General features: G+C 72.8%; 49 protein-coding genes, 2 tRNA genes and 1 pseudogene (2 of these 52 only partly in view). 28 read left to right on the top strand and 24 right to left on the bottom strand.

What is annotated here, in order from left to right:
- The 5 genes from clpX to ACFQ9Z_RS04215 all read right to left on the bottom strand — a co-directional run.
- A protein-coding gene (gene clpX / locus ACFQ9Z_RS04235) for an ATP-dependent Clp protease ATP-binding subunit ClpX (RefSeq protein WP_199210539.1) crosses the window boundary here: on the bottom strand, window positions 1-1,028 show its 5' portion. Its footprint begins 259 nt before the window's first position; only the first 1,028 of its 1,287 coding nucleotides appear in the window; it begins with the start codon at window positions 1,026-1,028; its stop codon lies off the left edge, out of view.
- A 169-nt stretch (window positions 1,029-1,197) separates the two neighbouring features.
- On the bottom strand, window positions 1,198-1,863 hold the full coding sequence (locus ACFQ9Z_RS04230; RefSeq protein ID WP_143632331.1) for an ATP-dependent Clp protease proteolytic subunit: 666 nt from the start codon (window positions 1,861-1,863) through the stop codon (window positions 1,198-1,200).
- Window positions 1,864-1,930: 67 nt separating this feature from the next.
- A complete protein-coding gene (locus ACFQ9Z_RS04225; protein WP_383011797.1) occupies window positions 1,931-2,536 on the bottom strand; it encodes an ATP-dependent Clp protease proteolytic subunit in 606 nt (201 codons plus the stop codon).
- A gap of 287 nt (window positions 2,537-2,823) precedes the next feature.
- Entirely contained in the window at window positions 2,824-4,194 is a 1,371-nt protein-coding gene (gene tig, locus ACFQ9Z_RS04220; RefSeq protein WP_383010517.1) for a trigger factor, read from the bottom strand.
- A 179-nt stretch (window positions 4,195-4,373) separates the two neighbouring features.
- Window positions 4,374-4,450, bottom strand: a tRNA-Pro gene (locus tag ACFQ9Z_RS04215).
- 162 nt (window positions 4,451-4,612) lie between these two features.
- Between ACFQ9Z_RS04215 and ACFQ9Z_RS04210 the strand changes: the two genes are divergently transcribed.
- Window positions 4,613-4,683: transfer RNA gene (locus ACFQ9Z_RS04210), tRNA-Gly, on the top strand.
- A 141-nt stretch (window positions 4,684-4,824) separates the two neighbouring features.
- On the opposite strand, the gene ACFQ9Z_RS04205 is transcribed toward ACFQ9Z_RS04210, so the two are convergent.
- A complete protein-coding gene (locus ACFQ9Z_RS04205; RefSeq protein ID WP_143632335.1) occupies window positions 4,825-5,019 on the bottom strand; it encodes a hypothetical protein in 195 nt (64 codons plus the stop codon).
- A 441-nt stretch (window positions 5,020-5,460) separates the two neighbouring features.
- Between ACFQ9Z_RS04205 and ACFQ9Z_RS04200 the strand changes: the two genes are divergently transcribed.
- Window positions 5,461-6,642, top strand: a complete 1,182-nt coding sequence (locus ACFQ9Z_RS04200; RefSeq protein WP_383010514.1) for an acyltransferase family protein — start codon at window positions 5,461-5,463, stop codon at window positions 6,640-6,642.
- Here ACFQ9Z_RS04200 and ACFQ9Z_RS04195 read toward each other — a convergent pair.
- Complete coding sequence (locus ACFQ9Z_RS04195; RefSeq protein WP_383010512.1) at window positions 6,632-7,120, bottom strand: HD domain-containing protein; 489 nt, start codon at window positions 7,118-7,120, stop codon at window positions 6,632-6,634. The two genes, ACFQ9Z_RS04200 and ACFQ9Z_RS04195, sit on opposite strands and share 11 nt — an antisense overlap.
- 41 nt (window positions 7,121-7,161) lie before the next feature.
- A complete protein-coding gene (locus tag ACFQ9Z_RS04190; protein WP_383010510.1) occupies window positions 7,162-8,334 on the bottom strand; it encodes a PP2C family protein-serine/threonine phosphatase in 1,173 nt (390 codons plus the stop codon).
- A gap of 175 nt (window positions 8,335-8,509) precedes the next feature.
- On the opposite strand from ACFQ9Z_RS04190, the gene ACFQ9Z_RS04185 reads away from it, so the two are divergent.
- Window positions 8,510-9,751, top strand: coding sequence for a GNAT family N-acetyltransferase (locus tag ACFQ9Z_RS04185; RefSeq protein WP_383010508.1), 1,242 nt, complete (start codon window positions 8,510-8,512; stop codon window positions 9,749-9,751).
- 50 nt (window positions 9,752-9,801) lie between these two features.
- Here the strand turns inward: ACFQ9Z_RS04185 and ACFQ9Z_RS04180 are convergent, their stop codons facing one another.
- Together ACFQ9Z_RS04180 and ACFQ9Z_RS04175 are read right to left on the bottom strand one after the other, a co-directional pair.
- Window positions 9,802-10,611 carry an Fpg/Nei family DNA glycosylase gene (locus ACFQ9Z_RS04180; RefSeq protein ID WP_383010506.1) on the bottom strand — a complete coding sequence of 270 codons (810 nt, stop codon included), beginning with the start codon at window positions 10,609-10,611 and terminating at the stop codon, window positions 9,802-9,804.
- A 91-nt stretch (window positions 10,612-10,702) separates the two neighbouring features.
- Entirely contained in the window at window positions 10,703-11,188 is a 486-nt protein-coding gene (locus ACFQ9Z_RS04175) for a ribose-5-phosphate isomerase (protein WP_383010504.1), read from the bottom strand.
- Window positions 11,189-11,391: 203 nt separating this feature from the next.
- On the opposite strand from ACFQ9Z_RS04175, the gene ACFQ9Z_RS04170 reads away from it, so the two are divergent.
- Complete coding sequence (locus tag ACFQ9Z_RS04170) at window positions 11,392-12,816, top strand: amino acid permease (RefSeq protein WP_383010502.1); 1,425 nt, start codon at window positions 11,392-11,394, stop codon at window positions 12,814-12,816.
- 109 nt (window positions 12,817-12,925) lie between these two features.
- Here the strand turns inward: ACFQ9Z_RS04170 and ACFQ9Z_RS04165 are convergent, their stop codons facing one another.
- A complete protein-coding gene (locus ACFQ9Z_RS04165; RefSeq protein ID WP_383010500.1) occupies window positions 12,926-13,507 on the bottom strand; it encodes a biotin transporter BioY in 582 nt (193 codons plus the stop codon).
- A 421-nt stretch (window positions 13,508-13,928) separates the two neighbouring features.
- On the opposite strand from ACFQ9Z_RS04165, the gene ACFQ9Z_RS04160 reads away from it, so the two are divergent.
- From ACFQ9Z_RS04160 to ACFQ9Z_RS04125, 8 genes are all read left to right on the top strand, one after another.
- Window positions 13,929-15,128: an ROK family protein gene (locus tag ACFQ9Z_RS04160; RefSeq protein ID WP_383010498.1), complete on the top strand. Its 1,200-nt coding sequence runs from the start codon at window positions 13,929-13,931 to the stop codon at window positions 15,126-15,128.
- A gap of 276 nt (window positions 15,129-15,404) precedes the next feature.
- Window positions 15,405-16,472 carry an ABC transporter substrate-binding protein gene (locus tag ACFQ9Z_RS04155; protein ID WP_383010496.1) on the top strand — a complete coding sequence of 356 codons (1,068 nt, stop codon included), beginning with the start codon at window positions 15,405-15,407 and terminating at the stop codon, window positions 16,470-16,472.
- A gap of 5 nt (window positions 16,473-16,477) precedes the next feature.
- Window positions 16,478-17,317 carry an ABC transporter permease gene (locus tag ACFQ9Z_RS04150; protein ID WP_383010493.1) on the top strand — a complete coding sequence of 280 codons (840 nt, stop codon included), beginning with the start codon at window positions 16,478-16,480 and terminating at the stop codon, window positions 17,315-17,317.
- A complete protein-coding gene (locus ACFQ9Z_RS04145; RefSeq protein WP_383010491.1) occupies window positions 17,293-18,027 on the top strand; it encodes an ABC transporter ATP-binding protein in 735 nt (244 codons plus the stop codon). Before ACFQ9Z_RS04150 ends, ACFQ9Z_RS04145 begins: the two co-directional genes overlap by 25 nt.
- Window positions 18,024-19,361, top strand: a complete 1,338-nt coding sequence (locus ACFQ9Z_RS04140) for an LLM class flavin-dependent oxidoreductase (protein ID WP_383010489.1) — start codon at window positions 18,024-18,026, stop codon at window positions 19,359-19,361. Before ACFQ9Z_RS04145 ends, ACFQ9Z_RS04140 begins: the two co-directional genes overlap by 4 nt.
- 14 nt (window positions 19,362-19,375) lie before the next feature.
- A complete protein-coding gene (locus ACFQ9Z_RS04135) occupies window positions 19,376-20,266 on the top strand; it encodes a TauD/TfdA dioxygenase family protein (protein WP_383010487.1) in 891 nt (296 codons plus the stop codon).
- Window positions 20,267-20,384: 118 nt separating this feature from the next.
- The gene (locus ACFQ9Z_RS04130; RefSeq protein WP_383010485.1) at window positions 20,385-21,767 is read left to right on the top strand and encodes an amino acid permease; all 1,383 of its coding nucleotides are present in this window, start codon (window positions 20,385-20,387) and stop codon (window positions 21,765-21,767) included.
- Window positions 21,768-21,899: 132 nt separating this feature from the next.
- On the top strand, window positions 21,900-22,547 hold the full coding sequence (locus ACFQ9Z_RS04125) for a superoxide dismutase (RefSeq protein ID WP_383010483.1): 648 nt from the start codon (window positions 21,900-21,902) through the stop codon (window positions 22,545-22,547).
- A 109-nt stretch (window positions 22,548-22,656) separates the two neighbouring features.
- Here ACFQ9Z_RS04125 and ACFQ9Z_RS04120 read toward each other — a convergent pair whose 3' ends face one another.
- Window positions 22,657-23,319, bottom strand: a complete 663-nt coding sequence (locus ACFQ9Z_RS04120) for a DsbA family protein (protein ID WP_383010481.1) — start codon at window positions 23,317-23,319, stop codon at window positions 22,657-22,659.
- A gap of 164 nt (window positions 23,320-23,483) precedes the next feature.
- On the opposite strand from ACFQ9Z_RS04120, the gene pepN (ACFQ9Z_RS04115) reads away from it, so the two are divergent.
- Both pepN (ACFQ9Z_RS04115) and ACFQ9Z_RS04110 read left to right on the top strand, forming a co-directional pair.
- A complete protein-coding gene (gene pepN / locus ACFQ9Z_RS04115) occupies window positions 23,484-26,066 on the top strand; it encodes an aminopeptidase N (RefSeq protein WP_383010479.1) in 2,583 nt (860 codons plus the stop codon).
- A gap of 207 nt (window positions 26,067-26,273) precedes the next feature.
- On the top strand, window positions 26,274-27,320 hold the full coding sequence (locus ACFQ9Z_RS04110) for a hypothetical protein (RefSeq protein WP_383010476.1): 1,047 nt from the start codon (window positions 26,274-26,276) through the stop codon (window positions 27,318-27,320).
- Here ACFQ9Z_RS04110 and ACFQ9Z_RS04105 read toward each other — a convergent pair.
- The 5 genes from ACFQ9Z_RS04105 to ACFQ9Z_RS04085 form a co-directional block, all read right to left on the bottom strand.
- The gene (locus ACFQ9Z_RS04105) at window positions 27,317-28,540 is read right to left on the bottom strand and encodes a serine hydrolase domain-containing protein (protein ID WP_383010473.1); all 1,224 of its coding nucleotides are present in this window, start codon (window positions 28,538-28,540) and stop codon (window positions 27,317-27,319) included. The two genes, ACFQ9Z_RS04110 and ACFQ9Z_RS04105, sit on opposite strands and share 4 nt — an antisense overlap.
- 94 nt (window positions 28,541-28,634) lie before the next feature.
- Window positions 28,635-30,383, bottom strand: a complete 1,749-nt coding sequence (locus ACFQ9Z_RS04100; RefSeq protein ID WP_383010471.1) for a TIGR03767 family metallophosphoesterase — start codon at window positions 30,381-30,383, stop codon at window positions 28,635-28,637.
- Window positions 30,384-30,583: 200 nt separating this feature from the next.
- Window positions 30,584-31,072, bottom strand: a complete 489-nt coding sequence (locus tag ACFQ9Z_RS04095; protein WP_383010469.1) for an NUDIX hydrolase — start codon at window positions 31,070-31,072, stop codon at window positions 30,584-30,586.
- Window positions 31,073-31,081: 9 nt separating this feature from the next.
- A complete protein-coding gene (locus tag ACFQ9Z_RS04090; RefSeq protein WP_383010467.1) occupies window positions 31,082-31,969 on the bottom strand; it encodes a pyridoxamine 5'-phosphate oxidase family protein in 888 nt (295 codons plus the stop codon).
- Between the two features lie 11 nt (window positions 31,970-31,980).
- Window positions 31,981-32,430 (bottom strand): VOC family protein, encoded by a 450-nt coding sequence (locus tag ACFQ9Z_RS04085; protein WP_383010465.1) that lies wholly within the window; start codon window positions 32,428-32,430, stop codon window positions 31,981-31,983.
- Window positions 32,431-32,538: 108 nt separating this feature from the next.
- Here ACFQ9Z_RS04085 and ACFQ9Z_RS04080 point away from each other — a divergent pair, with 108 nt between their 5' ends.
- Window positions 32,539-33,081, top strand: a complete 543-nt coding sequence (locus tag ACFQ9Z_RS04080; RefSeq protein ID WP_383010463.1) for a CGNR zinc finger domain-containing protein — start codon at window positions 32,539-32,541, stop codon at window positions 33,079-33,081.
- A gap of 157 nt (window positions 33,082-33,238) precedes the next feature.
- Window positions 33,239-36,547 carry a S8 family serine peptidase gene (locus ACFQ9Z_RS04075; protein WP_383010461.1) on the top strand — a complete coding sequence of 1,103 codons (3,309 nt, stop codon included), beginning with the start codon at window positions 33,239-33,241 and terminating at the stop codon, window positions 36,545-36,547.
- A 327-nt stretch (window positions 36,548-36,874) separates the two neighbouring features.
- On the opposite strand, the gene ACFQ9Z_RS04070 is transcribed toward ACFQ9Z_RS04075, so the two are convergent.
- Window positions 36,875-37,768, bottom strand: a complete 894-nt coding sequence (locus ACFQ9Z_RS04070) for a hypothetical protein (protein WP_383010459.1) — start codon at window positions 37,766-37,768, stop codon at window positions 36,875-36,877.
- Window position 37,769: 1 nt separating this feature from the next.
- A complete protein-coding gene (locus ACFQ9Z_RS04065; RefSeq protein WP_383011794.1) occupies window positions 37,770-38,315 on the bottom strand; it encodes a sigma-70 family RNA polymerase sigma factor in 546 nt (181 codons plus the stop codon).
- 342 nt (window positions 38,316-38,657) lie between these two features.
- Here ACFQ9Z_RS04065 and ACFQ9Z_RS04060 point away from each other — a divergent pair, with 342 nt between their 5' ends.
- The 3 genes and pseudogenes from ACFQ9Z_RS04060 to ACFQ9Z_RS04050 form a co-directional block, all read left to right on the top strand.
- Window positions 38,658-39,677: an aspartate-semialdehyde dehydrogenase gene (locus ACFQ9Z_RS04060; protein WP_383010457.1), complete on the top strand. Its 1,020-nt coding sequence runs from the start codon at window positions 38,658-38,660 to the stop codon at window positions 39,675-39,677.
- A gap of 124 nt (window positions 39,678-39,801) precedes the next feature.
- A complete protein-coding gene (gene pepN, locus ACFQ9Z_RS04055) occupies window positions 39,802-42,372 on the top strand; it encodes an aminopeptidase N (protein ID WP_383010455.1) in 2,571 nt (856 codons plus the stop codon).
- A 127-nt stretch (window positions 42,373-42,499) separates the two neighbouring features.
- Window positions 42,500-42,910 (top strand): annotated as a pseudogene (locus ACFQ9Z_RS04050) (DUF1203 domain-containing protein); the annotation flags it as partial.
- Here the strand turns inward: ACFQ9Z_RS04050 and ACFQ9Z_RS04045 are convergent.
- Window positions 42,817-43,830, bottom strand: coding sequence for an EamA family transporter (locus ACFQ9Z_RS04045; RefSeq protein WP_383010454.1), 1,014 nt, complete (start codon window positions 43,828-43,830; stop codon window positions 42,817-42,819). The pseudogene ACFQ9Z_RS04050 and the gene ACFQ9Z_RS04045 sit on opposite strands and share 94 nt — an antisense overlap.
- 109 nt (window positions 43,831-43,939) lie before the next feature.
- Between ACFQ9Z_RS04045 and ACFQ9Z_RS04040 the strand changes: the two genes are divergently transcribed.
- Entirely contained in the window at window positions 43,940-44,458 is a 519-nt protein-coding gene (locus ACFQ9Z_RS04040) for a MarR family winged helix-turn-helix transcriptional regulator (RefSeq protein ID WP_383010452.1), read from the top strand.
- A 108-nt stretch (window positions 44,459-44,566) separates the two neighbouring features.
- On the opposite strand, the gene ACFQ9Z_RS04035 is transcribed toward ACFQ9Z_RS04040, so the two are convergent.
- The 3 genes from ACFQ9Z_RS04035 to ACFQ9Z_RS04025 are packed head-to-tail and all read right to left on the bottom strand — an operon-like array spanning window position 44,567 to window position 47,225.
- Window positions 44,567-44,842, bottom strand: coding sequence for a hypothetical protein (locus ACFQ9Z_RS04035; RefSeq protein ID WP_360662682.1), 276 nt, complete (start codon window positions 44,840-44,842; stop codon window positions 44,567-44,569).
- 58 nt (window positions 44,843-44,900) lie between these two features.
- Complete coding sequence (gene malQ / locus ACFQ9Z_RS04030) at window positions 44,901-46,979, bottom strand: 4-alpha-glucanotransferase (protein WP_383010449.1); 2,079 nt, start codon at window positions 46,977-46,979, stop codon at window positions 44,901-44,903.
- The gene (locus tag ACFQ9Z_RS04025) at window positions 46,980-47,225 is read right to left on the bottom strand and encodes a hypothetical protein (RefSeq protein WP_383010447.1); all 246 of its coding nucleotides are present in this window, start codon (window positions 47,223-47,225) and stop codon (window positions 46,980-46,982) included.
- Between the two features lie 148 nt (window positions 47,226-47,373).
- On the opposite strand from ACFQ9Z_RS04025, the gene ACFQ9Z_RS04020 reads away from it, so the two are divergent.
- The 5 genes from ACFQ9Z_RS04020 to ACFQ9Z_RS04000 all read left to right on the top strand — a co-directional run bounded on the left by ACFQ9Z_RS04020 (window position 47,374) and on the right by ACFQ9Z_RS04000 (window position 52,035).
- Window positions 47,374-47,991, top strand: a complete 618-nt coding sequence (locus ACFQ9Z_RS04020) for an RNA polymerase sigma factor (RefSeq protein ID WP_383010445.1) — start codon at window positions 47,374-47,376, stop codon at window positions 47,989-47,991.
- Complete coding sequence (locus ACFQ9Z_RS04015) at window positions 47,988-48,875, top strand: zf-HC2 domain-containing protein (RefSeq protein ID WP_383010443.1); 888 nt, start codon at window positions 47,988-47,990, stop codon at window positions 48,873-48,875. The genes ACFQ9Z_RS04020 and ACFQ9Z_RS04015 overlap by 4 nt, the downstream gene beginning before the upstream one ends.
- 432 nt (window positions 48,876-49,307) lie before the next feature.
- Complete coding sequence (locus ACFQ9Z_RS04010; RefSeq protein WP_383010441.1) at window positions 49,308-50,084, top strand: ABC transporter ATP-binding protein; 777 nt, start codon at window positions 49,308-49,310, stop codon at window positions 50,082-50,084.
- 11 nt (window positions 50,085-50,095) lie between these two features.
- Window positions 50,096-51,436 carry a hypothetical protein gene (locus tag ACFQ9Z_RS04005; RefSeq protein ID WP_383010439.1) on the top strand — a complete coding sequence of 447 codons (1,341 nt, stop codon included), beginning with the start codon at window positions 50,096-50,098 and terminating at the stop codon, window positions 51,434-51,436.
- Window positions 51,433-52,035 (top strand): hypothetical protein, encoded by a 603-nt coding sequence (locus ACFQ9Z_RS04000; RefSeq protein ID WP_383010437.1) that lies wholly within the window; start codon window positions 51,433-51,435, stop codon window positions 52,033-52,035. The genes ACFQ9Z_RS04005 and ACFQ9Z_RS04000 overlap by 4 nt, the downstream gene beginning before the upstream one ends.
- Window positions 52,036-52,077: 42 nt before the next feature.
- Here ACFQ9Z_RS04000 and ACFQ9Z_RS03995 read toward each other — a convergent pair whose 3' ends face one another.
- Window positions 52,078-52,614 (bottom strand): HNH endonuclease, encoded by a 537-nt coding sequence (locus ACFQ9Z_RS03995; protein WP_055522363.1) that lies wholly within the window; start codon window positions 52,612-52,614, stop codon window positions 52,078-52,080.
- 315 nt (window positions 52,615-52,929) lie between these two features.
- Between ACFQ9Z_RS03995 and ACFQ9Z_RS03990 the strand changes: the two genes are divergently transcribed.
- The 3 genes from ACFQ9Z_RS03990 to ACFQ9Z_RS03980 all read left to right on the top strand — a co-directional run.
- A complete protein-coding gene (locus ACFQ9Z_RS03990; protein WP_383010434.1) occupies window positions 52,930-54,033 on the top strand; it encodes a mechanosensitive ion channel family protein in 1,104 nt (367 codons plus the stop codon).
- Window positions 54,034-54,280: 247 nt separating this feature from the next.
- Entirely contained in the window at window positions 54,281-55,492 is a 1,212-nt protein-coding gene (locus tag ACFQ9Z_RS03985) for an ROK family protein (RefSeq protein WP_383010432.1), read from the top strand.
- Window positions 55,493-55,553: 61 nt separating this feature from the next.
- Window positions 55,554-56,153, top strand: partial view of an ABC transporter substrate-binding protein gene (locus ACFQ9Z_RS03980; RefSeq protein WP_383010430.1) — the start only. It continues 744 nt past the right edge of the window; 600 of the gene's 1,344 nt are visible here — the first part of the coding sequence; the start codon lies at window positions 55,554-55,556; its stop codon lies off the right edge, out of view.

Here is a 56,153-nt window from a genome sequence, read left to right as displayed (position 1 = left end):
TCGAAGAGGCGCTGGTACTGCTTCACCAGGGCGTTGCGGGGCTCGACCAGGATCTGGAGCAGGGCCTCGCGGTCCAGGTTGTGCACCGAGGTGATCACCGGCAGGCGGCCGATGAACTCGGGGATCATGCCGAACTTGACCAGGTCCTCGGGCATGACGTCCTCGAACTGGTCCTTGGCCTCCAGCTCGCGCTTGGAGTGGATCGTCGCGCCGAAGCCGATGCCCTTGGCGCCCGCCCGGGACTCGATGATCTTCTCCAGGCCGGCGAAGGCGCCGCCCACGATGAACAGCACGTTCGTCGTGTCGATCTGGATGAACTCCTGGTGCGGGTGCTTGCGGCCGCCCTGCGGCGGGACCGAGGCCGTGGTGCCCTCGAGGATCTTCAGCAGGGCCTGCTGGACGCCCTCGCCGGACACGTCACGGGTGATCGACGGGTTCTCGCTCTTGCGGGCCACCTTGTCGATCTCGTCGATGTAGATGATCCCGGTCTCGGCCTTCTTGACGTCGTAGTCGGCCGCCTGGATCAGCTTGAGGAGGATGTTCTCCACGTCCTCGCCGACGTAGCCCGCCTCGGTCAGCGCCGTCGCGTCGGCGATCGCGAAGGGCACGTTCAGCATGCGGGCCAGCGTCTGCGCGAGGAGCGTCTTGCCCGAGCCCGTGGGGCCGAGCAGCAGGATGTTGGACTTCGCCAGCTCGATGGCGTCGTCACGGCCCTGGGCGCCGCCGTTCTCGCCCGCCTGGACCCGCTTGTAGTGGTTGTACACCGCGACCGAGAGGGCCTTCTTGGCGGCCTCCTGGCCGACCACGTAGCCCTCGAGGAACTCGTAGATCTCGCGGGGCTTGGGGAGTTCCTCCCAGCGCACCTCGCTGGTCTCCGCGAGCTCCTCCTCGATGATCTCGTTGCAGAGATCGATGCACTCGTCGCAGATGTACACACCGGGACCTGCGATGAGCTTCTTGACCTGCTTCTGGCTCTTGCCGCAGAACGAGCACTTGAGCAGATCGCCGCCGTCACCGATGCGTGCCACGGTGTGCTTCCCCTTCGCCTGGGAGACGACTGGACACTCGGGTCCAGCGGCTCCTGGTGCTGCCTTATGTCCGACGGTACCTTGCCGGGCCCCGTGTTCGGGTCCCCCTTGGCAGGGTTCACTTTGACGCGAACCCTGCCAAGGGGGCCTGAGAGTACGCCGCCTCGGGTCAGCGGACCGCGGCGTTGTTCATCTTGCGGGTGGAGATGATCTGGTCGACGATGCCGTACTCGAGCGCTTCCTCGGCCGTGAGGATCTTGTCGCGCTCGATGTCCTCGCGGACCTGCTCGAGGTCCCGGTTCGAGTGCTTGGCCAGCATGTTCTCGAGCTGCTCACGCATCCGGGTGAACTCGTTGGCGATGATCTCCAGGTCGGAGAGCTGGCCGCGGCCGGTGGAGCCGGCCGGCTGGTGGATCAGCACGCGCGAGTTCGGCAGCGCCATGCGCTTGCCCGGGGTGCCGGCGGCGAGCAGGATGGCCGCGGCGGAGGCCGCCTGGCCCATGCACACCGTCTGGATGTCCGGCTTCACGAACTGCATGGTGTCGTAGATGGCCGTGAGGGCCGTCATGTCGCCACCGGGGCTGTTGATGTAGATCGAGATGTCCCGGTCGGGGTCCATCGACTCCAGGCACAGCAGCTGCGCCATGACGTCGTTGGCGGAGGCGTCGTCGATCTGGACGCCCAGGAAGATCACGCGCTCCTCGAAGAGCTTCGCGTACGGGTCGTACTCGCGGATGCCCTGGGAGGTGCGCTCGACGAAGCGCGGGATGACGTAGCGGCTGTCGGGCCGGGGCCCTTCGTACATACCGCTGGCGGCGCCGGGGAAGTTGCTCATGAGGGTGTTCACCGTCCTGGTGGCGTTCGGGGGGCTGGTGTCTCGGCGGTTGGCGTGGCCGGGCCGGTCAGGCACCGGTGCCGCCGCCTCCCGGAACACCCGAGGCGTTCCTGATGATCTCGTCGATGAGGCCGTACTCCTTGGCCTCCTCCGGGGTGAACCAGCGGTCGCGGTCCGCGTCGCGCAGGATCGTCTCGACCGACTGGCCGGAGTGGAACGCGGTCAGCTCGGTCATGGTCTTCTTGGTGCGCAGCAGGTACTGGGCCTGGATCTTGATGTCCGAGACCGTACCGCCGAGGCCCGCGGAGCCCTGGTGCATCATGATGTCCGTGTGCGGCAGCGCGAACCGCTTGCCGGAGGTGCCGCCGGTGAGCAGGAACTGGCCCATCGAGGCCGCCATGCCCATGCCGATCGTGACCACGTCGTTCGGGATGAACTGCATGGTGTCGTAGATCGCCATGCCGGCCGTCACCGAGCCGCCGGGGCTGTTGATGTAGAGGTAGATGTCCTTGTCGGGGTCCGCGGCGAGGAGCAGCAGCTGTGCGGTGATCTTGTTGGCGATGTCGTCGTCGACCTGCTGACCGAGGAAGATGATCCGCTCGTTGAGCAGCCGGTTGTAGACCTGGTCGCCGAGGCCACCACCGATGGAAGGCTCGCCGGCGGCGGAGGGCATCAGATTCGTCACGTATCCACCTGCTCGTCTTACGACGGCGCCGGGCCGTCTCACGTCGTCCTGCCGGAGGCTTGGCTGGGGGTCTCAGGAGACTCCCCTGCCCCCGTACTCAAGGACCCTAACGCTCAGGTCCCCTCGGGGAATCCCGGAGATGACAGTGTTCGCCGGGGGCGTAGCGGCCGCGCGGCGGGGGCGGGTGCCGATCCGGGGGCGAAACGGCGCGGGCCCCCGGGAAGCACACTCCCCGGGGGCCCGCCCTACGCGCTCGGAAGGCGCCGTGGGGCCGCTCAGCCCTCGGCGTTCTCCTCGGAGGTCTCCGACGCCTCGGCGGCCTCGGTCTCCTCCTCCTCGTCGTCCAGGTCGACGACCTCGCCGTTGGTGTCCTTCACCGTGGCGGCCTCGACCACGACGGCCAGGGCCTTGCCGCGGGCGACCTCGCCGACCAGGAGCGGAACCTGGCCGCCCTCGACGACGGCCTGGGCGAACTGGTCGGGGGACATGCCGGAGGAGGCCGCACGCCGCATGAGGTGCTCGGTGAGCTCCTCCTGGTTGACGTTGAGGTTCTCCTTCTTCACCAGCTCGTCGAGGACGAACTGGGTCTTGATGCCCTTGACCGCGGCGTCGCGGGTCTCGGTCTCGAACTCCTCGGCGGTCTTGCCCTGGATCTCCAGGTACTTGTCGAGGGTGAGGCCCATCTGGCCGAGCTGGTGGTGCTCCAGGTTGTGCTTGCGGGTGTTGATCTCGTCCTCGAGCAGCTTCTCGGGGACCGGGACCTCGACCAGCTCGAGGAGCTTCTCCAGGACGCGCTCCTGGGCCTGGGTGGCCTGGTCGTACTGCTTCATGTCGCCCAGGCGCTTGCGGCTGTCCGCCTTCAGCTCGTCCAGGGTGTCGAACTCGGAGGCGAGCTGCGCGAACTCGTCGTCCAGCTCGGGCAGTTCGCGGGCGGCGACCTGGGTGACCTTGACGGTGACCTCGGCCTCCTTGCCCGCGGCCGAGCCGCCCTTCAGCTCGGAGGTGAAGGTGGCCTCGCCACCGGCCTCCAGGCCCTTCACGGCGTCGTCGATGCCGTCCAGCAGCTCGCCGGAGCCGATGGTGTAGGAGACGCCGTTGGCGATGCCGTCCTCGAGGACCTCGCCGTCGACCTTGGCCTCCAGGTCGATCGTCACCACGTCGCCGTCCTCGGCGGCGCGCTCCACCGGGGAGGTGGAGGCGAAGCGCTCACGGAGCTGCTCGACCGACTTCTCGACGTCCTCGTCGGTGACCTCGACGGCGTCGACCTCGACCTCGATGCCGGAGTAGTCCGGGATCTCCAGGGCCGGGCGGACGTCGACCTCGGCGGTGAAGTTCAGCGTCTCGCCGTCCTTCAGGTCGGTGATGTCGACCTCGGGCTGGCCCAGCGGGCTGAGCTCGGCCTCGTTGACCGCCTCGGTGTAGAACTTCGGAAGCGCGTCGTTGACGGCCTCCTCCAGCACCGCACCGCGGCCGAACCGCTGGTCGATGACGCGGGCCGGGATCTTGCCCTTGCGGAAGCCCTTCACCGTGACCTGCTGGTTGATCTTCTTGTACGCCGCGTCGAGGCTGTCCTTGAGCTCCTCGAAGGGCACCTCGACAGTGAGCCGAACCCGGGTCGGGTTCAGGGTCTCCACGGCGCTCTTCACGGTTCGGTCTCCTTGTGGCTGACTTCTTGGTTTCTGCCGGAGCCAGACTGGTCCGGCGGATTTCGCCGCCCGGAGGAGTTCGTAGGCCGAGTGGGCCGGGACACACGGGCGCGCAGCTTGCATAGTAACCGCAGCCGGTCAGCGCCCCAAAAGGCGATCATCAGGATGCCGTGAGCCGGTGGTCGGGGTGGCGGGATTTGAACCCACGGCCTTCCGCTCCCAAAGCGGACGCGCTACCAAGCTGCGCCACACCCCGTCTGGTGCGACACGTAGGGTACATGTCCCGGCCGGTTCCGCAGGCCGGTTTCACCGCCGCGGCGCAGACGACGTCGCCGCAGCCCAACACGTTGGCCTCCGCGGCGCGCGACCCGCTACGATGCTCTGCAGTGCCGCGGTCGCAGACCGGCGGCGCACTGTCGCGGGCGTAGCTCAATGGTAGAGCCCTAGTCTTCCAAACTAGCTACGCGGGTTCGATTCCCGTCGCCCGCTCCGCACGGTTCAGGGCCGGGCGAGGTCATCCCTCCGCCCGGCCCTGATCGTTTTCCGGGGGCCCTGGTCGCCCGGGCGCGCCACAGGCGCGCACCGGCCGCGGCCGGTGCGCGGTCGCCGCCGGGTGCGCGGCGCGGGGCGTCAGAAGCTGATCTGGTTGATCGTCTCCGCTATCGAGTTCATGAAGCGGTTGATCGACGGCGCCATGCCGGTCGAGGCGAGGAAGAACCCGAAGAGGACGGCGACGATGGCCGGGCCGGCCTTGATGTTCCCCCCTCGGATCAGCACCACAAGGATGATCGCCAACAGCAGCACCACGGACAGTGAAATGGCCACAACTGATCACACCTTCGGTCGGTCCGCTCTCCCGGCCCTGGGACGCGGCCCCGCGCACCCCAGCCAGAACCATCGTGCCACCAACCCGGCCCTTGTATGCGGGTCATGACGCAACGTCGGGTGCCGGCCCGGCTCCGCCCGGAACCCGCACAGTAATTCGACAGGTACACCCTTACCTGCGGCGCGGGAAATTGCGCAGCATGGTTTCCATGCCCACACATCACGTGCGCAGGTAATTCGAATTGATGACACAGAGGCGACGTATGCCCTAATTAGTCACGATGAGTCAGGACATCAGGGGCCAACGAGGGGTGCCGCTGTGCCCACGATCACGTGGACAGGGCAGGCAAGTTATGAATATCAAGGGGTACCCGAACGGGATAACCAGGAATAACAGGCGGGGTTTTACGGAATCCCACAGTCGACGCTAGGGTGCCTGAGATGTTTGAAGCCGCCTCGTCCCCCGGCCAGAACCGCAGACCACTCCCCCCGGCACAGTCGCCGGCCGGCGGAGTGCCCGGTCCGCGTACCCCGCTGAGTGAACAGAAGGGGCGTACGACGGCGGACAGACCGGGCAAACAGCGTGACTCGTTCTTCGACAACGCCAAGTACCTGGCCATCGTGCTGGTCGCGATGGGCCACGCCTGGGAGCCGCTCAAGGGCGACAGCCGCGTCCTGGAAGCCCTCTACACGGTCGTGTACACCTTCCACATGCCGGCGTTCATCATCATCTCCGGCTACTTCTCCCGCAGTTTCGACATGCGGCCGGACCGGCTGAAGCGGCTGATCACCGGTGTGGCCGTGCCGTACGTCCTCTTCGAGACGGCGTACCCGCTCTTCAAGAACGCGGTCGACCACGCGCACGAGGAGATCAGCCTCCTCGATCCCTGGTACCTGACCTGGTTCCTGGTCGCCCTGTTCGTCTGGCGGCTCACCACGCCGGTGTGGAAGCTGGTGCGCTGGCCGCTCCCGGTGGCCGTCGGCATCGCCATGCTGGCCAGCGTCAGCCCGAGCATCGGCGACGACCTCGACCTCCAGCGCGTGCTGCAGTTCCTGCCCTACTTCGTGCTCGGTCTGTGCATGAAGCCCGAGCACTTCCGGATGGTGCGCCGGCGCTGGGTGCGGATCGCCTCGGTGCCCGTGTTCGCCGCCGCGCTCGCGCTCGGCTGGTGGGCGGTGCCGCGCATGAACACGGCGTGGTTCTACCACCGTGACTCCGCGCAGGAGCTGGGCGCCCCGTGGTGGTGCGGCCCGGTGATGGTGCTCGCGATGATGGGCTGCTCGCTGCTGCTGACGGCGTGCTTCTTCTCCTGGGTGCCGGGCCGCAAGCTGTGGTTCACGGCCCTGGGCGCGGGCACCCTGTACGGCTACCTGCTGCACGGCTTCCTGGTGAAGTTCGCCGACTACCGGGGCTGGTTCGACCACTCCGCGCTGCACCGCCCGCTCGGCGAGATCCTGGTCACCGTCCTCGCGGCCGCCGCCGTCACCCTGCTGTGCACCTCTCCGGTGCGGCGGGTGTTCCGCTTCGCGATGGAGCCGAGGATGGCCTGGGCGTTCAAGCAGGACGCGGCCGAACTGGCCCGCGAACGCCAGCAGAAGGAGCGCGAGAGGGTCAGCGCCTGACGTCCCCCTCACGGCGTCCGGCCGCCTGAGCACCGAGACCGAGAAGTGCCCGCATCCGCGCGTACTTCTCGGTCAGTCGTCTCCGGGTGGGTTCGTCCAGGGCCGCCAGCCGGGCCGGGTCGGCGTTGTGCGCGAGGTCGGCCTCCTTCACCAGCAGCGCGCCCGGGGTGTCGAGGATGCGCCGCGCGTACGCCCCGGGGTCCTCGCCGGCCCGCTTGGTCACGGCGCGCACGACGGCCCTGGTGCGCTCCGTCAGGGCGGCGCCCTCGAGCCACTCCTCGCTCAGCACGCCGTCCTCCACGGCGTCGTGCAGCCAGGCCGCCGTGATCTGTTCCGCGTCCCCGCCCCGGGCCCGCACCCCTTCGGCGACGGCCGCGAGGTGTTCGGCGTACGGCCGCCCGGCCTTGTCGGTCTGTCCTTCGTGCGCGGCCCGCGCGAGGCTCTCGGCCTCGGCCGGGCCGAGTGGCGTGGCGTTCATCGCCCCAGTGTCACCGGTGCGCGGCGCGTCCGGAAGCCGGTTCAGCGGGGAGCCGAGGTGGCCTCGCGGCAGATGAGCAGCAGGGCCCGGTCGTCGTTGACGTCCTTGGCGACCGCCTCGATGAGGTGCCAGGCGGCGCCGTGGAAACCGCCGGCGACATAGCGGTCGGCCTCGCCGGTGAGCCGGTCGATGCCCTCGACGATGTCCCGGTCGGAGGTCTCCACCAGGCCGTCCGTGAAGAGCATGAGCACGTCACCGGGCCGCAGCGAGCCCTTCGTGGAGTCGAACTGGGCGCCGTCGTACACCCCGAGCAGCGGGCCCTCGGCCGCCTTCTCCTCCCAGCGGCCGCTGCCCGCGCTGAGCTGCAGGCCCGGCGGGTGCCCCGCGGAGTACAGCTCGTAGTCGCCGGAGTCGAGGTCGAGGACCAGGTGGATGGAGGTGGCGAAGCCCTCGTCCCAGTCCTGGCGGAGCAGGTAGCCGTTGGCCGCCGGCAGGAAGGCGTGCGGCGGGAGGGAGCCGAGCAGGCCGCCGAAGGCGCCGGACAGCAGCAGGGCGCGCGATCCGGCGTCCATGCCCTTGCCGGAGACGTCGGTGAGGACGACCTCCAGGGTGCGGCCGCCGTTGGTGCGGGCCGCGACCACGAAGTCGCCCGAGAAGGACTGGCCGCCCGCCGGGCGCAGCGCCATCTCGTGGTGCCAGCCCTGCGGCAGCTTGGGCAGCTTGCTCTGCACCCGGATCCGCTCGCGCAGGTCGAACAGCATGGTGCCGCCGCGCCGCCAGGGCACGCCGACCCGGCTGCGGAACTGCGCGGTGAGCAGCCCGAAGGAACCGCACGCGGCCACCACCAGGACCACGCCGGGGGTGACCCGGGAGGGACCCTCGGTGTACGGGCCGAGCCGTACCGACTCCACGATCAGCGCGGTGGCCGCGGCGGCGTACAGGCCGAGCAGGCTGGCCGGGCGCAGCAGCAGGCCGCCCGCGACGATCGGCAGCACCAGCGCGCCCGGCGAGAACCACACCGAGTTGCCGAGTGTCAGGGCCGCGAGGACGGGAATGGTGAGCAGCAGGCCGACGAGCGCGATCCAGTCGGAGCCGTCGCCGCGGAAGTAGTCCACGGCGCTTCTGCGCAGGCCGACGCGGACCCGGTGCCACTGCATCTTCCACCGGGCCGTGAACGTCTCGGCCTTCGAGCGCCGCTCTCGTCCTGCTGCCATCAGTTCGGGACCCTATCCATCGGACCAGCCGCTTGGCACGGGAGGTCCCACTTGTCCCCCGTGCGAGGCTCCGCATCGTCGTTCGACTTCACAGTGAACGGCACGCGCCGCCGTCGCGCCGCCGCCTGGGAGAAATTCGCTGGCTCGTCCCCGGGCGCGCTGATAGGCATGGCGCATGGCGACCGACGGTGTGATCGAGCTGACAGTGCTGCGCCCCGAGGAGTGGGACGGGTGGTTCGACCACCTGATCCGTGCCTTCGGCGCCGGCGAGACCTCCGCGGAGGAGCTCGAGGTGGAGCGGTCGGTCACCGAGTTCGGGCGTTCCCTGGCCGCCCGGGACGGGGACGCGATCGTGGGGACGGCCGGGGCCTTCAGCTTCCGGATGACCGTGCCGGGCGGCTCCCAGGTGCCCACGGCCGGCGTCACGATGGTGAGCGTCTCCGCCACGCACCGGCGGCGCGGGGTGCTGACCTCGATGATGCGGCGCCAGCTCGACGACGTGCGCGCGCTGGGTGAGCCGCTCGCGGCGCTGACCGCCTCCGAGCCGGCGATCTACGGCCGGTTCGGCTACGGGGCGGCGACCTTCCAGCTCCAGGCCGAGATCGACACCAGCCGGGTGACGCTGGCCCCGGTCGCCGGCGCCGGGGACGTGCGGCTGCGGTACGCGCAGCCCGCGGAGGTGCTGGCCGAGTGCGAGGCGGTGTACGCGGCGCTGGTGCCGCGCAGGCCCGGGATGCTGGCCCGGCTGCCGGGCTGGGAGCGGACCGGCCTCGTGGACCCGCCGGGCGACCGGGACGGCGCCTCGGCGCTGCAGTGCGTGGTGGCCGAGCGGGACGGCGCGGTCACCGGGTACGCGCGGTTCCGCACCAAGCTCGGCTGGGGCACGAGCGGGCACGACGGCACGGTGACGCTGGAGGACCTCGCCGCGCTGGACCCGGCGACCGACGCGGCGCTGTGGCGCTTCCTGTTCGACATCGACCTGATGACGACCCTGACCGTGCGGAACAGGCCGGTCGACGACGCCTGGCAGTACCTGGTCTCCGACATCCGCCGCTGCCGGCCGCGCTTCCGGGACTCGTGCTACGTCCGTCTCGTCGACGTCGGCGCGGCGCTGGCGGCCCGCACCTACCAGGCGCCGGTGGACGTCGTGTTCGCGGTGGAGGACGCCTTCTGCCCCTGGAACGAGGGGCGCTGGCGGCTGACCGGTGACGCGAAGGGCGCGTCCTGCGAGCGCACCGAGGACGCTGCCGACCTCGAGCTGTCCGTACGGGAGCTGGGGACGGCCTATCTGGGCGGGGTGTCGCTGCTGTCGCTGGCGGCGGCCGGCCGGGTGCGCGAGCTGCGGGCGGGGGCGCTGGCGGAGGCGTCGGTGGCGTTCGGCTCGCCGGTGAGGCCGTGGCTGCCGCACGGCTTCTGAGCCCCGCGGGGCCGGCCCGTCGGGACCCGCGGCCCCGCCGGTCCGTCCGGTCAGGCTTTCTGGCAGGTGGGGCACCAGAAGAGGTTGCGGGCGGCCAGGCCGGCGGTGCGGATGTCCGTGCCGCAGACGTGGCAGGGCCGGTCGGCCCTGCGGTAGACGTACACCTCGCCGCCGTGGTCGTCCACGCGGGGCGGGCGGCCCATGGCCTCGGGGGTGTGCTCGGGGCGGACGGTGTCGATGCGGTTGTCGCGCACACCGTCGCGCATGAGGGCGGCCAGGTCGGCCCAGACGGCCTCCCACTCGGCCCGGGTGAGGTCCCGGCCCGCGCGGTAGGGGTCGATGCCGTGCCGGAAGAGGACCTCGGCGCGGTAGACGTTGCCGACGCCGGCGATGACCTTCTGGTCCATCAGCAGCGCGGCGACGCTCGTACGGCTGCGGGAGATCCTGCGGTACGCGGCGTCCGGGTCGGCGTCGGCGCGCAGCGGGTCGGGGCCGAGCCGGTCGTGGACCGCCCGTTTCTCGGCGTCGGTGACGAGCGCGCAGGTGGTGGGGCCGCGCAGGTCGACGTACGCGGTGTCGCCGGCGAGCCGGAGCCGGACGGTGTCGGTGGGCGGGGGCGCGGGCGCCGGGCCGAAGGCGACCTTGCCGAAGAGGCCGAGGTGGATGTGGACCCAGTCGGTGCCCCGGAACCGGAGGAAGAGGTGCTTGCCGTGCGCCTCGGTGCCGGTCATGAGGGCGCCGTCCAGCAGGTCCGCGGCGTCGGAGAACTTGCCCTGGGGGCTGCTCACCCGTGGGGCCGTGCCCTGGAAGCGGTCGGCGTAGTCCTGGGCCAGCCGGTGGATGGTGTGCCCTTCTGGCACGGCTGAGGTGTCCTTTCCTGCCGGCTCCCGCCGGCCCGTCGCGGCCGGTGGGAAGCGGCGGGGCCCGGGACCGGGCCGGGCCCCGTGGGCGCTACTGCTGCGGGTGGTGGGCGGGGATCGGGGGCAGATCGCCGGTCGTCTCGTAGGCGGTGAGCATGTCGATGCGGCGGATGTGACGCTCGTCACCGGAGAACGGAGTGTTGAGGAACACCTCGACGAACTTCGTCGCCTCCTCCGTACTGTGCATGCGCGCGCCGACCGCCACCACGTTGGCGTCGTTGTGCTGGCGGCCGAGTCCGGCCGTCTCCTCGCTCCAGGCCAGCGCGGCGCGCACGCCCTTCACCTTGTTCGCGGCGATCTGCTCACCGTTGCCGGAGCCGCCGATGACGACGCCGAGGGCGCCGGGGTCGGCGGCGGTCCGCTCGGCCGCGCGCAGGCAGAAGGGCGGGTAGTCGTCCTGGGCGTCGTAGATGTGGGGCCCGCAGTCGACGGGCTCGTGCCCCGCCGCCTTGAGCCAGTCGACGAGGTGGTTCTTGAGTTCGTAGCCCGCATGGTCGGAGCCGAGATACACGCGCATGGGACGAGTGTGACACGGCCGTTTCGGGGCAGCAGCCGCGGGTGTGACATAGGCGGAGTGTGAATCGGACCATAGATCCTCAAGAGAACCTCAAGTAACAATCCGGATTCAGAGGTTCCTGAATTCGTTCCCCTCGGATTCACTGGACCGGCTCGTACACCGCTCGTACGGGCAGCTCCACCTGGCGTAAAGGAAATCCGTCCATGACCCCTGGTTCGGGCCTTCAAGCGGGACTGAAAAACCGCCACCTGACGATGATCGCCATTGGTGGCGTCATCGGAGCCGGCCTCTTCGTCGGCTCCAGTACCGGTATCGCTACCGCGGGACCGGGCATCCTCCTGTCGTACGCCCTCGTCGGCACGCTCGTGGTGCTGGTGATGCGCATGCTCGGCGAGATGTCCGCCGCCAACCCCACCTCCGGTTCGTTCTCCGCGCACGCCGACCGCGCGCTGGGACCCTGGGCCGGTTTCTCCATCGGCTGGCTCTACTGGTTCTTCTGGGTCGTCGTGCTGGCCGTGGAGGCCACCGCCGGCGCGAAGATCCTCGAGGGCTGGATACCGGCCGTGCCGCAGTGGGGCTGGGCGCTCATCGTGATGACCGTCCTGACCGCGACCAACCTCATCTCCGTCGGTTCCTACGGCGAATTCGAGTTCTGGTTCGCCGGCATCAAGGTCGTGGCGATCGGCGCGTTCATCGTCGTCGGCCTGCTGGCCGTGTTCGGCGTGCTGCCGGGCGCGCACACCGACAAGGCGAGCTTCGCCAACCTCACCTCGCACGGCGGTTTCCTGCCGCACGGCCCGGGCTCGATCCTCACGGGTGTGCTGCTGGTCGTCTTCTCCTTCATGGGCAGCGAGATCGCCACCCTGGCGGCCGGCGAGTCGGAGGACCCGCAGCGCGCCGTCACCAAGTCCACCAACAGCATCATCTGGCGTATCGGCGTCTTCTACCTGGGCTCGATCCTGATCGTCGTCACCCTGCTGCCGTGGAACGACCCGGCCATCCAGAAGGACGGCTCGTACGTAGCCGCCCTCGGCTCCCTGGGCATCCCGCACGCCGGGCAGTTCATGAACTTCATCGTGCTGACGTCGGTGCTGTCCTGCCTGAACTCCGGTCTGTACACGGCCTCCCGGATGGCCTTCTCGCTCGGCCAGCGCGGTGACGCGCCCAGGGCGTTCGCCCGGACCACGTCCCGCGGCGTGCCGCGGACCGCGATCCTGGCGTCCGTGGCCTTCGGCTTCGTCGCCGTCTTCTTCAACTACAAGTTCCCGGACACGGTCTTCCTGTTCCTGCTCAACTCCAGTGGCGCGGTCGCCCTGTTCGTGTGGCTGGCGATCTGCTTCTCGCAGCTGCGCATGCGGCGGATCATCCAGCGGGAGGCGCCGGAGAAGCTCGTCGTGAAGATGTGGCTGTACCCGTACCTGACCTGGGCGACGGCCGCGCTGATCATCGGCGTCTTCGGCTACATGCTGACCGACACCCAGGGCGAGAGCAGCGGCCGTACGACCGTGGAGCTCTCCCTGCTGGTGGCCGCCCTCGTGATCGCGGCCTCGCTGGTCAAGCAGAGGATCGCGGGCCGCCGGCCGGCCGCGCCCGTGGAGGACGCGGCGGAGAAGGTGTCCGTCGGCTGACCCGCCGGCACCCGTCACGGCGAAGGGGAGGGAGTCCCGCGGGACTCCCTCCCCTTCGCCGTTCGCCTGTCCGGTCGCGCCGTGCGCGGCCGGCCGGACCCGCGGGCTGTCAGCGCCTGCCGGTGAGCTTCCAGGCGGCCGGCAGCGCGCCCATCGCGAGCGCCGCCTTCAGGGCGTCGCCGATCAGGAACGGGGTGAGACCGGCGGCGACGGCCTGGGAGAGGGACAGGTGGGCGGCCTGGGCCAGGTACGGCACGCCGACCGCGTAGATGACCGCCTCGCCGAGGATCATCGTGCCCGCCGTGCGCAGCGGGGAGCGGTCGGCGCCGCGGCGGGCCAGGGCGCCCACGGCGGCGGAGGCGAGCAGCATGCCGAGGACGTAGCCGAAGGAGACCGCTCCGGCGCCGGAGCCGCCCTCGGCGAACCACGGCACGCCGGCCACGCCGGCGACGGCGTACAGGGCGAGGGAGAGGAAGCCGCGGCGGGCGCCGAGGGCGGTGCCGACGAGCAGCGCGGCGAAGGTCTGGCCGGTCACCGGCACCGGGGAGCCGGGCACGGGCACCGAGAGCTGGGCCGCGAGGCCGGTGAGCACGGCGCCGCCGAGCACCAGCGCGATGTCGCGGGTCCGCGACGCGGGCAGCAGGTCGGCGAGGACTCGACCGGGACGGGCGGTTGCGGTGGCGGTGCTCATGGGGGACTCCGCGTGGGACGAGGGCAGACGGGACATCGCGACGCTATCCCGGCGGCCGCGCGGTGATCACCGTCAGCGCCCGACAAAGGGCGGAACAAAGGCTTGGTGGGCTCCCGACAAAGGTTGGTGGTTACACCCGGTACGGCGTGACAACGGTCACTGAGGCGGGGATGCGCAGCTCACCCGGGGGCGGCCGGCGGCACCGCGGCACCCCGCCGATGAACCCCAGCGGTCTGGTCGGATTCCACCTTCCTGTCCTACGCTTCCGGCATGGTCGCCCAGGCCCGGTACTTCACCTCGCGTCGCTACGTCGACCTGCGACGCCAGGGCACGGCCACCTGTCGCCGTCCGGGGTAGGGGGCGCGCCCCGCGCGCCCTCGCCTTCCGAGACGTGTCGGCCCCGTTCCCGAGGACGGTCCCCATGCCCCGTACCGCGGCATCCACCCTTGTCTCCCCCGTTCCCCGCGCCGCCGACAGCGACCGGCGGCGCACGAGTGCCAGTGCCGTGCTGCGGTCCGTGCTGGAGCACGGACCGGTGGCCCGCAGCACCGTCGCCCGGCTGACCGGGCTGTCCCCCGCGGCCGTGACCGAGCACTGCGCCCGGCTCGCCGCGCTCGGGCTGCTCCGCGAGGAGGCGGCGCCGCGCCGCTCGAACGGCGTGGGCCGGCCGCACGTCCCCGTCGACCTCGACACCCGGCGGTTCGTGGTCGGCGGGGTGCACGTGGCCGTGCCGTACACCACGGTCGCGCTGCTGGACCTGCGGGGCCGGGTGGTGGCCCGGCGCGAGCTGAAGCACGAACGGCCGGACGCGGGCCCGGTGCTGGCCCGGGCCGCCGACGAGCTCGCGGCACTGCTCGCCCGGGCGCCGGGCCGCCGGCCGCTGGGGGTCGGGGTCGCCGCCGGCGGCTGGGTGGACCGGGACTCGGGCACCGTCGTCGAGCACGAACTGCTGGGCTGGCGCGAGGTGCCGGTGCGGCAGGTGCTCGAGGACCGCACCGGCCTGCCGGTCCACGTCGACGGGCACGCGCGGGCGCTGGTCAGCGGTGAGCGGCTGTTCGGGCGGGCCCGGGGCAGCCGGAGCGTGCTGCACCTGTTCGTCGGCAACATGGTCGACGCGGCGTTCGCCACCAACGACGAGGTGCACCACGGGCCGCGCTCCCAGGCGGGTGCGATCGCCCACCTCCCGGTGCCGGGCGGCACCGAGCCGTGCGTCTGCGGCCGTACGGGCTGCCTGCAGGCCGAGTTGAGCGAGCGCACGCTGTGCCGGCGGGCCAGGGCGGCCGGGGTGGCCGGCTCGGGCAACCCGATGCACGTGGTGGCCGCGGCGGCGGCCGGTGACGCGGTGGCCCGGCGGCTGCTGGTGGAGCGGGCGCGGGCGACCGGACGGGCGGCCGGGCTGCTGCTGGACGTGCTCAACCCGGAGACGGTCGTGGTGACCGAGGTGGGCGCCATGCGCTTCGACGACTGCCTGAGCGCGCTGCGGGAAGCGGCCGGAAAACGGCGCGCGGCGTCCGTGCTGCCGACGAGTTTCCCGGATTCGGTGCTGGCGGTGGCGGGTGGCTCGGTGATGCTGGACGTGCTGTTCCGGGACCCGCTGGGCGTGTCACCTGAGGCTATTTAATTCAGAAACTCGGAATGTTGACAGGGGACAGCGGAGGCCACGAACATGCTGGTCATGAACCCGCTCACGAGCTGTCGCACCCACTGTTGCTGACATGTTGCCGCGCATGAAGCGCGTGTTTCCGTCTGCGTGAGTTCTCTTTCACAAAGCTCTTACCTGAGCTTTTCCTCCGGCTTTCCGCCGGTGATTGCGCGTGTCTTCCCGTCCGCTTTCCCGTCTCTTCCGTCGTCTTCTTCCCGCCTGCCTTCCCGCTGTGCGTACCCAGGGAGTCCTCCCATGTCTGCTCCGCCTGTCACCGGTCTCGACCGCCGCCTGTTCCTGACCTCCCTGCTCGGCGCGTCCGCCGCCGTCGCGGGTCTCAGCGGCTGCGCGGACGGCAGCGCCGCCGCCGACACCGAGGGCGCCCTCACCCGCCCCCTCGCGGCCAAGGTCCCGGCCGGCACCAGCCTGAAGATCTCCTCCTACCAGAACGTCCAGCAGCTCCAGTTCAAGCTGGCCAAACTGCCCGCGCTGCCCTTCGAGGTGTCCGACTGGCTCAACATCGGGGCCGGCCCGGACGTCATCAACGCCTTCCGCGCCAAGTCCCTGGACCTCGCCAACAACGCGGGCATCCCGCCGATCCAGGCGCACTACCAGGGTTTCGACGCGCGGATCGTGGCGATCGACGTGACCCGCAAGCCGAACTACCTCTTCGCCACCAAGCCCGGCAGCGACATCCGCACGGTCGGGGACTTCCGCGGCAGGAGGCTCGCCTTCTCGCAGGGCCAGGCCCAGGGCGTCGTGCTGCTGCGGGCGCTGAAGAAGGCGGGCCTGAAGTACGACCAGGTGACGCTGGTCCCGCTGACCAGCAACCAGTTCCTGACCGCCCTGCAGTCCGGTCAGGTCGACGTGGCCCCGCTCGGCAACAGCCAGGCGCCCGCCTACCTCAAGCAGTACGGCGGCAAGGGCGCCCGCGTCATCAGGACCGACGTGGTCGACCTGCTCAACCTGCTGTGGGCGCCGCGGTCCGTGCTCGCCGATCCGGCCAAGGCCGCGGCGGTCGCCGCGTACATCCCGCACTGGGCCAAGGGCCTGGTGTGGCAGTACGAGCACCCGGACGTGTGGGACGAGGAGTTCTACGTCAAGACGCAGAACCTGACCCCCGACCAGGCGAAGTCCATCACCGCGCTCGCCAACAAGCCGCTTTTCCCGCCCAGTTGGGACGAGGCGATCAGGTGGGAGCAGGAGACGGCCGACCTGCTCGCCGAGGGCGGGTTCGTCAAGAGGTTCGACGTCTCCTCGCTCTTCGACCACCGCTTCGAGGCCATCGCCGCCAGGGCCGTGCCGGCGGAGTACCGGAGGTGAGCGCCGTGACCACCACCACGACCACCGTGGCGGCGCCCGCCGCCCCGGAACCGCCCCAGGTCCGCCGGCGCCGGCGGCTCGCCCCAGGGCGCCGGCTGCCGGCGGCCCGGCTCGCCGGCCCGCTCGCCGTGCTCGCCCTGTGGGCCGCCGCCTCGGCCGCCGGCGCCCTCGATCCCGGCGCGATACCGGCGCCCTGGACGGTGCTGCGGACCGCCGGCCGCCTGTGGTCCGACGGCACGCTGCCCACGGACGTGCTCACCTCGCTCCGGCGGGCCGCCTACGGCTTCGCGATAGGTCTGAGCGCCGGTGTGCTGCTCGCGCTGGTCTCCGGGCTCAGCCGGGCCGGCGAGGCGCTGATCGACGGGACCGTGCAGCTCAACCGGGCGATCCCGACCCTCGGCCTGATCCCGCTGTTCATCCTCTGGCTGGGCGTCGGCGAGACCTTCAAGATCGCCATCATCGCGATCGTCGTCTACGTCCCCATCTACCTGAACACGCATGCCGCGCTGTCCGGCATCGACACCCGGTTCGTCGAACTCGCCGAGGTGCAGGGCCTGTCGAGGGCCGCCTTCGTGCGGCGGGTGGTGATCCCCGGGGCGCTGCCCGGATTCTTCGTGGGACTCCGGCTCGGCGTCACCGGCTCCTGGCTCGGCCTGGTGGTCCTGGAGCAGATCAACGCCACCAGCGGCCTCGGCTACCTGATGTTCCAGGCGCAGAACTACGGCCAGAGCGACGTCATCCTGGTCGGCCTGCTGATCTACGGCGTCTTCGGCCTGGTCTCCGACAGCGTGGTCCGCCTCATGGAACGGAGGGTGCTGTCGTGGCGCCGCACACTGAGCAACTGACCCGGCCCGCAGTACGGTTGCGGGGCCTGACCCGGTCGTTCGGCGGCCGCACGGTCCTCGACGGCATCGACCTCGATCTGCCCGCCGGCCAGTTCACGGCCCTGCTCGGGCACAGCGGCTCGGGCAAGTCCACGCTGCTGCGGGCCGTCGCCGGACTCGATCACGGGGTCGCCGGCAGCGGACGGCTCAGCGCCCCCGAGCGGGTGTCGGTGGTCTTCCAGGACTCCCGGCTGCTGCCCTGGGCGCGGGTGCTGGACAACGTCCTGCTCGGCGCCGAGGGCAAGGACGCCGGGCGGCGCGGCCGGGCCGCCCTGGAAGAGGTCGGTCTCGGCGGCCGCGAGCGGGCCTGGCCGGGCGAGCTGTCCGGCGGCGAGGCACAGCGCGCCGCGCTCGCCCGCTCCCTGGTCCGCGAGCCCGAACTGCTGCTGGCCGACGAGCCGTTCGGCGCGCTTGACGCGCTGACCCGGATCAGGATGCACAACCTGCTGCGGGAGCTGTGGAAGCGGCACCGGCCCTCGGTGCTGCTCGTCACCCACGACGTGGACGAGGCGATCGTGCTCGCCGACCGGGTCCTCGTCCTGGACCGGGGCCGCATCGGCCTCGACCTGACCATCGACCACCCCCACCCGCGCTCCTACCGGGAGCCGGTGCTGGGCGAGTACCGCGAGCGGCTGCTGGCCGCGCTCGGTGTCACGGAGGACCACGAGTGACCACGCGAAAACTGCACCTCAACGCGTTCCTGATGAACACCGGCCATCACGAGGCGTCTTGGCGGCTGCCGGAGAGCGACCCTCACGCGCACGTCGACCTCGCCCACTACGTGCGGCTGGCCCGGATCGCGGAGCGCGGCACCTTCGACTCGCTCTTCCTCGCCGACGGCCCGCAGTTGTGGAGCAACCTCGCCCAGCGGCCGGCCGGCGCCCTGGAACCGCTCACCCTGCTCACCGCGCTGGCCACCGCCACCGAGCACATCGGGCTGATCGCCACCGCCTCCACCTCCTACAACTCCCCCTACAACCTGGCCCGCCGGTTCGCCTCGCTGGACATCGTCAGCGGCGGCCGGGCCGGCTGGAACATCGTCACCACCGCGGGCCGCGAGGCCGCCCGGAACTTCGGCCTGGACGCCGAGCCCGCGCACGCCGAGCGGTACGCCCGCGCCGCCGAGTTCCTCGACGTGTCCCTGAAGCTCTGGGACAGCTGGGAGGACGACGCGATCGTCGCCGACAAGGCGGCCGGCGTCTGGGGCGACGACAGCAAGATCCACCCGCCCCGGCACAGGGGGAGGTACTTCGGCGTCGAGGGCCCCCTCAACGTGCCGCGCTCACCGCAGGGTTACCCGCTGCTGGTGCAGGCGGGCTCCTCCGCGGACGGCAAGGCCTTCGCCGCCCGGTACGCGGAGGCGGTCTTCACCGCCCAGCAGACCCTGGCGGACGCCCAGGCCTTCTACGCCGACCTCAAGTCCCGCACGGCCGGCGCGGGGCGGGACCCGGAGCACATCAAGGTGCTGCCCGGCATCGTCCCCGTGCTCGGCGCGACCGAGGCCGAGGCGCGGGCCGCCGAGCGGGTGCTGGAGGACCACATCGTCCCCGAGCACGGCCGGGCCCGCCTGGAGAGCCTGCTGCACCTGGAGCCCGGCACCCTCGGGCTGGACGAGCGGCTGCCCGAGGACCTGCCGCCGGAGTCCGCCATCGAGGGCGCCAAGAGCCGCTACACCCTGGTGGTCGAACTGGCCCGGCGCGAGCGGCTGACCGTACGGCAGCTCATCGCACGGCTCGGCGGCGGGCGCGGCCACCTCACCTTCGCGGGGACGCCCGAACAGGTCGCCGGCCAGATCGAGACCTGGTTCACCCAGGGCGCCGCCGACGGCTTCAACATCATGCCCGCCGTGCTCCCCTCCGGTCTTGAGGCCTTCGTCGAGCACGTCGTGCCGGTCCTGCGGGAGCGCGGCCTGCTGCGCACCGAGTACGGCCCGCGCCGGACCCTGCGGGAGCGCTACGGCCTGCCCCGCCCCGCCAACCAGTACCTCACGCCCGCCCTCGTCTGAAAGGACCACCGCGCATGTCCCTCGAGATCACCAAGGTCACCGCTCGCATCGGCGCCCGGGTCTCCGGCGTCGACATCTCCCGGCCGCTCGCCCCGGAGCAGGTCGCCGGCATCCGCGAGGCCCTGAACGCACACAAGGCGCTCGTCTTCGACGACGTGCGCCTTGACGACGCCGGCCAGCAGGCCTTCGTCCGCCACCTCGGCGACCTCACCACCGCCCACCCGACGGTCGGCGCCGTCGACGGCTCCCCGAACGTGCTGCCCGTGGACAGCGAGCGGGGCCGCGCCAACCACTGGCACACCGACGTCACCTTCGTGCTCAACCCGCCGCAGGCCAGCACCCTGCGCTCGATCACGGTCCCGCCGTACGGCGGCGAGACCCTGATCGCCAACGCGGCGGCGGCCTACCGCGACCTGCCCGAGCCGCTGCGCCGGCTCGCCGACACCCTGTGGGCGGAGCACACCAACGACTACGACTACGCGGTGCCGGACGAGGCGATCGACGAGGAGCAGGCCGCCCAGCGCGCCCAGTTCACCTCGATCAAGTACCGCACCGCTCATCCGGTGGTCCGCGTCCATCCGCTGACCGGCGAGCGCGGGCTGTTCATCGGCGGGTTCGCGCAGCGGATCGTGGGGCTTTCGGTGGGCGAGTCCCGCAAGATCCTCGACCTGCTGCAGGCGTACGTCACCCGCCCCGAGAACGTGCTGCGCCACCGCTGGTCGGAGAACCAGCTCGTGCTCTTCGACAACCGCATCACCCAGCACTACGCCATCGACAACTACGACGGGCGGCCGCGCCGGCTGCACCGGGTGACCGCCGCCGGCGACATCCCGGTCGGCGTCGAGGGCAAGGAGAGCTACTCCATCGAGGGCGACGCCTCGCACTACACCCCGGTCGCCGCGTAACCGGAATATCACCCTCCGTACAGCGCGCGTCCGCATGCTGGGCGGCCTCTTCGCGGAAGCGAACGGGCCGCCCAGACTGGCTGGGTTTTCGCCGCCGACGACTGGACGAGCCGCGCCCATGCCCCACAGCACCCTCGAGACGCCACCGCGCCAGCGGTCGGGCGACTCCCTCTCCCACGGCCTCAAGCAGCGACACCTGTCGATGATCGCCCTCGGCGGGGTGATCGGCGCCGGCCTGTTCGTCGGCTCCGGCGCCGGGATCGCGGCCGCCGGGCCCTCCGTCGTCGTCGCCTACGCGGTCTCCGGCCTGCTGGTCATGCTGGTGATGCGGATGCTCGGCGAGATGTCGGCCGCCTACCCGTCCTCGGGGTCGTTCTCCGCGCACGCCGAGCGGGCGATCGGCCCGTGGGCCGGATTCACCGCCGGCTGGTCCTTCTGGGTGCTGCTGTGCACCGCGGTGGGCCTGGAGGGCATCGGCGCCGCGAACATCGTGCAGGGCTGGCTGCCGGGCACCCCGCAGTGGGTCTGGGTGGCCCTGTTCATGGTGGTGTTCTGCGGTGCGAACCTCGCGGCCGTGAAGAACTTCGGCGAGTTCGAGTTCTGGTTCGCGGCCCTCAAGGTCGGCGCCATCGGCCTGTTCCTGGTCCTCGGCGTGCTGGCCATCGCGGGCGTGCTGCCCGGCACCCCCTCCCCCGGCGCCTCCCACCTCGGCGACTTCCTGCCCAACGGCAGCGAGGGCCTGGTGGTCGGACTGCTGGCCTCGGTCTTCGCCTACGGCGGCCTGGAGACGGTCACCATCGCCGCGGCCGAGTCGAACGACCCGGTCAAGGGCGTGGCGCGCGCGGTGCGCACCGCGATGTGGCGGATCGCCCTGTTCTACATCGGCTCGATGGCGGTCATCGTGACCCTGGTGCCGTGGAACGCGAAGTCCGTCGTGACGGACGGCCCGTACGTCGCGGCCCTGCGGCAGATCGGCATCCCCGGCGCCGGCCAGGTGATGAACGTGGTCATCCTGGTGGCCCTGCTTTCGGCGATGAACGCCAACATCTACGGCTCCTCGCGCATCGCCTACTCGCTGGTCGAGCGCGGCCTGGGCCCGAAGGCGCTGGCCAGGGTCTCCGGCGGGGTGCCGCGGATCGCCGTCCTCACCTCGTCTGTCTTCGGCTTCGGGTGCGTGCTGCTCAGCTACTGGCGGCCGGACGACGTGTTCGCCTGGCTGCTGAACATGATCGGCGCGGTGATCCTGGTCGTCTGGATCTTCATCGCGGTCTCCCAGCTGCTGCTGCGCCGCCGCATCGAGCGGGAGGCGCCCGAGAAGCTGGTCGTGCGGATGTGGGCGTTCCCGTACCTCACCTGGGTCGCGCTGGCCAGCATGGCGGCGATCTTCGTCCTGATGGCCCGGGAGCCGGACACCCGTCTGCAGCTGCTGTCGACCGGCGGGATGACGCTGGTCCTCGCGGCCGTGGGCTACGCCTGGCAGCGGGCTCGCGCCGCGCGCTGACCCGGCCCCGCCCCGGTCCGCTTCCCGAAGGCCCCCGCGTGCGACACGCGGGGGCCTTCGCGTGCTCCCGGCTTGTTGTTGCTAGCGTGTAGTTGCAAGAGACTTGCAATAAGGTTCGGAGGGGACCCGCCCATGCCCGTGTACTCGCTGCCCGACCTGCCCTACGACTACTCCGCGCTCGCCCCCGTGATCAGCCCCGAGATCATCGAGCTGCACCACGACAAGCACCACGCGGCCTACGTGAAGGGCGCCAACGACACCCTGGAGCAGCTCGCGGAGGCGCGGGAGAAGGAGAGCTGGGGATCGGTCAACGGCCTGGAGAAGAACCTGGCCTTCCACCTCTCCGGGCACATCCTGCACAGCATCTACTGGCAGAACATGACCGGTCCCGCGGAGGGCGGCGGCGAGCCCCTCGCCGCCGACGGGGTGGGCGGGCTGGCCGACGCGATCAAGGAGTCGTTCGGCTCCTTCGCCGCCTTCCGGACCCAGCTCTCCAAGGCCGCGGCCACCACCCAGGGCTCGGGCTGGGGCGTGCTGGCGTACGAGCCGCTGAGCGGCCGGCTCATCGTGGAGCAGGTCTACGACCACCAGGGCAACGTCGGCCAGGGCTCGACCCCGATCCTCGTCTTCGACGCCTGGGAGCACGCCTTCTACCTGCAGTACCGCAACCAGAAGGTGGACTTCGTCGAGGCGATGTGGCGGGTCGTGAACTGGCAGGACGTGGCCAGGCGCCTCGCGGCCGCCAGGTCCCGCGCGGACGCGCTGCTGCCCGCCCCCTGAGAACGCCCCGCCTCGTGATCGTCTTCTCACCCTTCACGACGGCGGGCGGGTGGAAGGAGGGCCCCCGCGAGGACAGGACTCGCGGGGGCCCTCCGGCTCTGTGCGGGCCTTACAGGTTGCTGAAGTCAGGGCCCTTGGTACGGGTCCGCTTGATCTCGTAGAAGCCCGGCACGGAGGCGACCGCGAGGGTGCCGTCCCACAGGCGGGCCGCCTCCTCGCCCTTGGGGGCGGGGGTGACGACCGGGCCGAAGAAGGCGATCTGCTCGCCGTCGGCGCCCGGCACCGCGATGACCGGGGTGCCGACGTCCTGGCCGACCTTCTCGATGCCCTCCTTGTGGGAGGCGCGCAGCTCGGCGTCGAACTCGAAGTCCTGCTGCTCGGCGTACTCGATCAGCTCGGCGGGCAGGCCGACGTCCGCGAGCGCGCCCGCGACGGCCTCCAGGGTGGGGCCCTCGCCGTTGTTGTGGATGCGGGTGCCGAGCGCGGTGTAGAGCGGGCCGAGGATGTCCTCGCCGTGCTTCTGCCAGGCCGCGGTGACCACGCGCACCGGCTGCCAGGCCTTGGTGGCGAGCATGTCCCGGTACTCCTCGGGCAGCTCGTCGAGCCGGTTCTCGTTGAGGACCGCGAGGCTCATGACGTGCCAGCGGACCTCGATGTCCCGGACCTTCTCGACCTCGAGCACCCAGCGGGAGGTCATCCACGCCCAGGGGCACAGCGGGTCGAACCAGAAGTCAACGGGGGTCTTGCCGGAGGGGGTCGCGGTCTCGGACATGCTTCTCCTCAGCGAAGGTCTTTTGGAACGGCAACAGTCCCGGCGTCCCCGCCATTCCCGGCCCCGCCGTGTCGAGGGTTTCCCCTGATGTGCCGTGTCAGGTGCGCATGGCAGGATCGGTCCTGTTGTGAGGTGTCCGAGCGACCATGAGGGAGTGCCACGACGTGCCCGGTGAGAATCTGACCCGCGACGAGGCCCGGGAGCGGGCCGCCCTGCTGTCCGTGGACGGCTACGAGGTGGCGCTGGACCTGCGGTCCGCCGTCGGGGACGGGGGCGCCGAGCCGCGCACCTTCCGTTCGGTGACGACGATCAGGTTCCGCTGCACCGAGCCGGGCGCCTCCAGCTTCGCCGACCTGATCGCGCCGGGCGTGACCTCGGTCGTGCTCAACGGCAAGGACCTGGACCCCGGGGAGGTCTTCGACGGCTCCCGGATCGCCCTGGAGGACCTGGCCGCCGAGAACGAGCTGACGGTCGACGCGCAGTGCGCCTACTCCCGCACCGGCGAGGGCATGCACCGCTTCGTCGACCCCGAGGACGGCGAGGTCTACCTCTACACCCAGTACGAGCCGGCCGACGCCCGCCGGGTCTACGCGAACTTCGAGCAGCCGGACCTGAAGGCCCCGTACCGCTTCGAGGTGCGGGCGCCCGAGGGCTGGACGGTGTGGAGCAACGGCGCCGGGGAACTCACGGACGGCGTGTGGCGGTTCGCCGAGACCAAGCCGATCTCGACGTACATCACCTGTGTGGTGGCGGGGCCGTACCACTATGTGACGGACCACTACGAGCGGGTCCTCGAGGACGGGACGAAGCTGGAGATCCCGCTCGGCGCGATGTGCCGCAAGGGTCTCGCCCCGCACTTCGACGCCGAGGACGTCTTCCTGGTCACCAAGCAGGGCCTGGACTTCTTCCACGACCACTTCGACTACCCGTACCCGTTCGGGAAGTACGACCAGGCGTTCGTGCCGGAGTACAACCTGGGGGCGATGGAGAACCCGGGTCTGGTGACCTTCCGCGAGGAGTACATCTTCCGCGGGAAGGTGACGCAGGCGTCGTACGAGGCGCGGGCCAACGTGATCCTGCACGAGATGGCCCACATGTGGTTCGGCGACCTGGTCACCATGGAGTGGTGGGACGACCTGTGGCTGAAGGAGTCCTTCGCGGACTTCATGGGCACGTTCGCCAACGTCGGCGCGACCCGCTTCACCGACGCCTGGATCACCTTCGCCAACCGGCGCAAGGCCTGGGCCTACCGCGCGGACCAGCTCCCCTCCACGCACCCGGTCACGGCGGACATCCGCGACCTGCAGGACGCCAAGCTCAACTTCGACGGCATCACCTACGCCAAGGGCGCCTCGGTGCTCAAGCAACTGGTGGCGTACGTCGGCCAGGACGCCTTCCTCGAGGGCGCCCGCCGCTACTTCAAGCGCAACGCCTACGGCAACACCCGCCTGGGCGACCTGCTGTCGGTGCTGGCGGAGACCAGCGGCCGGGACATGACGGTGTGGGCCCGCTCCTGGCTGCAGACGGCCGGCGTCAACTCGCTGACCCCGCAGGTGCTGCTGGACACCGAGAGCGGCCGGATCGCCGAGCTGGCCGTGCTGCAGGAGGCGCCCGAGGCGTACCCCGAGCTGCGTCCGCACCGGGTGGCGGTGGGCCTGTACCGGCGCACCCCCGAGGGCGCGCTGGAGCGTTACGCGCGCGTGGAGACGGATGTCGAGGGCCCGCGCACGGTCGTGACGGAGCTGGCCGGCGCGCAGGCCCCGGAGCTGGTGCTGGTCAACGACGACGACCTGACGTACTGCAAGGTCCGCTTCGACGAGACCTCGCTGACCACGCTGCGCGAGCACCTGGGCGCGCTCACCGACCCGCTGGCCCGCGCCCTGTGCTGGTCGGCGCTGTGGAACCTCACCCGCGACGCCCTGCTGCCGGCCCGGGACTTCGTCGGCCTGGTGCTGCGGTTCGCGGGCCGCGAGTCCGACATCGGCGTGCTGCAGATGCTGCACGCCTGGGCGAACTCGGCGCTGGTGCACTACGCGGCGCCCGGGTGGCGGGCGAACGGTGAACGGCTGGTGGCCGAGGGCGCGCTGCGCGAGCTGCGGGCGGCCGGTCCGGGCAGCGAGCAGCAGCTCGCCTGGGCGCGCTTCTTCGCCGCCGTGGCCTCGGCGGAGGCGGACCTCGCCCTGCTGAAGGACCTGCTGGACGGCACGGAGACGGTCGAAGGACTGGCGGTGGACCAGGAGCTGCGCTGGGCGTTCCTGGAGCCGCTGGCGGCGCACGGCGCGGCGGACGAGGCGGTGCTCGCGGCCGAACTGGCCCGCGACGACACGGCGTCCGGCAAGCGGCACCAGGTCCGCTGCCTGGCGGCCCGCCCGTCTGCGGCGGTGAAGGCGCAGGCCTGGGCGCAGGTGGTGGAGTCCGACGCGCTGTCCAACGCGCTCGTGGAGGCGACCATCGCGGGCTTCGGCCTGCCCTCCCAGCGGGAGCTGACCGCGCCGTACGCGCAGAAGTACTTCGCGGCGATCGAGCGGGTGTGGCGGGAGCGGTCGATCCAGATCGGCATGGACGTCGTGCGCGGCCTGTACCCCGCCCTCCAGGACCGGCCGGAGACGCTCGAGGCGACCGACACCTGGCTCGGGGCGCACGCGGACGCGGCTCCGGCGCTGCGCCGTCTGGTGCTGGAGGCGCGGGACGATCTGGCGCGGGCGCTGCGCGCACAGGAGTGCGACGAGGCGGCGGCCGGCCGATGAGCCCTGGCCAAGGATTCCGCGTTCGGTGACCGTTACGGAATTCAGTCAATAGCAGCCGTAACCCCTGGTCCGGACCCGATCGGACCAGGGGTTTCCCGTGCCTACTCGGCACCCGAACACCCGTCCTTTAGGGCCGGGTTGTCCGCATTCCTCGACGACCGTGTAACAGCGGTTACAGGGGGGACGAAGCGCGGGAACGTCGACGCCATGACGCACAACACCCCGCTCTCCCCCCGCACCCTGCGCCACCTCCCCGAGGCCGGCCGGCGCATCATGACGGCCGCTCAGCTCCGCTCCCACGGTGTCTCCACGGCCGAGCTGAACGAGCAGTGCCGCCCCGGCGGCGCCTGGCACCTGCTGCTGCCGAACGTGGTCCTGCTCCACACCGGGCCGCCCACCAGCGAGGAGCGGCTGCACGGCGCGCTGCTGTACGCGGCGCGGGAATCGGCCCCGGGCGTGCCGACGCAGCCCGGCGCGGGCGACCCGCACCGCCCGGCGTACCAGGAGACGATGATCACCGGTCTGGCGGCGCTCACCCTGCACGGCTTCGCCGCCACCCCTCCGCTGCTCTCCCTGGAACGCGTCGACGTCCTGGTCCCGCGGCTGCGCCGGCTGCGCACCACGGGCTACGTCCGCGTGCTGCGCGTCCCGGACCTGCCCACGCCCGTGGCGGTGACGGGCCTGCCGGTGGCGCCGGTGCCGCGCGCGCTGGCGGACGCGGTGGCGGAGCTGACGGACGCGGGCCTGGTGCGCCGGCTGCTGACCGAGGCGGTGCGCGACGGCCACTGCGAACCGGCGGCGGTGGTGCGCGAGCTGACCCGGGCGAGGCTGCTGAACCGACCGCACGTGACGGGCGCGGTGGACTCGCTGGTGGCCGAGGGCCGGGCGGTCGCGGAGGACCGGCTGTACCGGATGGTCCGCGAGTACGGGCTGCCCGACCCGGTCTGGAACGTCGACCTGCGCCTGCCCGGCGGCCCCCACCTCGGCGGCCTGGACGCGTACTGGCCCGAGCAGGCCGTCGCGGTGGAGCTGGACACCCGTGCGCCCCGCCGGGACGAGGACGCGATGTGGTCGGAGTACGTCCGCAAACGGGAGCACCTGGAGCGGCTGGGGATCACGGTCGTCCACGTCACCCCGCGCAAACTCGCCGAGTCCACGGAGCAGCAGGCGGCAGTGGTCAGGACGGCCCTGATGGCGTCCGGCGACCGCGACCCGGCCGCGTACGTGGTGGTGCTGCCCAGGGCCGGGACTTAGGACGGCTGGGCCTGGACCCGGGACGGCTGGGCCGGGACCCGGGACGGCTGGGCCGGGACCCGGGACGGCTTCTCGCAGAACTCCTTCTCGACGACGGCGCCGGCGCCGCCCGTCCAGTCGCCGTTGAGGTTGAGCGCGAGCCAGTGCCGGCCGTCCGCCGTGGTCACCGCCGAGGAGGCGGAGCCGTGGATGGCGCCGTCGTGGCCCCAGACGTGCACGCCGCAGCTCAGCGTCGTGTCCGTCAGGCCCAGCCCGTACCGGGTGCCGGAGGGGTCGCCGGTCGGCACGGTGGTCTTCATCTCCTTGAGCTGCCGGGGCGGGAGCAGCCTGCCGCGCAGCAGGGCGGAGTAGAAGCGGCCGAGGTCCGCCGAGTCCGAGATCATCTCGCCGGCCGCCGAGGCGATGGAGGGGTTCAGTTCGGTGACGTCGTAGGTCGGGCCCGTCGCGGCCGTGGCGAGCTTGGAGTAGGCGCGGGCGCTGGGCCGCGGGACGGTGACCCGGGTGCCGGGCAGGGAGGTGGCGGTGAGCCGCAGCGGCCGGATGACGCGCCGGGTGATCTCGGTGGCGTACGAGTGGCCCGTCACCTTCTCGATCACCATGCCGGCGACGACGTAGTTGGTGTTGGAGTACTTCCAGGACGTGCCCGGCGCGAAGTCCGGACGGTGCCGCATGGCGATGGCCACCAGGTCCCGCGGGGTGAGCGTGTCGTAGCGGTGCCGGAAGAAGCCGTCCGCGAGGAAGTAGGTGCGCACGAAGTCGTCGTCGGAGGTGTAGCCGTAGATGCCGCTGGTGTGGTCGAGCAGTTGCCGGAGGGTGATCCGGCGGCCGTCGTGGCCGTGGCCCCGCAGCAGCCCGGGCAGCCAGGTGTCCACGGTGTCGTCGAGGGTGAGCCGGCCCTCCGCCTCGAGCTGGAGCAGGACGGTGGCCACGAAGGTCTTGGTGATGCTGCCGACCCGGTAGTGGTCGGCGGCCGAGCGCGGCGCGCCGGTGCGGACGTCGCCCACGCCCGCGGTCGCCGACCAGGTGCCGCGGGTGTCCCGGACGGTGACGGTCGCCCCGGGCGCCCCGGCCGCGACCGCGGCCTCGATCGCCCGGCGGGTGGCGGCGTGAGCGCCGGCGGAGCGGCCGTCCGCGGCGGGCCCGGCCGCGACGGCCGGGCCCGCCGGGGCCGCCGACAGGAGCAGGGCGGTGGTGCCCACCAGGGCGGTGCGGACGCGCATGCTGTTCCCCCAACGTGTGATGTCCGGTGCGGTCGGGGGGAGATACCCGGCTGCGGTCGCGATCGTGCCTGCCCGTGACCCGGTCGGGTGACTTTCAGCCCTTCTTCAGCACCAGTTCCGTGTTCCGGTCCACGGCGTCGCCCGCGAGCGCCTTGCTCGCGCCCGGGGCGTTGTACGACAGCTCACGGTAGAGGGCCGCGAGGCCGGTCTGCGAGAGGTCGGCGTGGTCGGTGCGGTGCGGGGCGGCGGATTCGATCAGGGTGGTGAAGACGGAGAGGGTGCCGTCCTTGTTGTCGACGAGTTCGACGACGCGGGCGAGCTGGGGGAAGTCGACGTGCGAGGCGGTGGAGATCTCCCAGAAGGAGCGGCCGCCGGAGGCCTGGTGCGGGGTGATGTCGTTGCGGTGGATGTGTCCGTTCACCCAGGCGAGCACGTTGCGGTGGGAGGAGAGCAGCGAGACGACCTCGGCGCCGTTGTGACGGCGCTCCCCCGGCCGGTCCGGGTCGGGGCGGGTGTTGGTCATGGTCTTGCTGGTGTGGTGGCTGAAGACGACGGCGTAGGAGTCCTTGTTGTCCTTCAGCGTCCGGTCGAGCCACTTGAGCTGGGCGGTGCCGATGGACCCCTCGTAGTGGCCGCCGGGGTCGGTGGTGTCGAGGCTGATACCGATGACGTCCTCGGAGACGCGGAAGGCGTAGTACTGGGTGCCGGCGTCCAGGTTCGCCGAGGAGTAGCCGTGGCCGGCCGGGCCGAGACCCTGGTGGGCGGGGTCCAGGTGGGCCTTCAGGTAGTCGGCGCGGGTGTAGGGGGCCCGCTTCTCGTCCGGGGTGACCTGGCGCATGGAGCGGGCGTGGGCCTTGAGGAAGTCGCGGTAGCCGACGCCCTTGGGATCGGTGGCCTTCTTGATGGTGTCCTGGAGCTTCTTGGCGTCGGCGGCGGAGACGCTCATCAGCTTCCGGCCGCCGATGGCCGCCTCGGTGAGGTACGGGTCGCCGTGGGAGCCGTAGCAGCCGAGCGGGAGGGCGTCGTGGTTGCCGACGGTGGAGTACCAGGGCAGGTTGAGGCCGGGGCTGCGGACCTCGCGGGTGGCGGCGGCGAGGAAGCCCTTCAGGTAGGGGAAGCCGAGCGCCTTGTCGCCGTCGCGTGCGGTGGAGCCGGGCTGCCAGTACAGCTTCAGGCCGCTGTTCTGCACGCCCTCGTAGTGGCGCGGGTCCCCGGAGTCGGGGGTGATGCGGCCGCCGCTCATCACCTTCATGAACCACTCCAGTTCGGAGTGGGCGTTGTTGTCGGTGTTGTCGCCGGTGGTCATCACGAAGTGCAGCGGGGCGCCGGTGACGGGGGCGGCGCGCAGCGCGTTGACCCGCTCGACGAGCGAGACGGCGCCGGGCACGGTGAGCGCCTCGTGCGGGCGCCAGGCGTGCGGGTCGTGGGCGCGCAGGAACTCCAGGCGCAGCGGGTGCTGGACGTCCATCAGGTGCAGGTCCGTGAACTGCACGAACGCCGCGAGGGTGGTGCGGCGGCCGGCCCGGCCGGACTTGGGCGCGGCCAGCTCGTCCCGCACGACCCGCTGCCAGCCGGGGCCGTCGCCGAGCCGGCGGTAGCCGGAGCGGCCCACGGGCGCGGCGACGGAGGCGAGGGTGGTGCCCTTGGTGTAGGGGACGAGCGGGGCCGGGGCCGCCTCGCGGGAGGTGGCGACGGGCGCCTCGGCGGTGGTGGCGGCCTGGCTGTCGGTGGGGCGCAGTGCGTAGCCGACGCCCGCGGAGAGCGAGACCGCTCCGGCGGCGGCGAGCACGGTACGGCGGTGGACCCCCAGCGTGGAGGTGGTGACAGAGCGTGTGCGCGACATGGCGCGGTCTCCCCGGGTGCGAACGCGTCGGCGGTGGTCGCGGGCCGTCGAAGGCGCGAACGCCCCGCTCGCTCTGGATGGTTGGCACCGGGGATGACCTGTGCGTGAACAGGGCGGCAACGCGCAACGCCGATCACCGTACGTGGATCACGGGGTGCTCGGCGCGGCCACGGAGTGGAACGCGGGCGGCCCGGGGGCGGTCACTCCTCGTTCATCTGACGGGGTAGGGGACGGGCTCCGGGGGCGAGATGTCCGGTCTCCGGGCGCTCCCGCCACAGCCGCAGCGCCACGTCGACGAGGCGGATCCGGGTGAGGCCGGGCACCGCGTCGAGGTCCTGCCAGGCCGCGAAGTCGGTGGAGCCGCCGATCTCGTGGCGGAGTTCGCCGCCGGTGACCTCGGCCTCGTAGACGATCCGCACCCCCTGGTGGTCGGTGCGGCGCGGCGGCCGGCCACCGCGGAAGACATGGCGGGAGGAGTCCACGCCGAGCAGCCGGGTCACCTCGATCCGGTAGCCGGTCTCCTCGGTGACCTCACGCCGGACGGTGTCGTACGGGTCCTCGCCGTGCTCCATGCCGCCGCCCGGCAGCACCCACTCGTGGGTGCCGCCGGGGGCCGGGGAGCGGGCCAGCAGGATCTGCCCGTCGCGGACGCACACGGCGTAGGCCGCCACTCTCAACTTCTGTCGCATGTCCGGACGTTAGCGCGGGATGTCCGGGTTGGCGGGTGAATACCCCGGCGCGGACCAGCGCAGCGGCAGGGCGGCCGGGGTGTGCACGCCGCCGGTGACGGTGAAGCGGACCGTGCGCTCGCCGCCGGCACCGAACCCGGTGCGGGCCGAGCCGGTGAGCTGGAGGGTGGTGCCGGTCGTCCAGTCCAGGAAGAGCAGTCCGGCGCGCGGGTCGGTGTGCAGGTTGCCGAGGCTGCGGAACATGGCGTTGCCGGGATAGTCCGGCCAGGCCAGTTCGCGCGGTGAGACGACCCGGACGAAGCCCGGGTTGCCGCCGCGGTGGCTGGCGTCGGCTCCGTCGGTGTGCACGGTGGCCAGGAAGAAGGTGTCGGCCGCCGCGACGAGCGCGGCCTGCTCGTCGCCGAGCGCGGTCAGCGGGCGGGGCGTGCCCGGCACGCGGTCCTGGACCCGCTCGCAGGTCTCCCGGCGCTGGATGTACTTGGGGCAGTTGGCGAACACCTGCTCCGCCGCGACGGCGAAGCCGCGCGGTGTCGGCCGGAGCCGGCCGTTGAGCCGCATCCGGCGCCGGGTGCGCGGATCGAGCGCGATGGTGCCCACGGGGATGCCCGGGGCGGTCAGGGCCGCCGCGAGCGGGTCGGCCGGGGGCGGGCCGCCGGTGACGGACATCCGCCGGGGCCCGGCGGCCCGGACGAAGCCGGGGGCGCCGGTGACCGGCGAGGCCCACACCCGGCCCGTGGCGGGGTCGGCGGCGCCCACGACGAGCAGCGGCTGGAGCTCCAGGAAGGCCGCCGCGACCGGCTTGATGTCCGGGGTGAGGGAGCGGCCGACGTGATCGGCGCGGTCCCGCACCCCGGCCAGGTCCTGCACGGCGCGGGAACCGGCGTGATAGACGCTCATGGCGCGATGCCCTAGAAGAAACCGCAGGTCGGAGCGGAGGCGTGCGGGGCGGGGGCGCCCTCGGCGCCATGCGGGACGGAGATCTCCAGCCGGGTGCCGTCCGGGTCGTGGAAGAAGATCCCGCCGGAGGCCGAGCCCTCCCGGTGGGCCACCACGCCCTCGTGGGCGAACTCCACCCCGGCGGCCCTGAGCGCCGCCTCGTGCTCCCGGACCCGGTCCACCGAATCGGCCGTGAAGGCGAGGTGGTGCAGGCCGGCCCGGGCGCCGTCGTAGGTGGCGCGGGCCTGCTGCCAGAGGGTGAGGACGGGTCCGTCGCCCCCGGCCTCGCCCAGGAACGCGTACCTGCGGTCGTCCTCCTTGCCCTCGGCGAGCAGCGCGAACCCCAGGACGTCCCGGTAGAAGGCGAGGGAACGGTCGAGGTCGGTGACGTTCAGGCCGGTGTGGCCGGTGCGCAGGGTCATGGCTCTCCCCTTCGGAGTTTCTAACCTTCATCAATCACGTTAGAGGTTAGAAACTGGAGCGTCAACCGGTCACGTACCCTTGAGTGGTTAGCGAAGAAGGAGTGCCCCATGTCCGCCGACCGCGATCCCCGTCCGCTCACCGGTGAGCCGCTCGCCCTCGACCTGCTCAACACGCGGTGGAACGAGGAGGGCGTGTCCCGGGACCTGCTCGACGGCACGGACGGCCTCGCGGTGTGGCTCGCGGCCAACGGGCTGGCCGGCGAGCACCCGGCCGACGCGGACGTGCTGCGCCACCTGCGGCAGGCGCGGGAGGCGCTCGGCGCCGCCGTGGACGGGTCGCCGGCCCGGGGCGCCGCGCTCGTCGACGCCGTGCTGGCGCACGGGCGCATCAGGGCCCGGCTGACCGTCGACGGGGCCCACGAGGAACCGGAGTTCGCCGACGCCTCCTGGGCGCCGGCCTGGCTCGCCGCCCGCGACTACCTGGACCTGCTCGGCCGGGCCCCGGACCGGATCCGCCGCTGCGCCCACGAGGCCTGCGTGCTGCACTTCTTCGACACCTCCCGCAACGGCACCCGCCGCTGGTGCTCTATGGCGTCGTGCGGCAACCGCGCCAAGGCGTCCCGGCATTACGCCCGCTCCAAGGAGAGTTGAGCGGAACCGGGAGCAACCGGGCTTCATCCACCCGAATCCCATAGCGGGTTTTCCCCATACATTGATTTCGTTTGGGTCAACGGTCCCCAAAGTTCCGCGCCTTGGGTAAAGCTGTGCGCTCGTCCGGCACTGGTTTACTCACCTGCAAGGGATGCCGATGACCCACACCCCCGAGCGCGAACCGATATCCGGCCCGAGACGCCTGGCCCGCATAGCCGTGGCCGTGGGCGTGGTGGCCGCCCTCTCCGCGGCCGGGCCGGTACCGCTGGCCCTCGGCGCGGAGGCGACACCCGCCACGGCCGATCCCGCCGTCAAGTCAGCCCACGACAAGCTCGGTTCGGACGACGCCGACCGGCTCGCCGAGGCCAAGGCGAACGGCGACAAGAACGTCACGATGATGGTCGCCACCGCGCCCGGGCAGACCGAGCAGGTCGCCGCGGAGCTGGACGCGGTCAAGGGCGGCTCGGTGGGCCGCACCTACGACAAGCTCGGCTACGTCCGGGCGACCGTGCCGACCGCGAAGGCCGACTCGGCGATCGCGGCCGCCGCGAAGCTGTCCTCCGTGCACGCGATCGACCTGCGCCAGGAGATCCCGCTGGACGACCCGACGCCCGGCGCGGACACCGCGCAGGACGCCAAGGGCCAGAGTTCGGCGGCCACTTACTCCGGACCCGGCAAGGACACCCCGGCCAAGAACCCGTACAACCCGTCCTTCGAGACCGGTGCCGTCGACTTCGTCAAGGACCACCCGAAGGCGGACGGGCGGGGCGTCACGATCGGCATCCTCGACTCCGGCGTCGACCTCGGCCACCCGGCGCTGCAGAAGACCACCACCGGTGAGCGGAAGATCACCGACTGGGTGACGGCAACCGACCCGATCATCGACGGCGACGGCACCTGGCGCCGGATGACCAACCCGGTCAGCGGCCCGTCGTTCTCCTACGGCGGCGCCACCTGGAAGGCGCCCCAGGGCGACTACCAGGTCAACCTGTTCCGCGAGTCGTCCACGGCCGGCGGCGACGCGGCGGGCGACGCCAACCGGGACGGCGACACCACCGACGTCTGGGGCGTCCTGTACGACCCGGCCGCCGGTACCGTCCGCGTCGACCTGAACAACAACTTCGACTTCACCGACGACACCCCGATGAAGCCGTACAAGGACGGCTACCAGATCGGGTACTTCGGCACCGACGACCCGAAGACCGACGTGGTCGAGCGGCAGCCGTTCGTCGTGCAGATCCGCAAGGACGTGCCGACCGACCCGTACGGCGGCGACTGGGTCGGCAAGACGGCCGACTTCGTCAACATCGGCGTCATCGAGTCCGAGCACGGCACGCACGTCGCCGGCATCACCTCCGCCAACGGGCTGTTCGGCGGCAGGATGAGCGGCGCGGCCCCCGGCGCGAAGATCGTCTCCTCCCGGGCCTGCACCTGGAGCGGCGGCTGCACCAACGTCGCGCTCACCGAGGGCATGATCGACCTGGTCGCCAACCGCGGCGTCGACATCGTCAACATGTCCATCGGCGGCCTGCCGGCGCTGAACGACGGCAACAACGCGCGCGCCGAGCTGTACACGCGGCTCATCGACACCTACGGCGTCCAGCTCGTGATCTCCGCCGGCAACTCCGGCCCGGGCGCCAACACGATCGGCGACCCCGGCCTCGCGGACAAGGTGATCTCCGTCGGCGCGACCATCTCCAAGGACACCTGGGCCGCCAACTACGGCTCCGCCGTGGAGACCAAGTACGCGATGATGCCCTTCTCCTCGCGCGGCCCGCGTGAGGACGGCGGCTTCACCCCGACCCTGAGCGCGCCCGGCGCCGCGATCAACACCACCCAGACCTGGCTGCCGGGCTCCCCGGTCGCCGATGCGGGTTACTCGCTGCCGGCCGGCTACTCGATGCTCCAGGGCACCTCGATGGCCTCCCCGCAGGCGGCGGGCGCGAGCGCGCTGCTGCTGAGCGCCGCCAAGCAGAAGGGCATCGACCTGACGCCCGCGGACCTGCGCACCGCGCTGACCTCGACCGCGGACCACATCAGCGGTGTGCAGGCCTACGAGGAGGGCGCCGGCCTCATCGACATCGTGGACGCCTGGGACGCGATCCGCCACGGCGCCACCGCCCACGACTACACCGTGAAGGCCCCGGTCGACACCGCGATCGACTACGCGCTGAAGACCCCGGGCTTCGGCACCGGTCTGTACGACCGCGAGGGCGGCCTGAAGGCCGGTCAGCGCAAGACGTACGACGTGACCATCACCCGTACCTCCGGCCCGGACCGCGCCCTGCGGCACGAGCTGCGCTTCGAGAACAACGCCGAGCGGACCTTCCGGATCGTCGGTGACGACGACGTGCGGCTGCCGCTGAACCAGCCGGTGACGGTCAAGGTCCAGGCGGCCCCGGGGTCGGCCGGCCTGAAGAGCGCGATCCTGGACGTCGACGACCCGCGCACGGAGGGGACCGACAAGCAGATCCTCACCACCGTGGTGGTCGCCTCCCCGGTGAACTACACCTACTCCGCGTCCGGTTCGGTGCAGCGCAACAGCACCCGGTCGTACTTCGTGAACGTGCCCGAGGGCGCCAGGTCGCTGGAGGTCGCGATCGGCGGGCTCAAGGACAAGAGCCAGACCCGGTTCATCGCGATCCACCCGTACGGCACTCCGGTGGACAACACCAGCACGCCGTACTGCTACAACAACTACCTCGACGGCAACGGCTGCAAGCCGGACGTCCGCTCCTACGCCGACCCGCAGCCCGGCGTCTGGGAGGTCGAGGTCGAGTCCCGGCGCACGTCCCCGCTGCTGGACAACCCCTACAAGCTGGACGTCACCGTGCTCGGCGCGGCCTTCGACCCGCAGACCGTGACCGTGCCCGAGGCGAAGGTCGGCACGCCGGCCGCGGTCTCCTGGAAGGTGACCAACAAGTACGCGGCGCTGGACGGCAAGCTGGTCGGCGGTCCGCTGGGCTCCTCCAAGTCGGCCCGCCCGGCCATCAAGGAAGGCGAGACGCAGACCACCACGGTGGACGTCCCGGCCGGCGCCAAGTCCCTGGACGTGGCGATCGGCAACGTCTCCGACGCGGCCGCCGACCTGGACCTGACCGTGTACGACTCGGCCGGCAAGCAGGTCGCGCAGTCCGCGGACGGCGACTCGGAGGAGGCGGTCTCCATCCCGTCCCCGGCCGCCGGAACGTACACCGTCAAGGTCGTCGGCTACTCGGTCCCGGCCGGCTCGACCGACTACGACTACCGGGACGTGTTCTTCTCCAGCACGCTCGGCACCGTCACGGTCGACGGCTCGGCCGCGGTCAAGCTCGGCACGGGCGACTCGGCCACGGTGAGCGGACAGGTCACGGCGGCCGCCGCGGCTCCCGCCGGCCGCGAGTTCTTCGGCCAGGTCCAGCTCGTCAACGGCCGCGGCACGGCCGCGGGCACCGGCAGCGTGAAGATCGAGAAGGTCACGCAGTAACGGGGTGACCCCAGGCGAGGGGCGGGCGTCCGGACACGGGCGCCCGCCCCTCGGCCGTCTCACCGGACCACCGCCTCCCCGACGCGGCCCGCCCCGGCCGTCCCGCACGTCGCGCACCCGTGCGCTGACGCCGACGCGGCGTGGACGGTGCGGGCGTGGGGCACCGGTACGCGGGACACGCGCACCCTTGCCCTGACACCGAGGCCGCCAAGACGGCGACAACCGCGCGGACGGTCGAACCCGGGACGAGCGCCGCCGCGGCGAGCGGCAGCGGCGCTGCCAAGGCCGTGCCCCGTGCCCCGTGACCAGGGTCCCCCCCCGCCCGGTTCACGGCTCGTCGCACGGGGCGGGCGCGGACTCTGGCGCCGTCCCGGTGAACCGGGCGCGTTCGTCGGCCACCCGGGCGTCGCCGACGGCCCACAGGCTCGCCTCCTGCCGTCCCCGGCCCACCCCGGCCAGCACGTGCTGCCCGGAGCGCGGGGCCGGGCTCGCCGTGGCGCCGAGGAGGAAGGCGACCTCCGACGGGCCGTGGGCGGGCCGGTAGGAGCGGGTCACGGTGAGCACGACGCGGATCCGGGGGGCGCGCGTCCGCCGGTCCACCCGGGTGACGGTGCCCTCGGCGAGCAGCCGGTAGCAGGAGAGCGCCGGCCCGCTCGCGGCCCGGGCCGGGCCGTCCGCCCGGCTCTTCGCGTCGGCGCTCTTGTCCGAGCCCGCCGAGAGGTCTTCACCCGACCGCACCACCGCCCAGCCGAGCCCCGCCACCAGCCCGAAGGCCATCACCCCGGCCACCGACCCGAGCACCACCCGCGCCCCGCGCCGGACCCCGCCCGGCCGGCCCGGCCGCCCGGCCCCGCCCGGCCGCCTGACGCTCCGCGGCCGGCCGGCGCCCCGTGCGCCCGCGGGAGCGGACCCGGCGGCACCCTCCGTCCCGGCCCCCTCGGCACCCTCCGTCCCGGCCCCCTCGGCACCCCCGCCCGCGCCCTCGCCCGCCGGCCCGTCCGCGGCCGACGTCCCTGGCGCCGGCTGCTGCGGCTCCCCCGTCAGGGCCTCGGCGAGCCGGACCAGTTGCTCCTTCAGCACCGCCACGTCCGCCTCGGCCGAGCGGTGCTCCGCGAGGAGGGCGGGGTCCCCCTGGGCCTGCGGTGGCAGGGGGGCGCCTGTGATCGCGGCCATCAGGGCGTCCATGCCGCCGTGCTCCCCGTCCTCGTGTCCGGCGGACATCTCACACCACCTCGTCCTCGTGCAGTCGCCGGCGCAGGGCGCGGACCGCCGTGTGCAACCGGCTCTTGACCGTGCCCTCGGGAACGCCCAGTTCCCCGGCGATGTCCCGCACCGGCAGGTCGGCGAAGAAGCGCAGGATCAGGACCTGGCGCTGGGCGTCGGGCAGTTCGTCCAGGCCACGGGCGACGGCGAGGGAGAGCACGCTGGTCTCCTCGCCCGACGGGTGCGACGGCTCCCGCAGGGACGCGAGCCGCTCCCCCAGCCGCTCCTGGCGCCGTTTGGCCCGGTGCCAGTCCATGGCGAGGTTGGAGGCGACCACCGCCGCCCACGCCGAGACGTCCCGCGGCGCCTCGCGCCCGCTCGCGGCCCGCTCCAGCAGCCGCAGGCGGACCTGCTGCACCCCGTCCGGCAGGTCCGCCTGCGGCACCCCGCCGAGCGCGAGCACCGCCCGCACCCGGCGTTCCTGGGCCGCGTCCAGCGGGTCCCCGCCGGTGCGGTCCGCACCGGCGTACGCCCCCTGGTCGCGGCGCGCCCCTCCGCGCAGCACAAGCCACCCCCTCACGCTTTTGCCCCTACGACGCGTGAGGGGGCGGAAACGTTCGGCCGTCCGACGGGGACGCGAGAGGCGTACGTCACACCTCCGCGTGGCCGGTGCCCGGGCGGGCAGGGGCGGCACAGCACAGCTTCCGGCGCGGGGCCGCCGCCGGGGAAACATCTGCAGCTCAGCGCGGTGCACGACGGAGGTCCGGAACCGGACGCCGGGTGACCGTGTCCCACTCCGCGGGCAGGCGCCGCAAAGAATTGGACAGGTGGACCGGGGCTGGCCGCATGATGGAAAAGCCCCGGTCATGCGAAGGCAAGCAGCAACAGACACACAGAGGGAGTCGCCGTGAGGGTCGGAATCGTCGGAGCCACCGGTCAGGTCGGCACGGTCATGCGCAGGATCCTCGCGGAGCGGAACTTCCCCGTCACCGAGCTGCGCCTGTTCGCCTCGGCCCGCTCGGCCGGCACCGTGCTGGACGGCGTGACGGTGGAGGACGCGGCGGCCGCCGACTACTCCGGCCTGGACATCGTGCTCTTCTCCGCCGGCGGCGCGACCTCCCGGGCGCTGGCCGAGAAGGTCGCCTCCCAGGGCGCCGTGGTGATCGACAACTCCTCGGCCTGGCGCCGCGACCCGGAGGTCCCCCTGGTGGTGGCCGAGGTCAACCCGCACGCCATCGCCGACCGCCCCAAGGGCATCATCGCCAACCCGAACTGCACCACCATGGCGGCGATGCCGGTCCTGAAGCCGCTGCACGAGGAGGCCGGCCTCGAGGCACTGGTCGTCGCCACCTACCAGGCGGTGTCCGGCTCCGGTCTGGCGGGCGTGGCCGAGCTGCACGGCCAGGTGCAGAAGGTGGCCGCCGAGGCCGACAAGCTGACCCACGACGGCTCCGCGGTCGACTTCCCCGAGCCGCAGGTCTACAAGCGCACCATCGCCTTCAACGTGGTCCCGCTGGCCGGTTCGATCGTCGACGACGGTCTGGGCGAGACCGACGAGGAGCAGAAGCTGCGCCACGAGTCCCGCAAGATCCTGGAGATCCCGGCCCTCAAGGTCTCCGGCACCTGCGTGCGCGTCCCCGTCTTCTCCGGTCACTCCCTCCAGGTCAACGCCCGTTTCGCCCGGCCGCTCAGCCCCGAGCGGGCGACCGAGCTGCTCGCGGGCGCCCCGGGCGTGGCCATCTCCGACATCCCGACCCCGCTCCAGGCGGCCGGCCAGGACCCGTCGTACGTCGGCCGGATCCGCCGTGACGAGACAGCGGACAACGGCCTGGCGCTGTTCGTCTCCAACGACAACCTCCGCAAGGGCGCCGCGCTGAACGCGGTGCAGATCGCGGAGCTGGTGGCGGCCGAGCTGGCCGAGAATTAGGCACCCGGTGCGAGGGGGCGGCCGCGTACGCGTGACCGCCCCTTTCGCATGCCCGGGCTCATCGCTTTCCCCGTGGCCGCCATGGAAGGATGGCGCAACCCACACATAACGAGGAGATGACCGCGTGCCTGGCACAAACCTGACTCGCGAAGAGGCGCGGCAGCGGGCGAAGCTGCTCACCGTTGACTCGTACGAGATCGATCTCGACCTCTCCGGCGCGCAGGAGGGCGGCACCTACCGGTCCGTGACGACGGTGCGCTTCGACGTGGCCGAGAGGGGCGCCACGTCGTTCATCGACCTGGTGGCCCCGGCCGTCCACGAGGTGACGCTGAACGGGGACCCGCTCGACCCCGCCGAGGTGTTCGCCGACTCGCGGATCGCGCTGCGCGACCTGCTGGACGGGCGCAACATCCTGCGCGTCGTGGCCGACTGCGCCTACACCAACACCGGCGAGGGCCTGCACCGCTTCGTGGACCCGGTGGACGAGCAGGCATACCTGTACACCCAGTTCGAGGTGCCGGACGCCCGCCGGGTCTTCGCCTCGTTCGAGCAGCCCGACCTGAAGGCGACCTTCCAGTTCACCGTGAAGGCGCCGGAGGGCTGGACGGTCATCTCCAACTCGCCGACGCCGGAGCCGCAGGAGAACGTCTGGGTCTTCGAGCCGACGCCCCGCATCTCGTCGTACATCACGGCGCTGATCGTCGGCCCGTACCACTCGGTGCACAGCGTGTACGAGCGGGACGGGCAGAGCGTGCCGCTCGGCATCTACTGCCGTCCGTCGCTGGCCGAGTTCCTGGACTCGGACGCCATCTTCGAGGTGACCCGGCAGGGCTTCGACTGGTTCCAGGAGAAGTTCGGGCTGGCGTACCCGTTCGAGAAGTACGACCAGCTCTTCGTGCCCGAGTTCAACGCCGGCGCGATGGAGAACGCGGGCGCGGTCACCATCCGCGACCAGTACGTGTTCCGGTCCAAGGTGACCGACGCGGCGTACGAGGTGCGGGCCGAGACCATCCTGCACGAGCTGGCCCACATGTGGTTCGGCGACCTGGTCACCATGGAGTGGTGGAACGACCTGTGGCTGAACGAGTCGTTCGCCACCTACACCTCCATCGCCTGCCAGGCCGCCGCGCCCGGCTCCCGCTGGCCGCACGCGTGGACGACGTTCGCGAACTCCATGAAGACCTGGGCGTACCGGCAGGACCAGCTCCCCTCCACGCACCCGATCATGGCCGACATCCGTGACCTGGACGACGTGCTCGTCAACTTCGACGGCATCACCTACGCCAAGGGCGCGAGCGTGCTCAAGCAGCTCGTCGCGTACGTCGGCGAGGACGAGTTCTTCAAGGGCGTGCAGGCCTACTTCAAGCGGCACGCGTACGGCAACACGCGCCTGTCCGACCTGCTGGGCGCCCTGGAGGAGACCTCCGGCCGCGACCTGAAGACCTGGTCGAAGCAGTGGCTGGAGACGGCCGGCATCAACGTGCTGCGCCCGGAGATCGAGACGGACGCCGAGGGCGTCATCACCTCCTTCGCCGTCCGCCAGGAGGCCCCGGCGCTGCCCGCCGGGGCCAAGGGCGAGCCGGTGCTGCGCCCGCACCGCATCGCGATCGGCCTGTACGACCTGGACGGCCGCGGCAAGCTGGTGCGCACCGACCGGATCGAGCTGGACGTCGACGGCGAGCTGACGGCGGTGCCGCAGCTCTCGGGCAGGCCCCGGCCCGCGGTCGTCCTGCTCAACGACGACGACCTGTCGTACGCGAAGGTCCGGCTGGACGAGGAGTCCCTGCGGACCGTCACCGAGCACCTCGGCGACTTCGAGGCCTCCCTGCCGCGCGCCCTGTGCTGGGCCTCGGCCTGGGACATGACCCGCGACGCCGAGCTGGCCACCCGGGACTACCTGTCGCTGGTGCTGTCCGGCATCGGCAAGGAGTCCGACATCGGTGTGGTGCAGTCGCTGCAGCGTCAGGTGAAGCTGGCCGTCGACCTGTACGCCGACCCGGCCGCCCGCGAGGCCCTGCTGACCCGCTGGACCGACGCCACGCTGGCCCACCTGCGCTCGGCCGGTCCGGGCAGCGACCACCAGCTCGCCTGGGCCCGCGCTTTCGCGGCGACGGCCCGCACGCCGGAGCAGCTCGACCTGCTCGAGGCGCTGCTGGACGGCTCGCAGACCATCGAGGGCCTGGCCGTCGACACGGAGCTGCGCTGGGCGTTCGTGGAGCGGCTCGCGGCGGTCGGCCGCTTCGACGAGGCGGAGATCGCCGCGGAGTACGAGCGGGACCGGACCGCGGCCGGAGAGCGGCACGCGGCCACCGCCCGGGCGGCCCGTCCCACGCCGGAGGCCAAGGCGGAGGCGTGGGCGTCGGTCGTCGACTCCGACAAGCTGCCGAACGCCGTGCAGGAGGCGGTGATCGGCGGCTTCGTGCAGACCGACCAGCGGGAGCTGCTGGCGCCTTACGCGGAGCGGTACTTCGAGGTCCTCAAGGACGTCTGGAACGCCCGTTCGCACGAGATGGCCCAGCAGATCGCGATCGGCCTGTACCCGGCGGTGCAGGTGTCCGAGGACACGCTGGCCAGGACGGACGCCTGGCTGGCCTCGGCCGAGCCCGGCGCGGCCCTGCGCCGGCTGGTCTCGGAGTCCCGCTCGGGCGTCGAGCGCGCGCTGAGGGCCCAGGCGGCGGACGCGGCGACCGCGTAACGCCGGCACGGCGACGAGGGCGCCCGGTCCCGCACCGGGCGCCCTTTTCCGTGCCGCGGGCCGGGGCGCCGGACACGACGTCCGGATTCCGCCGGTGTGCGCACCGGCGGCGGGCCACGCTGGTCGCATGACGATCTGCACGGCACGGCCCCTGGAGCCCACGACCCTCGCGGAGCTGCGCGTCTCGGACGACGCGGGGCGGCCCATGACCGCCTTCGCGGACCCGGAGGGCGGTGCGCCGCTGCGCTGCTGCCTGCGCCGGAGCGCACCGGGCGAGCGCGTCGCCCTGGTGTCGTACGCGCCCCTGCGCCGCTGGGCGGCCGCGACGGGCGCCGACCCGGGGGCCTACGACGAGCAGGGCCCCGTCTTCATCCACGCAGGCGAGTGCGCCGGGCCGGACGGCGACGCGCTCCCCTTCACCGGAGCCCACCGCACGCTGCGCCGCTACTCCGCCGACGGCCGCATCCTCGGGGGCCGGCTGGTCGAGGGCCCGGACGGCTTCGCGCCGGCGTTCGCGGAGGCCTTCGCCGACCCGGAAGTGGCGCTGGTGCACGTGCGGGCGGTGGAGTACGGCTGCTTCCTGTACGAGGTGCGGCGCCCGTAGACCACGCCGCTCCCGAGCTGCCCGGCCAGCGTCGCCGCGAACGCCAGCGCCATGCCGAGCGCCTGGACCGGGGTGAGCGCCTGTCCCAGGGCCGCCCAGCCGGTCACGGCGGCGGTCAGCGGGGAGAGCGGGCCGAGGAAGCCGGCCCGGGTCGCGCCGAGCCGGCCGATGCCGCGGAACCAGAGCCAGTAGGCGACCGCCGTGTTGGCCAGCGCGAGGTAGAGGTAGCCGCCGATCGCGCGGCCGTCGAGCGCGGGCGGGGCGCCCTCGGCCAGCAGGGCGACCGGGGCGACGATCAGGCCGCCTGCGGTGAGCTGCCAGCCGGTGAGGGCGAGCGGGCCGACGCCGTCCGGCCGGCCCCAGCGCCGGGTCAGCACGGTGCCGGCGGACATCGAGGCGGTGGCGGCGACGGCCGCGAGCACCCCGGCCGCGTCGAGCGCGCCGGCCCCCTTGAGCACGACGAGACTGACGCCGAGCGCGGCCACGGCCCCGGTGGCCAGGGTGCGGGCGGCCGGCCGCTCGCGGAGCAGCGGCACCGACAGGGCGACCACGAACAGCGGGCCGGCCGAGCCGACCACGGCGGCCATCCCGCCGGGCAGCCGGTACGCCGACACGAACAGCAGCGGGAAGAAGGCGCCGATGTTGAGCGCGCCCAGCACGGCCGCCTTCGCCCACCAGACGCCCCGCGGCAGGACCCGGGTGAGGGCGAGCAGCAGCAGCCCGGCGGGCAGGGCGCGGACCAGGGCCGTGAACAGGGGGCGGTCCGGCGGCAGGAATTCGGTGGTGACGGCGTAGGTGGTGCCCCAGGAGACGGGGGCGAGAGCGGTGAGCAGGACGGTCGTGGGGCGCTTCATCACCGGGCCCTTTCACGAATGTCGGCGAGTGGTAAGTAGCTTAGTGGCAAGCCACTTAGCGTCAAGCCACTTTCTTGCCGTCGAACGTGCCGGACGCGATACTCGGCACATGAACGCAGGCCGGCAGCAGCCCGACGACCCCGTCGACGCGATCATCGACCAGTGGGCGGCCGTCCGCCCCGACCTCGACACGCGGGCGATGGAGGTCTTCGGGCGGATCCACCGCCTCTCCCGGGCCATGGGCGACCGCATGGAGAAGGCCTACGAGCCCTACGGCGTCTCGCGGGGCGAGTTCGACGTGCTGGCCGCCCTGCGCCGCTCCGGCGAGCCGTACACCCTGTCACCGCGCCGGCTCTCGGAGACCCTGATGCTCACCACCGGCGGCATGACCGGCCGTCTGGACAAGCTGGAGCGGGCGGGGCTGCTGCGCCGCTCCCCCGACCCGCACGACCGCCGAGGGCTCCAGGTGACGCTGACCGAGAAGGGACTGGACGTCATCGACCGGGCGGTCGGCGCGGGCCTCGCCGCCCAGACCGAGGCCCTGTCCCACCTCGACGACGAAAAGACCGGCCAACTGGCCGGCCTGCTGCGGGAACTGCTCGCGGGGACGCGGGAGCCCGGGATCTAGGCACGGCGGGAGACCCGGCGAACGCCGAGGGCGCCGGCCTCACCCGGGTACGGCGGTGTGCGCGTACCGGCGGGGAGGACGGCGCCCTCGGCGGGACGGGGAGGCCGGTCAGGCCTTCGCCTCGCCCTTCACGCTGATGTTGGACGTAGTGGTGTCCTTCTTGGCACGGGACTTGTCCAGCGCCATGACCAGGCCCGCGATGATCACGAACAGGGCGATCGGCGCCAGCACGTAGAGGCCCAGCGTCTGGATGACGCTCAGGCCGGGGCCGGGGTCGTCACCGTCGTCGCGGGTCAGCGCGAGCGCGGGGGACGACATGAGCAGCATCATCAGCGTCGTACCGGCGGCCAGGGCGCCGGCGCGCAGGGCGTTCTTATTGTCCACGCTCTCAAGTTAGCGAATCACCGGGACGGACGCGCGGCCGGGGTCCCCTACGCGGCCCTCACCCGCCCGACTCCCGCCGGAGCACGTCCAGCAGCGCCCGGAGCCGGGGCGAGGCCGCCAGCTCCTCCAGCGTCACCGGGCGGCCCTCGGCGTCGGCGACCGGCAGCCGCCAGTTCGGGTACTCGTCCCAGGTGCCGGGCAGGTTCTGCGGGCGGCGGTCGCCCACCCCGTCCGGGAGCCAGACGCCGACCAGGCGTGCCGGAGTGCGCAGCAGGAAGCGGTGGACGCCCTGGATCTCCGCCTCCTCGTCGCTGCCGGGCGGACCGGCCGCCGGGCTGTCGAGCAGGCCGAGGCTGCCCAGCAGCGCGAGCCACTCCGCCGTGTCCGCGGCCGCCTCGGCGCTCTCCTCGGCGGCGGAGCGGGTGAGCAGGCCGAGGCGGTCGCGCAGACCGACGTGGTCGCCGGTGAGCCGGGCGGCGGTGGGCGGCAGATCGTGGGTGGTGGCGGTGGCCAGGCAGTCGGCACGCCAGTGCTCGGGGGGCAGCGGACGGCCCTCGCCCTCCCAGTCCCGTTCGAACCAGAGCACGGAGGTGCCGAGCACCCCGCGCCGCTGCAGCGTCTCGCGCACCCCCGGCTCCACCGTCCCCAGGTCCTCGCCGATCACCACCGCTCCGGCCCGGAAGGCCTCCAGGGCGAGCAGCGCGAGCATGGCCTCGGCGTCGTGGCGGACGTAGGTGCCCTCGGTGGGCGGGCTGCCCTGGGGCACCCACCACAGCCGGAACAGGCCCATCACGTGGTCGATGCGCAGGGCGCCGGTGTAGCGGAACAGGGCGCGCAGCAGCCGGCGGTAGGGGGCGTGGCCGGAGGCGGCCAGCCGGTCGGGGCGCCAGGGCGGCAGCCCCCAGTCCTGGCCGTGGGCGTTGAAGGCGTCGGGCGGGGCGCCGACCGACATCCCGGCGGCGAAGTGGTCCTGCTGCGCCCAGGCGTCCGCGCCCTGGGGGTGCACGCCGACGGCGAGGTCGTGGATGATCCCGACGGCCATGCCGGCCTCCAGCGCGGCGCGCTGCGCGGCACGGAGCTGGCCGTCGGTGAGCCAGGCGAGGCGGGCGTGGAAGTCGACGCGGTCGGCGAGCGCGGCGCGGGCGCGGGCGGTCTCGGCGGAGCGCGGGTCGCGCAGCCCGGCCGGCCAGCGGTGCCAGTCGGAGCCGTGGGTCTCGGCGAGCGCGTACCAGGTGGCGTGGTCCTCCAGGGCCTGCCCCTCCTCGGCGCGGAAGGCGTCGTAGGCGGCCTGCCGTCCCGGTCCGAGAGGCACGGCGAGGACCAGTTCCAGCGCCTCGCGCTTCAGTTCCCACACCGCGTCCCGGTCGATGAGGGCGCCCTTGTCGAGGACGTCGGCGCGCAGCCGCCCGGCGCGTTCCAGCAGGGCCCGGACCCGGTCCTGGTCCTCGACGTACGCGTACTCGTCGATCAGCTCGACGCGCAGGTGCACCGGGTCGGGGAAGCGGCGTGAGGAGGGCCGGTACGGCGAGGGGTCGGTCGGGGCGCCGGGCACCGCCGCGTGCAGCGGGTTGACCTGCACGAATCCGGCGCCGACGGTGCGCCCGGCCCAGCCGGCCAGCTCGGCGAGGTCACCGAGGTCGCCCATGCCCCAGGAGCGCCGGGAGAGCAGCGAGTAGAGCTGGACGAGCAGGCCGTAGGAGCGGGTGGCCGGGGTGGGCAGCCGGTCCGGGGCGACGACGAGGTGGCAGTGCCCGGTGCGGCCGTCGGGCGCGGCGGCGGTCAGCCGGTGCACGCCGAGCGGCAGGCCGCCGGCCGTGTCCAGCAGCTCGCCCTCCTCGGTCTCCACGGTGAGGCGGGTGCCGGCGGGCAGCGCGGCGAGGGCGGCGGGGCCGTCCGGATCGCCGGCCCAGTGCACGACCGTCGGGGGCAGCAGGCGTTCGCGCAGCTCGCGCTCCCGTGCGGTGAGCGCGGCGCGGACCGCGTCCGGGGTGCCCGCGTCGACACCGAGGGCGGCCAGGGCGGCCACCACGGCGGAGGCGGGTACGTCGACCGTGCGGTCGGGGGCGGGGCTGTAGGAGGTGTCCACCCCGTGCAGTGCGGCGAGCCGGGCCAGCTCCTCGTCGGCGGCCGCGGCCATCTACAGTCCCGCGCCGAAGAAGTCGGGGACCGGCTCTGACTCGCTGGTCAGCGGGGCGGCGTCGGCGAGCGGCGGCTCACTGGTCAGGGGTTCGGCGTCGGGCAGGGGCGGCTCGCTGGTCAGCGGCGTCTCCGCGCAGGCGCTCTCCGCGCTGAAGACGCACAGCCGCATCTCTTCGGTCTCGGCGGAGGGCTCCGCCGGGGGTTTCCACTGGGCCGGGACGGTGGGATGAGCCGGTGCGGCCACGGGGGCCTCCTTGTCACTGGTCGCTTGCTCGGCTTGCGGTGGTTACGGCAGGCCTACCCCGTGACGGCGAAGGCACTCACCGCACCGCCCGGGCACGGATGTGCGCATCGCGTGAACCGGCGGCGGCCGGGTGGCCGATAGAGGGGGTGTGAGACTGTTCCGCCCCGTGGGGGGCCAGCGGGAGAAGGACGGCGACGGGGACGCGGCGCTGCTGCGGGCCGTCGCGGCGGGCGATCCGGCGGCCATGGCCGACCTGTACGACCGGCACGCCGGATGGCTGCACGCACGGCTGGCCCGGCGCTGCGCCGATCCGGAGGTCGTCCGTGAGGTGCTGCAGGACACGTTCGTCACCGTGTGGCGGTCGGCGGCCGGGCACCGCGGGCAGGAGACCGGCGGCTGGCTGTGGACGATCGCGGCACGGCGGCTGGTCGACGCGCGACGGGCGCAGGAGCGGGCCGCGCGGGTGGCCGGCGGGCCGCTGGAGCCGTCGGACGGCTCCAGCGGGCCGGCCACCGCGCCCTCCGCGGAGGACAGGGTGCTGGCGGGTCTCGAGTACGGGGACGTCGGCGCCGCGCTGGACCGGATCTCCCCCGAGCTGCGCGAGGTGCTGCGCGCGACCGTCGTCGACGGGCTGAGCACCCGCGAGGCGGCCCGGCTGCTCGGCATACCCGAGGGCACCGTCAAGTCCCGCGCCCACCGTGCCCGCGCCGAACTGCGGTCCGCGCTGGCCCACCTGAACCCGTCCCCGCTGGGAGGCACGGCATGACCCACGGCAACGCGCACGTCTGGCACGCGTCGGCCGGCCTCGTCGCCCGCTATGCCGACGGCTCCCTCGCGGAGCCGGACGCGTGGTCCCTGGAGGTGCATCTGGAGAGCTGCCCGGGATGCGCGGCGCTGGTGTCGCGTGCGGTGCGCGGCACGGCGGCCGGGGCGGTGCTGGACGAGGTGCGGGAGGCGGTGCTCGGCACGGCGCCCGCGGGGGCGTCCCGCTTTGTGCCGGGCCCGGCGCCCGCGCCAGCGCCGTCCCGGTTCGCCCGGCTGCTCTGGGCCGCCGGACCTGCCGTGCGGGGGGCGTGGCTGCCGGCCGTGCTGCTCGTCGCGGCCGGGGCGATGGCCCTGGCGTACGGGGGCGGTGTGCCCGGCACGCGGGCGCTGCTGCTGGCCGTCGCGCCGGTGGTGCCGGTGGCCGGGGTCGCCCTGTCCTACGGGCCGCACGCCGACCCGCTGTACGAGGTGGCGGCGGCCGGTCCGCGCGGCGGGCTGCGGCTGGCGCTGACCCGGACGGCCGCCGTGCTCGCGGTGAGCGTGCCGCTGCTGACCCTGACCGGGCTGCTGCTGCCCGCCTCCGGCGCCCCGGCCGCCGCGGCCTGGCTGCTGCCGGGGCTGGCCCTGGCCCTGGGCACGCTGGCGCTGGCCTCCTTCGTCGGCTGCCGTACGGCGGCCGGGGTCACGGCCGGGGGCTGGCTGTGCGCCGTGGGCGCGCCCGTGCCCGGGGCCCCGGGCGGCGAGGTCACCGCACGGCTGGCCGAGCAGCTGTCCCGCTGCCTCGACGGGGCGGGCGCGCAGGGCGGCTGGGCGGCGGCCGCCGCCCTGAGCGCCACCCTCCTGACGCTCCGCCGCCCGGCCTACGACCGCCTCGCCCCCCGGTGACCACGGGGCCGGCCGCACCGCCTCACTCACGGCCGCGCCCCCACCGGCCCCAGGCCCGGCCGCACCGCCCGGCGCACGCCCCCGCCACCGGCACCCCGAGCCCGCAGCCCCCTGATCGGCACCACCCGCAGCCCAAGGGACCGCGGCGTGGCCCGTGAACCCCCGAACCGTCGCGGTGACACCGCCGAAGCCAGGCGTCTACGGCCCCTGACCACACCACCCACACCCGGCCGACCACCCCGGCCGGCACGACCCGCAACCGCCCGAACCACCCCGCGTCCGCAGCCAGGCCCGGGGCCCGTCCCTGTCCGCGGCCCCACGAACCCGCGGCCCCCGAAGCACCGCCCGGCGCCCGACGCGCCGCCCACCGCCCCGTACCCCGGTGACCACCGCCGCCTGTGGCCGGCACCGGCATCCATCCACGGAGACCCCTTGAACTCGATACTCGTGTCCGGCCTGCGGGTCCGGCACCGGAGAAATCTCGCGCTGGACGGCGTGGACCTGGACCTCGGCACCGGTGTGCACGGGCTGCTCGGGCCGAACGGCGCCGGGAAGACCTCGCTGATCCGGGTCCTGGCCACCGTGGCCCGGCCGTCCGCCGGGCGGGTCGAGATCCTCGGCCAGGACACCGCCGGCCACGGCGGGCGGACCGCGATCCGGCGCCGGCTGGGCTATCTGCCGCAGGAGTTCGGCTACTACCCGGGATTCACCGTGCGCGAGTTCGTCGCGTACGTGGCCTGGCTGAAGGAGATGCCCGCCGCTCGCGTCCCGGCCGCCGTGGCCGACGCCGTGGCCCGGGTCGGTCTCGCGGACCGCGCCGACGCGAAGATCCGCACCCTGTCCGGGGGCATGGTCCGCCGGGTCGGCATCGCCCAGGCCATCGTCAACGAGCCGAGCGTGCTGCTGCTGGACGAGCCCACCGCCGGTCTGGACCCGGAGCAGCGGGTGGAGTTCCGCGAGCTGCTGCGCGAACTCGGCGCCTCGGCCACGGTGGTGGTCTCCACCCACCTGGTCGAGGACGTGGCCGCCGCCTGCACGGAGGTCACGCTCCTCGACGGGGGCCGCATCGCCTACCGCGGCACCCCGCGCTCGCTCACGCTGACGGGCGAGACCTCGGACGGGCCCGGCGACCACCCGATCGAGCGCGGTTACACGGCCGCGCTGCGCGCCCACCGCGGCGGCGCGGAGACGCGGGAGTCGGTGCGATGAGCCTCGGTGCGATGAACCTCACGACCGACCGGAAGACACGAGCCTCGCGGAAGCCCCACCCGCTGCGCGCCGAGGCCCTGCGCGGGTTCGCGCCGCTCGCCGGGGCCGCCGTGCTGCTCACCCTCGGCGTCCTGCTGGCCGGCTCCGCCGCCCGCTGGCAGGGCGGCTGGGCGGAGACCGCCGCCCAGACCCACGTCGCCGGGCTGATCGCCGGGCCGCTGGCCGCCGCCGCGGGCTGCTGGCAGGGCGGGCGGGAGCGGCGGCGGCGTACCGAGGAGCTCTGGGGGACGGCCGCCCGGGCGCCGCTCGCCCGGTTCCTCGCCCCGGCCCTGCCGGTCGCGCTCTGGACGGCCGCCGGCTACCTGGCCGCGGCGGGCCTGGCGATGCTCGCCACGTGGCCCTACGCGCAGGGCGACCGGCCGTACCCGGCCCTGCTGCCGGGCGACACCGTGGCGGTGGCGGCGGCCGCGCTGCTCGGGCACGTGGTGGGCCGCGTCGCCCCCACCCGGCTGGCCGCACCGCTGCTGGCGATCGCCGGGTACGTGGGGCTCGGCGTGCTGTCCGCGAGCCGTTCGGCTTCCGTGCGTCATCTCGACCCGGCGTTCCCGATCATGGACACCGACGTCCCGGTGTGGTGGCAGCCGGTCTCGATGGCCGTGTGGACGGCGGGCCTGGCGTTCGCCGCCGCGCTCGCGTACGCCGCGCGGCGCCGGGTGACGGCCCTGCTGCCGCTGGCCGCGGCCGTGGCGGCGGGGGCGGTGCTGACGCAGACCGGGGACGGGCTGTGGCACGAGGCCCCGCTCGCGCGCCGGCAGGTGTGCGACACCTCCACCACCCCGGCGGTCTGCGTGAACGCCCGGTACGCGGGGATGCTGCCGCAGGTCGCCGGGGCGCTCTCGGGAGTCACGGGCAGGCTGGAGGGGGTGCGGGGCCTGCCGGTGCGGTGGGAGGACCGCGACGGCGCCCCGCACGCCGACGAGGCCGAGCTGCCCCACCTGACGCCGCTCGGCTGGACGGCCGTGCGGGGGCGGCTGACCGACCCCACGGGGTTCGCCTGGTCCGCCACGGCGGCGCTGGGCCTGCGCGGCGACTGCCCCGACGCCGAGCAGCCGCACCGGGTGGACGTCGCGGACGACGCCGTGCGGGCCTTCCTCGCGCCGGCCGGCCCGGCGCTCAGGGCGTCCGACGAGCGCTGGGCACGGGCCGACGCGGCCCGCCGCGCCGACCTGCGCGAGCGCCGCGCCGCCCGGGCCAGGCTGGCAGGGATGTCCGAGCGGGAGCGCCGGGCGTGGCTGTCGGCGTACTTCACCGCCCGGGCCGCCTGCGACCCGAAGGGGGTGCCCGCCCTGTGACCGGCCCCCTCCTGCACGCCCGCTCGCGCGCCCTCCCCCTCACCCTGCTCGCACTGGCCGCCACCACCGTCTTCGCGGTGTGGGCCGCCGGCCGCCTGGACGCCTACCTGGACCCCTACCGCCGGGTGCCGGTCGTCGCCCTGGCCCCGCTGCTGGCGTCCGCCGTGATCGGCACCAGCCTGTACTCGGCGTCGGACGAGCTGGACCGGACCGCCGTACGGCCCTGGTGGCCGCTGCGGCTGACGCAGCTCGGGGCGCTGACCGCACTGGCGGCGGTGCTGCTGCCGCTGGCCGTGCTGGGACACCCGGAGACCTTCGGGCCGCCCGCCGTCGTCCGCAACACGCTCGGCTGCACCGGCGTCACGGCCGCCGCGGCCGTCGTGCTGGGCGCCAGGCTGAGCTGGCTGCCCGCCTTCGGCTACGTGACGGCCGTGTATCTCGCCTCCGCGGGGGCGCGCGGGCGCGCGGTCACGGTGTGGGCGTGGCCGGTGCAGCCGGGCGCGCAACCGGGCGCCTGGGCGGCGGCGCTGACCGCGTTCGTGCTGGGCGCCGCGCTGTACGCGGTGCGCGGTGCGCGTGCCGAAGGACCCCGCGGCTGAACGGAGGCCGTCCGGCCACGGGGTACGCGAAGGCCCGGACCGTCAGGCTGAGATGCCGTCGATCCGGGCCATGGCGTCGTCCGCGCCGTACGGCTGCAGGTAGGGCAGCCAGCGCGGGTCCCTGTGTCCGGTGCCGATGATGCGCCAGGCCAGACCGGTGGGCGGGGCGGGTTTGTGGCGCAGCCGCCAGCCGATCTCCACGAGGTGACGGTCGGCCTTCACGTGGTTGCAGCGGCGGCACGAGGCCACCACGTTGTCCCAGACGTGCTTGCCCCCGCGGCTGCGCGGGATGACGTGGTCGACGCTGGTTGCGACGCCACCGCAGTACATGCACCGGCCTCCGTCGCGCGCGAACAGCGCGCGCCGGGTGAGAGGAACGGGCCCCCGGTAGGGAACCCGGACGAATCGCTTCAGCCGGACCACGCTGGGTGCGGGGACTGTGACGGTGGCGCTGTGCATGAAGGCGCCGGATTCCTCGAGGGAGACCGCTTTGTTCTCCAGGACGAGGACGAGCGCGCGGCGGAGCGGTACGACGCCGAGCGGCTCGTACGACGCATTGAGGACCAGGACGTGCGGCACGGGTGCCTCCTTGGGCGTCGGCGGCGCGTGGCTCGCGCCGGGACGATCTGCAGTCAGTCTCCCCTCATGCCTGGTGGACGCGCCACCATGTCCCGGTAACGGGCTGGGAGTGTTTTCGACCACACCTGAGGTGTCCCCCGCAGCACGCCCTGTTCAAGCCCTGGTGAGACCGGTCTCCCTTGAGCGGAACGGCGCGGGGCGCACACGATGCCCCGTTAGTGTGTTGACTCTGTCCGTCCGGTGACCATTTCGTGATCGTGAAGACCTTGACCGCCCCACCGGATCGGGCCGCGCAGCACCATGGAGGTACCTGTCGTGTCCTTGTCCGCCGTCCTTGCGGCCGCCGGCGCGTCCCCCACGCCGTCCCCCCCGGGTTCGACGGTGCAGCCCGTCCCCACCCTGCAGGACGCCCAGGAGCACGCGACGAACGCCGCGACCTGGGTCGAGCAGAACTGGTCGACCTGGCTGGCCATGGGCCTGCAGATCGTGCTGGTCGTGGTCGTGGCGGTGGCGCTCAGAGCGGTGGTGCGGCGGGCGATCACCAAACTGATCGACCGCATGACCCGGACGGTGCAGGCCTCGGAGGGCAGCGCGCTGGGCGGGCTGCTGGTCAACGTCGAGCGGCGGCGGCAGCGGGCGGCCGCGATCGGCTCGGTGCTGCGCTCGGTGGCCAGCTTCCTGATCCTCGGCACGGCCGCGCTGATGGTGCTGTCCACCTTCCAGATCAACCTGGCGCCGCTGCTGGCCTCGGCCGGTGTGGCGGGCGTGGCGATCGGTTTCGGCGCCCGGAACCTGGTCACGGACTTCCTCTCGGGTGTCTTCATGATCCTGGAGGACCAGTACGGCGTCGGCGACACCATCGACGCGGGCGTGGCCTCCGGCGAGGTGATCGAGGTCGGGCTGCGGGTGACCAAGCTGCGCGGGGCCGGCGGTGAGATCTGGTACGTCCGCAACGGCGAGGTCAAGCGGATCGGCAACCTCTCCCAGGGCTGGGCGACCGCCGGGGTCGACGTGACCGTGAAGGCGAGCGAGGACCTGGACCGGGTGAAGGCCGTCCTGGACGAGGTCGCCGAGAAGATGACCAAGGAAGAGCCCTGGAACGAGCTGCTGTGGAGCCCGGTGGAGGTGCTGGGCCTGGACAGCGTGCTGATCGACTCCATGGTGGTGCGGCTGTCGGCGCGGACCATGCCCGGCAAGTCGGTGGCCGTCGAGCGCGAGCTGCGCTGGCGCGTCAAGCGGGCCTTCGACGCGGCGAGCATCCGCATCGTCGGCGGTGCGACGGCCGTGGAGGACGTCGAGGACGCCCCGGACCCGACCGCGGCGGTCGCGGCGCCGTCGGTGTACGCCAACGCGGAGTCCCCGCAGTCGGCGGCCGCCGCCCCGATCGCCACCCGGCGCCCGTCCGCTCCGGGCAAGTAGCCGCACCGCCGGGCACCGCACCGCCGGGCACCGCACCGCCGGCGCCCGGGCCCCACGCCTCCGAGGTAACGACTCCGTTGCCTCGGGGGCGTTGTCTATTGACGCCCTCTTCGTCCTGGGCTTACGTTCCTCCCACGCCAATAGGAAACTTTCCTAACAGTGATCTCCGGGCACTCGTCGATCAAGGCTGGACGACCCGCCCGGGTCACTGAAAAGCTGGGCAGCCGGAGAGGCAGGTGTCGACCGCATGGCAGGAACCGCCGGTACGCCGGGCACCCCGCGCGTCCTGCGCGCCATGAACGACCGCGCCGCGCTGGACCTGCTCCTGGAGCACGGGCCGCTGTCCCGCACCCGGATCGGCAAGCTCACCGGCCTGTCCAAGCCGACCGCCTCCCAGCTCCTGGCCCGCCTGGAGGCGGCCGGACTGGTCCGGGCCACCGGCACCAGCGAGGGCCGGCCGGGCCCCAGCGCCCAGCTCTACGCGGTGAACCCGGACGCCGCCCACGCGGCCGGGATGGACGTGTCCCCGCACCGCATCCGCGCCGCCGTCGCCGACGTCACCGGCCGCACGGTCGGCGAGTACGAGCTACCCACCCCGGGCCGGCGACCGGCCCGGCCCGTCGTGCAGCAGGTCACCGAGGCCCTCGACGGGGCGGTGAAGGCCGCGGGGCTGGCCCGGCCGGACGTGCACCGGCTGGTCATCGGCACCCCGGGCGCCTTCGACCCGGGCACCGGCCGGCTGCGCTACGCCTCGCACCTGCCCGGCTGGCACTCCCCCAGCCTCCTCGAGGAGCTCGCCGCCGCGCTGCCGATGCCTGTGGAGTACGAGAACGACGTCAACCTCGTCGCCGTCGCCGAACAGCGGCTCGGCGCGGCCCGCGGGCACGCGGACTTCGTCCTGCTGTGGAACCAGGAGGGCATGGGCGCCGCCCTGGTCCTCGGCGGCCGGCTGCACCGCGGCTGGACCGGCGGCGCCGGCGAGGTCGGCTTCCTGCCCGTGCCGGGCGCTCCCCTGGTGCGCCAGGTCACCAGGGCCAACAGCGGCGGCTACCAGGAGCTGGCCGGTTCCCAGGCGGTGCCCAAACTGGCCCGTGAACTCGGCATCACCGACGTGCCGGCGGGCCCCTACACCGAGGCGGCCGCGGCGCTGCTGGCGCGGGCGGCCGACCACGCCGGCGGACCTTACCGGGAACTGCTGCAAACCTATGCGACCCGGCTGGCCACCGGTCTCGCCTCGCTGGTCTCCGTCCTCGACCCCGAACTCGTGGTCCTCAGCGGCTCCGCCCTGACGGCCGGCGGCGAGGTGCTGCGCGCCCTCGTACAGGCCGAGCTGGAGGAGCTCGCCGCGGCCCGCCCCCGGCTGGTCGTCGGCGACGTGACCGAACACCCCGTGCTGCGCGGTGCACTGGAGTCCGCGCTCGCGACCACCCGCGACGAGGTCTTCGACACCTCGCGCTGAACGCCCGAGCCCCACCGAAGCACTCCCTCCTCACCCACCCCCGTCCCCGGGAGACCTCGTCATGCCCACAGCCCTATCCGGAACCGCCCGAAAAGCGGCCTTCGCCCTCACCGCCTCCCTCGCCCTGCTCGCCACCGCCTGCACCGGCCAGTCCGGCTCCGGCGCGTCCGACGACGCATCGAAGGAGACGACGATCAACTTCTGGCACGCCTGGAGCGCGCCGAACGAGGTGAAGGCGGTGAAGTCCCTGGTCGCCGGGTTCGAGAAGGCTCACCCCAACATCCATGTGAACGTCGTCGGCAACATGACCGACGACAAGATCAACCAGGCGCTGCGCACCGGCGGCGACCGCGCCCCCGACGTCATCTCCTCCTTCACCACCAACAACGTCGGCAAGTTCTGCTCCTCGGGCGCCCTGATCGACCTGAACCCCTTCTTCGAGAAGTCGGGCATCGACCCGCGGACGACGTTCCCGAAGCCGATGAACGAGTACACCCAGTTCGACGGCGACCGCTGCACGGTCCCGCTGCTCGGCGACGCCTACGGGCTCTACTACAACAAGACGGCCTTCGCGAAGGCCGGCATAGCGGCCCCGCCGAAGACCTGGTCCGAGTTCGAGGCCGACGCCAAGAAGCTGACCGTCTCCCGGGGCGGCACCTAC

This window comes from Streptomyces sp. NPDC056580, assembly GCF_042793175.1.
In the GTDB taxonomy this organism is placed as follows: Bacteria; Actinomycetota; Actinomycetes; order Streptomycetales; family Streptomycetaceae; genus Streptomyces.
Note: the sequence above shows the minus strand (reverse complement) of the source record. Positions and strands in the feature narration are given on the sequence as shown.

Bases quoted from the DNA above. Each gene is read 5' to 3' on its own strand.
- ACFQ9Z_RS04230 (WP_143632331.1), bottom strand. From the start codon at position 1,863: ATGAGCAACTTCCCCGGCGCCGCCAGCGGTATGTACGAAGGGCCCCGG.
- ACFQ9Z_RS04225 (WP_383011797.1), bottom strand. From the start codon at position 2,536: ATGCCCTCCGCCGCCGGCGAGCCTTCCATCGGTGGTGGCCTCGGCGAC.
- ACFQ9Z_RS04200 (WP_383010514.1), top strand. From the start codon at position 5,461: ATGTTTGAAGCCGCCTCGTCCCCCGGCCAGAACCGCAGACCACTCCCC.
- ACFQ9Z_RS04195 (WP_383010512.1), bottom strand. From the start codon at position 7,120: ATGAACGCCACGCCACTCGGCCCGGCCGAGGCCGAGAGCCTCGCGCGG.
- ACFQ9Z_RS04190 (WP_383010510.1), bottom strand. From the start codon at position 8,334: ATGGCAGCAGGACGAGAGCGGCGCTCGAAGGCCGAGACGTTCACGGCC.
- ACFQ9Z_RS04185 (WP_383010508.1), top strand. From the start codon at position 8,510: ATGGCGACCGACGGTGTGATCGAGCTGACAGTGCTGCGCCCCGAGGAG.
- ACFQ9Z_RS04175 (WP_383010504.1), bottom strand. From the start codon at position 11,188: ATGCGCGTGTATCTCGGCTCCGACCATGCGGGCTACGAACTCAAGAAC.
- ACFQ9Z_RS04170 (WP_383010502.1), top strand. From the start codon at position 11,392: ATGACCCCTGGTTCGGGCCTTCAAGCGGGACTGAAAAACCGCCACCTG.
- ACFQ9Z_RS04165 (WP_383010500.1), bottom strand. From the start codon at position 13,507: ATGAGCACCGCCACCGCAACCGCCCGTCCCGGTCGAGTCCTCGCCGAC.
- ACFQ9Z_RS04160 (WP_383010498.1), top strand. From the start codon at position 13,929: ATGCCCCGTACCGCGGCATCCACCCTTGTCTCCCCCGTTCCCCGCGCC.
- ACFQ9Z_RS04155 (WP_383010496.1), top strand. From the start codon at position 15,405: ATGTCTGCTCCGCCTGTCACCGGTCTCGACCGCCGCCTGTTCCTGACC.
- ACFQ9Z_RS04135 (WP_383010487.1), top strand. From the start codon at position 19,376: ATGTCCCTCGAGATCACCAAGGTCACCGCTCGCATCGGCGCCCGGGTC.
- ACFQ9Z_RS04130 (WP_383010485.1), top strand. From the start codon at position 20,385: ATGCCCCACAGCACCCTCGAGACGCCACCGCGCCAGCGGTCGGGCGAC.
- ACFQ9Z_RS04125 (WP_383010483.1), top strand. From the start codon at position 21,900: ATGCCCGTGTACTCGCTGCCCGACCTGCCCTACGACTACTCCGCGCTC.
- ACFQ9Z_RS04120 (WP_383010481.1), bottom strand. From the start codon at position 23,319: ATGTCCGAGACCGCGACCCCCTCCGGCAAGACCCCCGTTGACTTCTGG.
- ACFQ9Z_RS04110 (WP_383010476.1), top strand. From the start codon at position 26,274: ATGACGCACAACACCCCGCTCTCCCCCCGCACCCTGCGCCACCTCCCC.
- ACFQ9Z_RS04105 (WP_383010473.1), bottom strand. From the start codon at position 28,540: ATGCGCGTCCGCACCGCCCTGGTGGGCACCACCGCCCTGCTCCTGTCG.
- ACFQ9Z_RS04100 (WP_383010471.1), bottom strand. From the start codon at position 30,383: ATGTCGCGCACACGCTCTGTCACCACCTCCACGCTGGGGGTCCACCGC.
- ACFQ9Z_RS04095 (WP_383010469.1), bottom strand. From the start codon at position 31,072: ATGCGACAGAAGTTGAGAGTGGCGGCCTACGCCGTGTGCGTCCGCGAC.
- ACFQ9Z_RS04090 (WP_383010467.1), bottom strand. From the start codon at position 31,969: ATGAGCGTCTATCACGCCGGTTCCCGCGCCGTGCAGGACCTGGCCGGG.
- ACFQ9Z_RS04085 (WP_383010465.1), bottom strand. From the start codon at position 32,430: ATGACCCTGCGCACCGGCCACACCGGCCTGAACGTCACCGACCTCGAC.
- ACFQ9Z_RS04080 (WP_383010463.1), top strand. From the start codon at position 32,539: ATGTCCGCCGACCGCGATCCCCGTCCGCTCACCGGTGAGCCGCTCGCC.
- ACFQ9Z_RS04075 (WP_383010461.1), top strand. From the start codon at position 33,239: ATGACCCACACCCCCGAGCGCGAACCGATATCCGGCCCGAGACGCCTG.
- ACFQ9Z_RS04070 (WP_383010459.1), bottom strand. From the start codon at position 37,768: ATGTCCGCCGGACACGAGGACGGGGAGCACGGCGGCATGGACGCCCTG.
- ACFQ9Z_RS04045 (WP_383010454.1), bottom strand. From the start codon at position 43,830: ATGAAGCGCCCCACGACCGTCCTGCTCACCGCTCTCGCCCCCGTCTCC.
- ACFQ9Z_RS04040 (WP_383010452.1), top strand. From the start codon at position 43,940: ATGAACGCAGGCCGGCAGCAGCCCGACGACCCCGTCGACGCGATCATC.
- malQ (WP_383010449.1), bottom strand. From the start codon at position 46,979: ATGGCCGCGGCCGCCGACGAGGAGCTGGCCCGGCTCGCCGCACTGCAC.
- ACFQ9Z_RS04015 (WP_383010443.1), top strand. From the start codon at position 47,988: ATGACCCACGGCAACGCGCACGTCTGGCACGCGTCGGCCGGCCTCGTC.
- ACFQ9Z_RS04005 (WP_383010439.1), top strand. From the start codon at position 50,096: ATGAACCTCACGACCGACCGGAAGACACGAGCCTCGCGGAAGCCCCAC.
- ACFQ9Z_RS03985 (WP_383010432.1), top strand. From the start codon at position 54,281: ATGGCAGGAACCGCCGGTACGCCGGGCACCCCGCGCGTCCTGCGCGCC.